This is a genomic window from Sphingomonas sp. SAFR-052 (assembly GCF_051965015.1).
GTDB lineage: Bacteria > Pseudomonadota > Alphaproteobacteria > Sphingomonadales > Sphingomonadaceae > Sphingomonas.
Map to the genome: position 1 here is coordinate 1 of NZ_JBQCMO010000013.1, position 54945 is coordinate 54945.

The 54945-nt window shown below is 67.1% G+C and carries 55 protein-coding genes and 1 tRNA gene (2 of these 56 cut by a window edge); 30 read left to right on the forward strand and 26 right to left on the reverse strand.

Translation table 11 applies throughout. The annotated features are described in order from the left end of the window. The first annotated feature begins 453 nt into the window (after positions 1-453). From ACTHQV_RS17380 to ACTHQV_RS17390, 3 genes are read left to right on the forward strand one after another with little or no spacing between them, the layout of a single operon-like run. Positions 454-1536, forward strand: coding sequence for a PLP-dependent cysteine synthase family protein (locus ACTHQV_RS17380; RefSeq protein WP_440492002.1), 1083 nt, complete (start codon positions 454-456; stop codon positions 1534-1536). Then, on the forward strand, positions 1533-2885 hold the full coding sequence (locus ACTHQV_RS17385) for an L-serine ammonia-lyase (RefSeq protein WP_440492003.1): 1353 nt from the start codon (positions 1533-1535) through the stop codon (positions 2883-2885). The genes ACTHQV_RS17380 and ACTHQV_RS17385 overlap by 4 nt, the downstream gene beginning before the upstream one ends. Before the next feature lie 11 nt (positions 2886-2896). Next, the gene (locus ACTHQV_RS17390; RefSeq protein WP_440492004.1) at positions 2897-4897 is read left to right on the forward strand and encodes a M3 family metallopeptidase; all 2001 of its coding nucleotides are present in this window, start codon (positions 2897-2899) and stop codon (positions 4895-4897) included. 227 nt (positions 4898-5124) lie between these two features. On the opposite strand, the gene ACTHQV_RS17395 is transcribed toward ACTHQV_RS17390, so the two are convergent. Next, positions 5125-5895: a bifunctional transcriptional activator/DNA repair enzyme AdaA gene (locus tag ACTHQV_RS17395; RefSeq protein WP_440492005.1), complete on the reverse strand. Its 771-nt coding sequence runs from the start codon at positions 5893-5895 to the stop codon at positions 5125-5127. A 113-nt stretch (positions 5896-6008) separates the two neighbouring features. Here ACTHQV_RS17395 and ogt point away from each other — a divergent pair, with 113 nt between their 5' ends. Then, a complete protein-coding gene (gene ogt / locus ACTHQV_RS17400; protein ID WP_440492006.1) occupies positions 6009-6524 on the forward strand; it encodes a methylated-DNA--[protein]-cysteine S-methyltransferase in 516 nt (171 codons plus the stop codon). 149 nt (positions 6525-6673) lie between these two features. On the opposite strand, the gene ACTHQV_RS17405 is transcribed toward ogt, so the two are convergent. Continuing rightward, positions 6674-8089, reverse strand: a complete 1416-nt coding sequence (locus ACTHQV_RS17405) for a mannitol dehydrogenase family protein (RefSeq protein WP_440492007.1) — start codon at positions 8087-8089, stop codon at positions 6674-6676. Further along, positions 8086-9495: a glucuronate isomerase gene (gene uxaC / locus ACTHQV_RS17410; RefSeq protein WP_440492008.1), complete on the reverse strand. Its 1410-nt coding sequence runs from the start codon at positions 9493-9495 to the stop codon at positions 8086-8088. The genes ACTHQV_RS17405 and uxaC overlap by 4 nt, the downstream gene beginning before the upstream one ends. Before the next feature lie 67 nt (positions 9496-9562). On the opposite strand from uxaC, the gene ACTHQV_RS17415 reads away from it, so the two are divergent. Beyond that, positions 9563-11056, forward strand: a complete 1494-nt coding sequence (locus tag ACTHQV_RS17415) for a UxaA family hydrolase (RefSeq protein ID WP_440492009.1) — start codon at positions 9563-9565, stop codon at positions 11054-11056. Between the two features lie 3 nt (positions 11057-11059). On the opposite strand, the gene ACTHQV_RS17420 is transcribed toward ACTHQV_RS17415, so the two are convergent. The 3 genes from ACTHQV_RS17420 to ACTHQV_RS17430 all read right to left on the reverse strand — a co-directional run bounded on the left by ACTHQV_RS17420 (position 11060) and on the right by ACTHQV_RS17430 (position 15754). Next, on the reverse strand, positions 11060-11584 hold the full coding sequence (locus tag ACTHQV_RS17420) for a gamma carbonic anhydrase family protein (protein ID WP_440492010.1): 525 nt from the start codon (positions 11582-11584) through the stop codon (positions 11060-11062). Between the two features lie 12 nt (positions 11585-11596). Next, positions 11597-12763, reverse strand: coding sequence for a histidine-type phosphatase (locus tag ACTHQV_RS17425; RefSeq protein WP_440492011.1), 1167 nt, complete (start codon positions 12761-12763; stop codon positions 11597-11599). Between the two features lie 192 nt (positions 12764-12955). Further along, positions 12956-15754: a TonB-dependent receptor gene (locus tag ACTHQV_RS17430; protein WP_440492012.1), complete on the reverse strand. Its 2799-nt coding sequence runs from the start codon at positions 15752-15754 to the stop codon at positions 12956-12958. A 204-nt stretch (positions 15755-15958) separates the two neighbouring features. Here ACTHQV_RS17430 and ACTHQV_RS17435 point away from each other — a divergent pair, with 204 nt between their 5' ends. Beyond that, complete coding sequence (locus ACTHQV_RS17435) at positions 15959-16714, forward strand: DeoR/GlpR family DNA-binding transcription regulator (protein ID WP_440492013.1); 756 nt, start codon at positions 15959-15961, stop codon at positions 16712-16714. Positions 16715-16839: 125 nt separating this feature from the next. Here ACTHQV_RS17435 and ACTHQV_RS17440 read toward each other — a convergent pair whose 3' ends face one another. Further along, positions 16840-18108 (reverse strand): PQQ-dependent sugar dehydrogenase, encoded by a 1269-nt coding sequence (locus ACTHQV_RS17440; protein ID WP_440492014.1) that lies wholly within the window; start codon positions 18106-18108, stop codon positions 16840-16842. Positions 18109-18398: 290 nt separating this feature from the next. Here ACTHQV_RS17440 and ACTHQV_RS17445 point away from each other — a divergent pair, with 290 nt between their 5' ends. Both ACTHQV_RS17445 and ACTHQV_RS17450 read left to right on the forward strand, forming a co-directional pair. Next, positions 18399-19421 carry a polysaccharide pyruvyl transferase family protein gene (locus ACTHQV_RS17445; protein ID WP_440492015.1) on the forward strand — a complete coding sequence of 341 codons (1023 nt, stop codon included), beginning with the start codon at positions 18399-18401 and terminating at the stop codon, positions 19419-19421. 7 nt (positions 19422-19428) lie between these two features. Next, entirely contained in the window at positions 19429-20313 is an 885-nt protein-coding gene (locus ACTHQV_RS17450; RefSeq protein ID WP_440492016.1) for a glycosyltransferase family 2 protein, read from the forward strand. A 147-nt stretch (positions 20314-20460) separates the two neighbouring features. Here ACTHQV_RS17450 and glmS read toward each other — a convergent pair whose 3' ends face one another. Further along, positions 20461-22284: a glutamine--fructose-6-phosphate transaminase (isomerizing) gene (gene glmS, locus ACTHQV_RS17455; RefSeq protein ID WP_440492017.1), complete on the reverse strand. Its 1824-nt coding sequence runs from the start codon at positions 22282-22284 to the stop codon at positions 20461-20463. Between the two features lie 27 nt (positions 22285-22311). Next, on the reverse strand, positions 22312-23676 hold the full coding sequence (glmU, locus tag ACTHQV_RS17460; protein ID WP_440492018.1) for a bifunctional UDP-N-acetylglucosamine diphosphorylase/glucosamine-1-phosphate N-acetyltransferase GlmU: 1365 nt from the start codon (positions 23674-23676) through the stop codon (positions 22312-22314). A 62-nt stretch (positions 23677-23738) separates the two neighbouring features. Between glmU and ACTHQV_RS17465 the strand changes: the two genes are divergently transcribed. The 4 genes from ACTHQV_RS17465 to wecC all read left to right on the forward strand — a co-directional run bounded on the left by ACTHQV_RS17465 (position 23739) and on the right by wecC (position 27696). Beyond that, on the forward strand, positions 23739-24413 hold the full coding sequence (locus ACTHQV_RS17465; RefSeq protein WP_440492019.1) for an HAD-IA family hydrolase: 675 nt from the start codon (positions 23739-23741) through the stop codon (positions 24411-24413). A 26-nt stretch (positions 24414-24439) separates the two neighbouring features. Next, positions 24440-25225: an SDR family NAD(P)-dependent oxidoreductase gene (locus tag ACTHQV_RS17470; protein WP_440492020.1), complete on the forward strand. Its 786-nt coding sequence runs from the start codon at positions 24440-24442 to the stop codon at positions 25223-25225. Positions 25226-25325: 100 nt separating this feature from the next. Beyond that, on the forward strand, positions 25326-26450 hold the full coding sequence (gene wecB, locus ACTHQV_RS17475) for a non-hydrolyzing UDP-N-acetylglucosamine 2-epimerase (RefSeq protein WP_440492021.1): 1125 nt from the start codon (positions 25326-25328) through the stop codon (positions 26448-26450). Continuing rightward, complete coding sequence (wecC, locus tag ACTHQV_RS17480; RefSeq protein WP_440492022.1) at positions 26443-27696, forward strand: UDP-N-acetyl-D-mannosamine dehydrogenase; 1254 nt, start codon at positions 26443-26445, stop codon at positions 27694-27696. Before wecB ends, wecC begins: the two co-directional genes overlap by 8 nt. A gap of 193 nt (positions 27697-27889) precedes the next feature. On the opposite strand, the gene ACTHQV_RS17485 is transcribed toward wecC, so the two are convergent. From ACTHQV_RS17485 to ACTHQV_RS17500, 4 genes are read right to left on the reverse strand one after another with little or no spacing between them, the layout of a single operon-like run. Next, positions 27890-28918 (reverse strand): nucleotidyltransferase domain-containing protein, encoded by a 1029-nt coding sequence (locus ACTHQV_RS17485; protein ID WP_440492023.1) that lies wholly within the window; start codon positions 28916-28918, stop codon positions 27890-27892. Further along, a complete protein-coding gene (locus ACTHQV_RS17490) occupies positions 28915-29778 on the reverse strand; it encodes an HprK-related kinase A (protein WP_440492024.1) in 864 nt (287 codons plus the stop codon). Before ACTHQV_RS17490 ends, ACTHQV_RS17485 begins: the two co-directional genes overlap by 4 nt. Then, positions 29768-30043, reverse strand: coding sequence for an HPr-rel-A system PqqD family peptide chaperone (locus tag ACTHQV_RS17495; protein ID WP_440492025.1), 276 nt, complete (start codon positions 30041-30043; stop codon positions 29768-29770). The genes ACTHQV_RS17490 and ACTHQV_RS17495 overlap by 11 nt, the downstream gene beginning before the upstream one ends. A 5-nt stretch (positions 30044-30048) precedes the next feature. Next, positions 30049-30450, reverse strand: coding sequence for a hypothetical protein (locus ACTHQV_RS17500; protein ID WP_440492026.1), 402 nt, complete (start codon positions 30448-30450; stop codon positions 30049-30051). A gap of 85 nt (positions 30451-30535) precedes the next feature. Here ACTHQV_RS17500 and ACTHQV_RS17505 point away from each other — a divergent pair, with 85 nt between their 5' ends. The 9 genes from ACTHQV_RS17505 to ACTHQV_RS17545 all read left to right on the forward strand — a co-directional run bounded on the left by ACTHQV_RS17505 (position 30536) and on the right by ACTHQV_RS17545 (position 39405). Beyond that, positions 30536-31738 (forward strand): ATP-binding protein, encoded by a 1203-nt coding sequence (locus ACTHQV_RS17505; protein WP_440492027.1) that lies wholly within the window; start codon positions 30536-30538, stop codon positions 31736-31738. 82 nt (positions 31739-31820) lie between these two features. Further along, entirely contained in the window at positions 31821-32837 is a 1017-nt protein-coding gene (locus ACTHQV_RS17510; protein ID WP_440492028.1) for a substrate-binding domain-containing protein, read from the forward strand. Beyond that, positions 32837-34219, forward strand: coding sequence for a phosphate ABC transporter permease subunit PstC (pstC, locus tag ACTHQV_RS17515; protein ID WP_440492029.1), 1383 nt, complete (start codon positions 32837-32839; stop codon positions 34217-34219). Before ACTHQV_RS17510 ends, pstC begins: the two co-directional genes overlap by 1 nt. A gap of 79 nt (positions 34220-34298) precedes the next feature. Then, positions 34299-35510, forward strand: coding sequence for a phosphate ABC transporter permease PstA (gene pstA / locus ACTHQV_RS17520; protein ID WP_440492086.1), 1212 nt, complete (start codon positions 34299-34301; stop codon positions 35508-35510). After that, on the forward strand, positions 35510-36292 hold the full coding sequence (gene pstB / locus ACTHQV_RS17525) for a phosphate ABC transporter ATP-binding protein PstB (RefSeq protein WP_440492030.1): 783 nt from the start codon (positions 35510-35512) through the stop codon (positions 36290-36292). The genes pstA and pstB overlap by 1 nt, the downstream gene beginning before the upstream one ends. A 10-nt stretch (positions 36293-36302) precedes the next feature. Further along, positions 36303-37004 carry a phosphate signaling complex protein PhoU gene (gene phoU, locus ACTHQV_RS17530; RefSeq protein WP_242116843.1) on the forward strand — a complete coding sequence of 234 codons (702 nt, stop codon included), beginning with the start codon at positions 36303-36305 and terminating at the stop codon, positions 37002-37004. 2 nt (positions 37005-37006) lie between these two features. Next, the gene (gene phoB / locus ACTHQV_RS17535) at positions 37007-37699 is read left to right on the forward strand and encodes a phosphate regulon transcriptional regulator PhoB (protein WP_242116842.1); all 693 of its coding nucleotides are present in this window, start codon (positions 37007-37009) and stop codon (positions 37697-37699) included. A gap of 78 nt (positions 37700-37777) precedes the next feature. Beyond that, positions 37778-38176 carry a Fe-S oxidoreductase gene (locus ACTHQV_RS17540; protein WP_440492031.1) on the forward strand — a complete coding sequence of 133 codons (399 nt, stop codon included), beginning with the start codon at positions 37778-37780 and terminating at the stop codon, positions 38174-38176. Positions 38177-38379: 203 nt separating this feature from the next. Then, the gene (locus tag ACTHQV_RS17545; RefSeq protein ID WP_440492032.1) at positions 38380-39405 is read left to right on the forward strand and encodes a hypothetical protein; all 1026 of its coding nucleotides are present in this window, start codon (positions 38380-38382) and stop codon (positions 39403-39405) included. A 48-nt stretch (positions 39406-39453) separates the two neighbouring features. Here ACTHQV_RS17545 and ACTHQV_RS17550 read toward each other — a convergent pair whose 3' ends face one another. Both ACTHQV_RS17550 and epsC read right to left on the reverse strand, forming a co-directional pair. Next, entirely contained in the window at positions 39454-39795 is a 342-nt protein-coding gene (locus ACTHQV_RS17550; RefSeq protein ID WP_440492033.1) for a DUF2794 domain-containing protein, read from the reverse strand. After that, complete coding sequence (epsC, locus tag ACTHQV_RS17555) at positions 39795-40478, reverse strand: serine O-acetyltransferase EpsC (protein ID WP_440492034.1); 684 nt, start codon at positions 40476-40478, stop codon at positions 39795-39797. The genes ACTHQV_RS17550 and epsC overlap by 1 nt, the downstream gene beginning before the upstream one ends. Before the next feature lie 149 nt (positions 40479-40627). On the opposite strand from epsC, the gene ACTHQV_RS17560 reads away from it, so the two are divergent. Then, positions 40628-41389, forward strand: a complete 762-nt coding sequence (locus ACTHQV_RS17560) for a sulfite exporter TauE/SafE family protein (RefSeq protein ID WP_440492035.1) — start codon at positions 40628-40630, stop codon at positions 41387-41389. Between the two features lie 33 nt (positions 41390-41422). Here ACTHQV_RS17560 and ACTHQV_RS17565 read toward each other — a convergent pair whose 3' ends face one another. Continuing rightward, on the reverse strand, positions 41423-41944 hold the full coding sequence (locus ACTHQV_RS17565; protein ID WP_440492036.1) for a carboxymuconolactone decarboxylase family protein: 522 nt from the start codon (positions 41942-41944) through the stop codon (positions 41423-41425). 130 nt (positions 41945-42074) lie between these two features. Next, positions 42075-42617, reverse strand: coding sequence for a peroxiredoxin (locus tag ACTHQV_RS17570; protein ID WP_440492037.1), 543 nt, complete (start codon positions 42615-42617; stop codon positions 42075-42077). A 127-nt stretch (positions 42618-42744) separates the two neighbouring features. Between ACTHQV_RS17570 and ACTHQV_RS17575 the strand changes: the two genes are divergently transcribed. Beyond that, the gene (locus tag ACTHQV_RS17575) at positions 42745-43644 is read left to right on the forward strand and encodes a hydrogen peroxide-inducible genes activator (protein ID WP_440492038.1); all 900 of its coding nucleotides are present in this window, start codon (positions 42745-42747) and stop codon (positions 43642-43644) included. Positions 43645-43747: 103 nt separating this feature from the next. Beyond that, positions 43748-44443, forward strand: coding sequence for a fasciclin domain-containing protein (locus ACTHQV_RS17580; protein ID WP_440492039.1), 696 nt, complete (start codon positions 43748-43750; stop codon positions 44441-44443). Between the two features lie 480 nt (positions 44444-44923). On the opposite strand, the gene ACTHQV_RS17585 is transcribed toward ACTHQV_RS17580, so the two are convergent. The 3 genes from ACTHQV_RS17585 to pgsA are packed head-to-tail and all read right to left on the reverse strand — an operon-like array spanning position 44924 to position 46181. Further along, positions 44924-45361 carry a molybdenum cofactor biosynthesis protein MoaE gene (locus tag ACTHQV_RS17585; protein ID WP_440492040.1) on the reverse strand — a complete coding sequence of 146 codons (438 nt, stop codon included), beginning with the start codon at positions 45359-45361 and terminating at the stop codon, positions 44924-44926. Next, positions 45358-45615: a molybdopterin converting factor subunit 1 gene (moaD, locus tag ACTHQV_RS17590; protein WP_440492041.1), complete on the reverse strand. Its 258-nt coding sequence runs from the start codon at positions 45613-45615 to the stop codon at positions 45358-45360. Before moaD ends, ACTHQV_RS17585 begins: the two co-directional genes overlap by 4 nt. Continuing rightward, positions 45615-46181: a CDP-diacylglycerol--glycerol-3-phosphate 3-phosphatidyltransferase gene (gene pgsA / locus ACTHQV_RS17595; RefSeq protein ID WP_056459636.1), complete on the reverse strand. Its 567-nt coding sequence runs from the start codon at positions 46179-46181 to the stop codon at positions 45615-45617. Before pgsA ends, moaD begins: the two co-directional genes overlap by 1 nt. A gap of 122 nt (positions 46182-46303) precedes the next feature. On the opposite strand from pgsA, the gene ACTHQV_RS17600 reads away from it, so the two are divergent. Then, on the forward strand, positions 46304-47608 hold the full coding sequence (locus tag ACTHQV_RS17600; protein ID WP_440492042.1) for an MFS transporter: 1305 nt from the start codon (positions 46304-46306) through the stop codon (positions 47606-47608). Between the two features lie 28 nt (positions 47609-47636). Here the strand turns inward: ACTHQV_RS17600 and ACTHQV_RS17605 are convergent, their stop codons facing one another. The 4 genes from ACTHQV_RS17605 to ACTHQV_RS17620 all read right to left on the reverse strand — a co-directional run bounded on the left by ACTHQV_RS17605 (position 47637) and on the right by ACTHQV_RS17620 (position 49320). Continuing rightward, positions 47637-47792 (reverse strand): hypothetical protein, encoded by a 156-nt coding sequence (locus ACTHQV_RS17605; protein ID WP_440492043.1) that lies wholly within the window; start codon positions 47790-47792, stop codon positions 47637-47639. Positions 47793-47877: 85 nt separating this feature from the next. Further along, positions 47878-48606 carry a Crp/Fnr family transcriptional regulator gene (locus tag ACTHQV_RS17610; RefSeq protein ID WP_440492044.1) on the reverse strand — a complete coding sequence of 243 codons (729 nt, stop codon included), beginning with the start codon at positions 48604-48606 and terminating at the stop codon, positions 47878-47880. A gap of 201 nt (positions 48607-48807) precedes the next feature. Continuing rightward, positions 48808-48883, reverse strand: a tRNA-Ala gene (locus ACTHQV_RS17615). 119 nt (positions 48884-49002) lie between these two features. Next, entirely contained in the window at positions 49003-49320 is a 318-nt protein-coding gene (locus tag ACTHQV_RS17620) for an FYDLN acid domain-containing protein (RefSeq protein WP_440492045.1), read from the reverse strand. Positions 49321-49418: 98 nt separating this feature from the next. Here ACTHQV_RS17620 and aroA point away from each other — a divergent pair, with 98 nt between their 5' ends. Both aroA and ACTHQV_RS17630 read left to right on the forward strand, forming a co-directional pair. Beyond that, a complete protein-coding gene (gene aroA / locus ACTHQV_RS17625) occupies positions 49419-50750 on the forward strand; it encodes a 3-phosphoshikimate 1-carboxyvinyltransferase (RefSeq protein ID WP_440492046.1) in 1332 nt (443 codons plus the stop codon). Then, positions 50747-51370, forward strand: coding sequence for a (d)CMP kinase (locus ACTHQV_RS17630; RefSeq protein ID WP_440492047.1), 624 nt, complete (start codon positions 50747-50749; stop codon positions 51368-51370). Before aroA ends, ACTHQV_RS17630 begins: the two co-directional genes overlap by 4 nt. 348 nt (positions 51371-51718) lie before the next feature. On the opposite strand, the gene ACTHQV_RS17635 is transcribed toward ACTHQV_RS17630, so the two are convergent. Both ACTHQV_RS17635 and ACTHQV_RS17640 read right to left on the reverse strand, forming a co-directional pair. Then, positions 51719-52672: a glycosidase gene (locus ACTHQV_RS17635; RefSeq protein WP_440492048.1), complete on the reverse strand. Its 954-nt coding sequence runs from the start codon at positions 52670-52672 to the stop codon at positions 51719-51721. Then, complete coding sequence (locus ACTHQV_RS17640) at positions 52669-53418, reverse strand: SDR family NAD(P)-dependent oxidoreductase (RefSeq protein ID WP_440492087.1); 750 nt, start codon at positions 53416-53418, stop codon at positions 52669-52671. The genes ACTHQV_RS17635 and ACTHQV_RS17640 overlap by 4 nt, the downstream gene beginning before the upstream one ends. 206 nt (positions 53419-53624) lie before the next feature. Between ACTHQV_RS17640 and nadC the strand changes: the two genes are divergently transcribed. Then, positions 53625-54482, forward strand: coding sequence for a carboxylating nicotinate-nucleotide diphosphorylase (gene nadC / locus ACTHQV_RS17645; protein WP_440492049.1), 858 nt, complete (start codon positions 53625-53627; stop codon positions 54480-54482). Between the two features lie 30 nt (positions 54483-54512). Continuing rightward, positions 54513-54945 carry the 5' portion of a hypothetical protein gene (locus tag ACTHQV_RS17650; protein ID WP_440492050.1) on the forward strand. Its footprint extends 2 nt past the window's final position, so only the first 433 of its 435 coding nucleotides appear in the window; the start codon lies at positions 54513-54515; its stop codon straddles the right edge of the window (only 1 of its three bases is visible, at position 54945). Beyond that, positions 54944-54945: a 2-nt sliver of a ribonuclease T2 family protein gene (locus ACTHQV_RS17655; protein ID WP_440492051.1), read on the forward strand. 718 nt of this gene lie beyond the right edge of the window; only 2 of the gene's 720 nt are visible here; the start codon is cut by the window's right edge — 2 of its three bases fall inside, at positions 54944-54945; the stop codon falls past the right edge of the window. The genes ACTHQV_RS17650 and ACTHQV_RS17655 overlap by 4 nt, the downstream gene beginning before the upstream one ends.

Consider the following 54945-nt stretch of genomic DNA (forward strand, 5'->3'; position numbering starts at 1 on the left):
CCCACAGCACCTTGAATGCCATAGACCGCAAGCCGCCGCCCACATGTCCCTTCATCTAAACTACAATGTCAAATAGCACTCCCTGCTCCAAACCCTCAGGTCGAAGCGCCAGCGAACCGGCGATAGAGAGACCGGAACAGTGGCGCCGATCATTTGATCGACACCGCGTCCCGGTATAAAAAGAGCAACTCGCTATCCGCATCAGCGGCACGATCCGAAGATCAGCGAGGCGACCGGTCGGAGAAGCGAAGCGCGTCTCGTCGTCCGGTGAAGCTGCTTATATGGGCGGCTTCAGAAGGCGTCAACAACGATTTTGCAGTTTTTTCGGTTCCACGTGATTTTTCGACTCTGTGCGCCGTTCCCGGCCGTTTGGGGACATGTTGGCTCGCCCTTCCCCCTCCCCGCATCGCGCGTCATAAGACCGAAGATAGTATCTAGTGAGAGGATCGTCCGTTGCCCGTTGCGCCCGTGTCGCCTTCGCCCGATCGCCTCTGGACCCTTGATGCGATCCGCAGGCTGGAGGCGGACTTCTGCCGGTCGGCGGATACGCATCTGATCCGGGTGGAACTGCCGGCGACGCGGGGAATCACGCTCTACCTGAAGGACGAATCGGTTCATCCCTCGGGGAGCCTAAAGCACCGGCTCGCCCGGTCGCTGATCCTGTATGGCCTGTGCAATGGCTGGATCGGGCCGGATACGGTGCTGGTCGAGGCAACCAGCGGGTCGACCGCAGTATCGGAAGCCTATTTCGCCAGGTTGATCGGGCTGCGGTTCATCGCCGTCGTGCCGCGATCGATCGCCAGCGCCAAGATCGACGCGATCCGCTTCCAAGGCGGCGAGGTGCATTTCGTCGATGACCCCCGCGAGGTCTATGCAGCGGCGCAGGCCTTGGCAGCGGCGAGCGGCGGGCATTATCTCGACCAGTTCACCTATGCCGAGCGCGCGACCGACTGGCGCGGCAACAACAACATCGCCGAATCGATCTTTGCGCAAATGGCGAAGGAGGATTCGCCCGAACCGAGCTGGATCGTGTGCGGCGCCGGTACCGGGGGCACGTCGGCGACGCTGGGACGCTTCATCCGCTATGGCCGTCACGCGACCCGGCTATGCGTGGCCGATCCGGCGGCGTCGGTGTTCCATCGCCATTATGCCGATCCGTCGATCGCGACGGTCGAAGGCGACTGTTCGTGTATCGAGGGGATCGGTCGGCCGCGGGTCGAGCCGAGCTTCGTCCCCGCCGTCATCGACCGGATGATCGCGGTCACCGATGCCGACAGCATCGGCGCGATGCGGGCGATCAGCGCGCGATTGGGACGGCCGGTCGGCGGATCGACCGGAACCAATATCGTCGCCTGCGCCACGCTGATCGGAGAGATGGCAGCAGCCGGACAAAAAGGATCGGTGGTGACGATCCTGTGCGATTCGGGGCTGCGCTACGGCGATACCTATTATGACGATGACTGGCTGGCGGCGCGGGGGATCGACTGGCAGCCGGCAGCGGCGCGGTTCGCCGCCTTTTTGGGGCAACCGGTATGATCCCGCTCAGCATCACCGACCTGTTCACGATCGGCATCGGGCCATCGAGTTCGCATACCGTCGGGCCGATGCGCGCGGCTTATGCCTTTGCGACGATGCTGGTCGAGAACGGCATCGCGCCGGAGTGGCTGCTGTGCGACCTATACGGATCGCTGTCGCTGACCGGTCGCGGCCATGCCACCGATGTCGCGGTGCTGTTGGGGCTGGCGGGTGCGACGCCCGAGGGGATCGATCCCGATGCGGTGGCGGGTATGGTCGCGGCGATCCATGCCGACTGTGCGATCGATCTGGCGGGGACGGGCCGGATCGCGTTCGATCCGGCGCGCGATATCGTCTTTCATCCCGGTTTTCTGCCCGGCCATCCCAATGCGATGGCGTTCACCGCGGTACTGGCCGACGGCAGCCGGATCGTGCGCCGCTATTACTCGGTCGGCGGCGGCGCGATCCGGGCGGAGGGCGAGACGCCGCCGCGCCTGAACCTCACGCTGCCGCACCCCTTTGCCAGCGGGGCGGAACTGCTGACGATCTGCACCGATACCCGCCAGTCGATCGCTGAGATCGTTGCCGCCAACGAAAGCGCATGGCGCCCGGAAGCGGAGACCAAAGGCTTCCTAGATGCGGTACGGTCGGCGATGCTCGCGTCGATAGATCGCGGGTGCACGGGCAGCGGCGAACTGCCCGGCGGGCTGCGGGTCCAGCGCCGGGCGCGGGCGATTCGCGAGAAACTGCTGGAGCGCGGACCGCGTACCGATCCCAGCGTCGTGTTCGAATGGGTCAGCCTGTGGGCGCTGGCGGTGAACGAAGAGAATGCGGCGGGCGGACGCGTCGTTACCGCGCCGACCAATGGCGCGGCGGGGGTGATCCCGGCGGTGCTGAAATATTACGAGACCTTCGTCCATGGATCGACCCGCGCCGGGGCGCAGGCGCTGCTGATGACGGCGGCGGCGATCGGTTTCCTTTACAAGCAGAACGCATCGATCTCTGCCGCCGAAATGGGATGCCAGGGCGAGGTCGGCGTCGCCTGTTCGATGGCCGCCGCGGGACTTGCCGCCGCACTCGGCGCGACGCCGGCACAGGTCGAGAATGCCGCCGAGATCGGCATGGAGCATAATCTCGGCCTCACCTGCGATCCGATCGGCGGGCTGGTGCAGATCCCGTGTATCGAGCGCAATACGATGGGGGCGATCAAGGCGATCAATGCCGCCTATCTGGCGCTGCACGGCGATGGTCGCCACATCGTCAGCCTCGACCAGGTGATCGAAACGATGCGTCAAACCGGCGAGGATATGAAGAGCCAGTATAAGGAGACCAGCCAGGGTGGCCTGGCGGTCAACGTCGTCGAATGTTGAAGGATTTGCGTTTGTCCCAGCTTCCCGATTTCGCCGCGATCACGCCCGACTGGATCGCACCCACGCTCGACGCGCTCCTAGCGAAGCGCGAGGCGGTGGCCGATCGCGCCAAGGCGGCGAACCCGAGCTTCGCCGACACCTGGCTGCCGGTCGAGGCGGCCGACATCGAGCTCGACAATTTCTGGTCGACCGTCTGGCACCTCCACGCCGTCGCCGACACCCCCGAACTGCGCGAGGCGCATGCGGCAGGACAGGCGGTGCTGACTGCGCGCGGGATCGCGGCGCAGCAGGACCGCGCGATGTTCGATACGCTGCGCACGCTGGCGATCGCGCCCGACTTCGCAGAACTGGACGATGCCGACCGGGTGGCGGTCGAACGGTCGATCCGCGACCGGACGCTGGCCGGCGTCGCGCTGGACGAGGCCGAGCGCGAGCGGTTCAAGGCGGTCGCGACCGAATTGTCCGCGCTCCAGACCGAGTTCGCCAGCGCCGTGCTCGATGCGACCGATGCGCGGACGCTGCACGTCACCGATCCAGTGCGATTGGACGGATTGTCGGAAGCCGACCGCGCGATGATGGCGGCGGCGGCGCAGGCGCGCGGGCTGGACGGCTGGGTCGTGACGCTGCAGCAGCCGAGCGTCGTTGCGGTGCTGACCTTTGCCGAGGATCGGAGCTTACGCGCGGACGTCTATCGCGCCTATGGCACGCGGGCGTCGGACCAGGGGCCGGACGCGGGGAAGTTCGACAATGGCGAGCGCATCCGCCGCATCCTGGCGCTGCGGCACGAGGCGGCGACGCTGCTGGGCTTTACCGATCCGGTCGCGCGGTCGCTCAGCACCAAGATGGCGCCCGACGTGGCCGAGGTGCTGGCGTTCCTGTGCGACCTCGCCAAGCGCGCCAGACCGCATGCCGAGGCGGAGATCGCCGAACTGCGCGCCTTCGCTGCCGAGCATCTGGGGATCGACGACCTGCAACCATGGGACACCGGCTTCGTCGGCGACCGGCTGAAGCGCCATGCCCATGCCATCGACCAGTCGGTGGTGAAGCAATATTTCCCGGTCGACCGGGTGCTGACCGGATGGCGCGCGCTGTTGGCGCAATTGTTCGGGGTGACGCTGACCGAGCGGGCGGACGTCGCGACCTATCATCCCGATGCGCGTTATTATGACGTGGCCGATGCCGACGGCGTGTTCGCCGGCCTGTATCTCGACCTGCATGCGCGTGCCGGCAAGAAGGGCGGCGCTTGGATGGCCCCTGCCCGGCCCTATCGCGCCGATCCGGCGGAGGGGGTCCCGGTCGCGTACATGGTCTGCAACTTCGCACCGACCGGGGGTGCGACGCCGCTGCTGAGCCATGACGACGTGACCACGCTGCTGCACGAGACGGGGCATTGCCTACACCACCTGTTCACCCGGGTGCCGCGACCGGACATTGCCGGCACGACCGGGTTCGAATGGGACGCGGTCGAGTTGCCCAGCCAGTTGATGGAGGATTTTGCATGGGAGCCGTCGGTGCTCTCGGCCATGTCGGGGCATGTCGACACCGGCGAACCGCTGCCCAAGGACCTGTTCGAGCGGATGCTGGCGGCGCGGCGGTTCGGATCGGGCATGTTCCTGTTGCGGCAGATCGAGTTCGCGATGTTCGACCTGTTGCTGCATCTGGGCACGGAGGGCGACGACCCGATGGCGGTGATCGAGGCGGTGCGCGACGAGGTGGCGGTGATCCGGCCGCCGGCATGGCACCGCTTCCCCCATGCCTTTTCACACATCTTCGCCGGGGGTTATGCGGCGGGCTATTACAGCTATCTGTGGGCGGAGTTGCTGGCGGCGGACGGCTTTGCCGCGTTCGTCGAGGCGGGCACGGTGAACCGGGCGACCGGCGACCGGCTGCGCGAGACGGTGTTGTCGCAGGGCGCGGTGCGGCCGGCGATCGAGTTGTTCCGGGCGTTCCGCGGGCGCGATCCCGATCCGGCGGCGATGCTGGCGCGGCATGGGCTGGTTGCCGGAAGTTGACGAAGTTGACACGGATCGATGTTGTCCGCTGGCGCGGCGTGGGCATATCATATCGTAAGATATGACTATTTTGACGGGCAATGTTGCCGGCGTGGCACCTTTGCCGGCGGAAGTTGACACGTGTGGCACGTTTCGATCGGAGCGTTCGAACCCCCGAATGGTGAGCGCTTACGATCGGAAAGAACGCCCGCCAGTCTGACCAGCCGCCCGCAGGTAGGAAAGCGCTTTCACGCTGCGGCGAAGACCGCGCGTTTGGCGGCGGCGATGGCGCGGCCGAGCGCCGGGATTGGGACGTCGGTCAGGGTGATGCGCAGCGTTCGACCCTTGGCAGGCGTTATCTCGGCCCGCCCTTCGGGAAGCGCGAGCGCCATCGGACCACCGGGCACGAAATCGGGGCGGTGGGCGATGGTCACGGTAATCGGTGCGGTCGGATCGGCGGGTGGACCTTCGCGGCGGAGCGCCGAAGGCGCGCGGCCGAAGGCGGACTGGAAGGCTTCGTTGAAACGGCGGACGCTGCCATAGCCGGCGGCGAAGGCGATGTCGGTCAGCGGCAGGCGCGTGTCGTGGACCAGATGCTTGGCGAGGTGCAGGCGGCGGGTCGCCTCGATCGCCAATGGGGTCAGCCCCAGATGTTCGACGAACAGACGGCGCAGATGACGGTCGGTCATGCCCAGCCGATCGGCCAGCGCGGCGACGCTGCCCTCCGCCAGCGCGCCGTTGTCGATCAGGCGCAATGCGCGGTGGATCGACGACAGCGTGCCGGCCCATGCCGGACTGTCGGGTGCGGTTTCGGGACGGCAACGCAGGCAGGGGCGATAGCCCGCCGCCTGTGCCGCCGCCGCGCTGACATAGAAGGTGACGTTGCTGCGATCGGGCGTTCGCGCCGGACAGACCGGGCGGCAGTAGATGCGCGTGGTGCGCACGGCGGTGAAGAACAGCCCGTCCTGGGCCGGATCGCGGCGTTCGATCGCGGCATAGCAATGTTCGGCGTCGAGCATGGGTGTGACCTTATCGACGATGCGGCGCACGACTAGCGGAAAACGGACATGGGCGTAGCGTCATGTCCGGTTTCCGCTGGCGGTCGATCAGGCACGCGTCCAAATTGCCGGGCATGATGACGCTATATGAGGAGCTGCTCCCCAGCCCGGTGGGGACGATCACCATCCTGACCGATGGCGACGGGGTGCTGCGCGTGCTGGAGTTCGAGGATTTCGGCGCGCGGATGGAGCGGTTGCTGCGGCTGCATTACGGGCCGGGCGGCTGGCGGACGGTGCCGGCGACACGGACCAGCGACGCGATGCGGGCGATGACCGCCTATTTTGCCGGTGACGTGTCGGCGATCGACGGGCTGCCGACCGCAACCGGCGGGACGGCGTTTCAGCGTTCGGTATGGGCGGCGCTCCGCGATGTCGGGGCGGGGCGGACGGTCGCCTATGTCGACATCGCCGCCGCGATCGGGCGACCGAGCGCGGTGCGGGCGGTGGGGCTGGCCAACGGGTCGAACCCGATCGCGATCGTCGTGCCATGCCACCGGATCATCGGGCGATCGGGGGCGCTGACTGGATACGGCGGCGGGCTGGAGCGCAAGCGGTGGTTGCTGGCGCATGAGGGGGTCGGGTTGGTTTAGGATTTTTGGTTCTCGCGAAGGCGCGGAGACGCGAAGAGTGATTTTTCGCGCAGAGGCGCGGAGGAGGTTGCGTCTCGCGCCTCTGCGCGAAATCTACCTTCTTCCCATCTTCGCGAGCTTCGCGCCTTCGCGTGAACCAATCTACCCGATCAGACCAACGCCGCCGCCAAATCCTCACTCGGCGCCAGCGCGGCATAGGCCCGCTCGACCGCCGCAACGAACACCGCGTCCTCGCCAAGGTCTCCGAACACATCGCGCATCGCCAACAGCGCCGCCGGCTCCCCGGCCCGCGCCAGCAGCGCTTCGGCGCACGGGTCGATCAGCTTTTCGCCGCTCATCTTGCGCAGTTCGAGGAAGCGGAACCATGCGGCGATCGGCACCGCCAGCCGATCGACCGGGCGGCCAGCCGCGCGGGCGTCGCGGATCGTGTCGCACAGGCGATAAGGCAGTTTCTGTGAACCGTCCCACGCGATCTGCGCCAGTTGGTGGGCGATCGCTGGGTTGGCGAAGCGCGCCAGCACCGCGTCGATATAGGCCGACAGGTCCATTTCGGCGGGCGGCCGGATCGACGGCGCGATATCCTGCCGCATCAGCCGTTCGGCGAAGGCGGCGAGCGGCCGGCACGCCATCGCGTCGCGCACCGTGACGAGGCCCATCAGCAGCCCGACATAGGCGAGCGTCGAATGCGCGCCGTTCAGAAGCCGCAGCTTGGCATTCTCGAACCCGCGCACGTCGCGGGTGAATTGCACCCCGGCCAGATCGAGCGGCGGGCGCTCGCCGGCGAAATCATCCTCTATCACCCATTGCGCAAAGCCCTCGCGCTGGATCGGCCACGCATCGTCGAGGCCGGTGGCGGCGCGCACCGATGCCCGCAGCGCATCATCGGTCGCGGGCGTGATCGAATCGACCATGGTCGACGGGAAGCGGACGTGATCGTCGATCCAAGCCGCCAGGTCGGGATCGCGCGCGGCGGCGAGATCACGGACCGAGCGGCGGAAGCGATGGCCGTTGTCCGCCAGATTGTCGCACGACAGGAGCGTGATCGCCCCGCCACCCGCCGCCCGGCGTGCCGCCAGACCGGCGACCAGCCAGCCCGACAGCGTCGACGGCTCGGCCCCGGTCAGCTCGCGGACGATCGCGGGATGGTCGAGGTCGAGCGCGCCGCTGCCATCGAGGTGATAGCCCTTTTCGGTGACGGTGGTGGTGACCAGCCGCGTCGTCGGCGCGGCGATACGCGACAGGATCGCGTCGCGGCGCTGCGCGGTCAGCAATTCGGTGATCGAGCCGATGACGCGATGGCTGGTTTCGCGGTCGAGCAGCGCCAGCGTGTACAGCCCGTCCTGCGGCTGCAGCGCATCGGCGACGCCGGTCGAATTGAGCGCGACGGCGCTGATCGCCCAGCGCGGGTCGTGTGCGAGGATGGAGTCGACATAGGCCGCCTGATGCGCGCGGTGGAACGCGCCGGGGCCGATATGAACGATGCCGGGGGTGAGCGTCGTGCGGTCGTAATCGGGACGGGCGACCGATGCGGGCAGGTCGGCAAGGGTGGCGTTGGACAGGTTCACAGCTTGTACGCCTTCTTCACGAGACCATAGGTCAGGTCGTGCGCGACATCGTGCGCCTCTTCCTCGTCAAGCCGGTGCTCGGCGACCAGCCGGGCGAGGAAGGCGCAGTCGACGCGGCGGGCGACATCGTGGCGCGCCGGGATCGACAGGAAGGCGCGGGTATCGTCGTTGAACCCGACCGTGTTGTAGAAGCCCGCCGTCTCGGTCGTCATCTCGCGGAAGCGGCGCATTCCCTCCGGCGAATCGTGGAACCACCATGCCGGCCCCAGCTTCAGGCACGGATAATGGCCGGCCAGCGGCGCCAGTTCGCGGGCATAGGTCGATTCGTCGAGCGTGAAGAGGATGATGGTCAGTTCGGTCGAGGTGCCGACCACGTCGAGCATCGGCTTCAAGGCGGCGACATAATCGGTGCGGGTGGGGATATCCGCGCCCTTGTCGCGGCCGAACGCTTCGAACAGGCCGCGATTGTGATTGCGGAACGATCCGGGGTGGATCTGCATCACCAGCCCGTCGTCGATCGACATGCGCGCCATTTCGGTCAGCATCTGCGCGCGGAACAGTTCGGCGTCGCTGGCATCGGCGGTGCCGGCTATGACTTTCGCGAACAGCGCCTCGGACTCTGCCGGGGACAGGTTGGCGGTGCGGGCGGTCGGATGGCCATGGTCGCTCGACGTCGCGCCGGCGGCGATGAAGTCCTGCCGCCGTTTGCGGTGCGCGTTCAGATATCCGGTCCAGCTATGGACGTCTTCGCCGGTCAGTTCGGCGAATTTGGCGAGGGCTCCGCGGAAGGCTTCGTGTTCGCAGTCGATCACCGCATCGGGGCGATAGGCAGTGACGACGCGCCCGGTCCAGCCGCTGGCGCGGATCGCGCGGTGATGGTCGAGCGGATCGTCGGCGCCTTCGGTAGTGGCGATCAGTTCGATGCCGAAGCGGTCGAACAGCGCGCGCGGGCGATAGGCGTCGGTCGCCAGCAGTTCGCCGATCCGGTCGTAATAGCTGTCGGCATTGGCAGCGGTCAGCGCGTCCTCGAACCCGAACACCGCGCCGAACACATGGTCGAGCCACAGTCGCGACGGGGTACCGCGGAACAGATGCTGGTTGGCAGCGAACACCCCCCATGCCTTGCGCGGGTCGGCGACGATCGTCCCGTCGCGGCGCGGTACGGCGAGGTCGTCGAGCGCGATGCCCTGACTATACAGCATGCGAAAGATATAATGATCGGGCGACAGCAGCAGTTCGGTCGCGTTGGTCCAGGGCCGGTCGGTCGCGAACCAGGACGGGTCGGTATGGCCGTGCGGGCTGACGATCGGCAGGTCGCGAACGGCGGCGTACAGGTCGCGGGCGATGCCCCGCGTTGTCGGATCGGCCGGGAACAGGCGATCGGGGTTCAGCAGCAGGGCGGGCATCGGCGTCTCCTTCGCCCGGCCTCTTCGTGGATTGTGCCAGCGGTGGCAATGCCCTATTTCCGTGGCCATGCTCGATGTCTCCCCCGCCCGCGCCGTGCGCGTAGATCGCGACGACGATGTCGCGCTGTTGCTCGATCCCGTCGCCGCCGGGGGCGTGGTGGCGGTCGATGACGAACGGGTGGTGGCGCGCGCCGACATTCCGGTCGGGCACAAGATCGCGGTGCGCGCGGTTGCCGCCAACGCCCCGGTGCGGCGCTATCGCAGCCCGATCGGCATCGCGCGCTCGGCGATCGCTGCGGGCGAGCATGTCCATGTCCACAATGTCGCGACGGCATTGGTGGGCGAGGACGCCTATCGCTACGCCCCCGCCCTGCCGCCTGCGCCCGCGGCGCGCGTGGAACCGGGCTTTGCCGGCTATGTCCGCGCCGATGGCAGCGTGGGGACGCGCAACGAAATCTGGGTGTTGCCGACGGTCGGCTGCGTCGGGCGGCTGGGCGAGCGCATCGCGATGCAGGCGGGGCCGCGCCACGCCGGGCGGATCGACGGGGTGCATGCGTTCAACCATCCGTTCGGCTGTTCGCAGCTGGGCGACGACCTGAACCGGACCGGGGCGATCCTTGCGGCGCTGGCGTGCAATCCCAATGCCGGGGGCGTGGTGCTGCTCGGCCTCGGCTGCGAATCGAACCAGCTGGATGCGATGCTGTCGCGGCTTCCTCCGCAAGTGCTGGCGCGGGTGCGGACGGTGCGGGCGCAAGCGAGCGCCGACGAATTTGCCGAAGCGATGGCGGCGGTCGACGAACTGGCCGAGGCGGCGGCGATGAAGCGGCAGGCGGTGCCGCTGTCGGCGCTGCGGCTGGGCGTGAAGTGTGGGGGGTCGGATTCGATGTCGGGGCTGACCGCCAATCCGCTGATCGGGCGGATGACCGACCGGGTCGCAGGCGCAGGCGGCACGGTGTTGATGACCGAGATCCCCGAGATTTTCGGCGCGGAGCGGCTGTTGATGGCGCGCTGTGCCGACGAGGCGGTGTTCGACCGGCTGGTCGAGGTGACCAACCGCTTCAAACGCTATTTCCTCGACCATGGCGAGCCGGTGTCGGAAAATCCCAGCCCCGGCAATATCGCGGGCGGGATCACCACGCTGGAAGAGAAATCGCTGGGCGCGGTGCAGAAGGGCGGGTTGGCCCCGGTCAGCGACGTGCTCGATTATGGCGAACCTGTGCGGAAGGCCGGATTGTCGGTGGTCGACGGGCCGGGCAATGACGCGGTATCGACGACCGCGCTGGCGGCGGCGGGGGCGACGATCACGCTGTTTTCGACCGGTCGGGGGACACCGCTGGGGAGCCCGGTGCCGACGATGAAGATCGCGACCAACCGCGACCTGGCGACGCGCAAGCCGAACTGGATCGACTTCGATGCCAGTGCGGTGCTGGACGACGGGCAGGATGCGGCGGCGGATGCGCTGCTGGCACGGATCGTCGCGGTCGCTTCGGGCGAACCGGCGCGCAACGAGGTGAACGAGGAACGCGCAATCGGAATCTGGAAGTCGGGGGTTACGCTATAGGCTTCACGCGATCGGACACAGGTCGCTCCGATAGCGTTTCGCCTTTTCGACATAGACCGCCGCCGACATCCGCAACCCGGCGAGTTGTTCGTCGGTCAGCGTCTTCACCGCCCGCGCCGGCGCACCGACGATCAGGCTGCGGGGCGGAAAACGCTTCCCCTCCGTCACCAGGGCACCCGCACCGACCACGCAATCCTCGGCGATGACAGCGTGATTGAGGACGGTTGCGCCCATGCCGATCAGGACGCGGTCGCCAATGGTGCAGCCATGCAGCACCGCGCGGTGGCCGATGGTGCAGTCCTGCCCCAGGGTCAGCGGTGCGCCGGGGTCGCTGTGCAGGACCGCGCCGTCCTGGACATTGCTGCGCGTGCCGATTACGATCGCGCCATTATCGGCACGCACCACCGCGCCGAACCAGATGCTCGCCCCCGCCCCCAGCCGCACCGCGCCGATCACGTCGGCGGACGGCGCGACCCAGCTGTCGGGGGCGAGATCGGGGACGGCATCGGCGAGGGAATAGCAGGGCATGCGCCGATGCTATCACCCCGCCACGACCGGGGCGAGCTTTGCGCGCAGCAGCGTGTCGAAGCGGTCGAGCGGACAGCGGACGCCACAGCCGGGAATGGTGAGCGGGATTTCGACCACCGTCGCCGCGCCCGATCGGATCGCATCGAGCGGCTGCACCCGATAGGAGGCGGTGACATACGGCCCCTTGCGCCCCCGCCAGCGCTTGAGCGCCACCGCACCGCCGGGCGCGACGTCGTTCCGCGCAAAGCCCGGCGCATCGAGATCGACGCCGAGCGCCGCGCCCAGTGCCGTGACGTTGGTGTCATGCCCGACCAGCATTTCGAGGCGCGGCGCCTTGGCCGCCGTCAGCGTACCCAGCATATGCGCGCCGAGCGGTCCCGCCTGATGCGCCGCCATGTAGGGCGAGCGGGTGAACACGTCGAACAGCGCGGCGTGGAGCGTGCCGATCCGCCGGATCGTCGCCGCATCGGCACGCCCGAAGCCGACCTGGACCATCGGCATCCCCTCGGCATATTGCAGCAGGATCACCTGCGCGGTGCCCGAGGTCGCGCGGATCGGCCCGGTCAGTTCGACGCCGCGTCCGTCGCGGGCAGGCGTCAGCGTCGCCGGTCCGGGCGTCGAGCAGCCCGCGGGCAGGCCGCAGCCGAGTACGCGGTCCAGTTCGCGGATCGCATCGGCATGGCGCGCGGTCAGCGCGTTGACGCCGCCGGTATAGGCGGTGATCGCCGCCACCGCCTTGCCCGCGTCGAAGGCGGTGGCACCGGCGCGCAGCGGTTCGAACAGCGGGTCGACCTTACCGGCGGGATTATGGTCGACCGGCAAGTCGCAACCGGGGGCGAGCGCATCGGCATAGGCGCGGCCGGTGGCGATCGTGCGCTCGGCGGTGTTGGTCCAGATGCGGACGCTGCCGGGAATCGGGCAGGCATTGGCGGCCAGCCAGCGGCGGTCATAGCGGGCGACTTGCGCGATCGCCTGCGCACCGTGGGGGGTGAGGACTTCGGGCGCGACCGGCCATGTGGGCCATTCGCCATCGACCTTCGTGTCGACCGGTGCCTCGCCCGTGATCGGGGCGCGGACGCCGTGGCGCATCAGGAGGACGACGCGATCGAGCGTGTCGCGGGCGGCGGCGGGTTGCGGCGCGAAGGTGAGCGCGGCGGCGAGAACCAAGGGGAGGCGCATGGGCATCCTTTCCGTCGGATAGGTACGTAACCAGTACGGCTGTTCTTTACGTCGCCCCAGCGAAGGCTGGGGCCTCTCGCGGCGAGGCACTCGATCCTGCAACGGCGAGATCCCAGCCTGCGCTGGGATGACGTTTGTGGCGAGCGAGACCGGCAGGAGCGGGCGGCGACCCGGAAGCCGCCGCCCTTCGCCTTACATCTTCATCGTCAGGCTGAACTGGAACACCCGGCCGGTCTTCAGATAGCCGCCGTTGCGGTCGTTCGAGATGTACGTCTCGCCCCTCCCCACGGTCGCCCAATAGGTGTGCTGGTCGAGCAGGTTGCGCGCCGACACGCCAATTTCGAGATTGTCGGTGACTTCATAGGCCGCACCAAAGTTCAACTCGCCGACCGGCTGGACATAGATGTCGGGCTGACTGTCCTGTACCGCCGCGAGGATGCGGCCGGTATAGTTGTACCACAGGTTCGTGCGGAACCCGCCGCCGGCATAGAAGAGCTCGGCATTGTAGATCAGGTCCGGCGCCTGCGGCAACGCGCTGGTCCGGGTGGTGCGCACGCCGTTCAGCGGGATGACGTAGCTCGCCTCGGTCTGTTGGTAGGTGATGTTCCCGCCGACGCCGAAATTGCCGAGGAAGCTGCTGTCGACCATGTCGCCGACGGTGAAGCGGCCCGATGCCTCGACGCCCTTCGCCGTGCCGCCGCCGCCGTTGATCGGGCGGGTATAGACGATGCCGTCGATCGTCTCACCCGCCGTCCGCGTCGCGGTAGTAACGACGAAGTTCGACAGGTCCTTGTAATAGGCGGCGAGCTGGAAATAGCGGCCGACCCCGGCGTAGAAATCGACGCCCGCGTCATAGCTCCACGCCTGTACCGGCTTCAGGTCGGGGTTGGGCTGGCTGATCCCGATGATCGCATTGTTGCGGCCCGGATCGCGGGTGATGCGGGTCGGGCCGGCGATCAGGTCGAACGACGGACGGGCATAGCTCGACCGGGCGGCGGCGCGCACGGTGATGCGGTCGCTCGGCTTCCACGCGGCGAGGATGCTGGGGTCGAGATGGTCGTAGTCGCGACCGGCGTTCACGAAGCGCGCGCCGTCGGCATCGTTGATGAAGTAGCGCGCGTTGAACCCGTTATCCTCGTAACGGATGCCGGGCATGACCTCGAGCGTGCCAAGCTTCAGCGTCGCGGTACCGTAGAGTGCCTTGCGCTGTTCATGCCCGTCGAGCAGCCCCTGATTGAGGGTGTTCTGCGCGATGACCATTGGGTCGACATAGTCGCGGACCTGCGCATCGAGTTGCGCACGCGACAGCACCTTGATCGGGCGGGCGGGATAGTAATCGAGGAAGTCCTTCAGGACATAGCCAAGATACTGGTTGATCGACGGCCCCTGCACCGTGCCGTTCTGCAGCGGGGTCAGGAAGCGATAGCGGGTATTGTCGGGCGCCACGCTGCGCCCGGTACGGTCCGAATCCTCGTACAGCCCGCCGACCTCGATCGCCGACAGGAACGCGTCGCCGCTCCAGCCGATGCTACCCTTCAGCGTCTTCTTGGTCTCGGTCAGATAGTCATAGCCGCGCTGGACATAGAGCTGGGTCGGGCGATCGAGCGACGACACATAGCGGGTCGCACCGGCCGACAGCACCGGGCGCGGCGATTTGGGATTGGACAGGTCGACGACGACGCCCTCGGTCGCGGCACCGGTGTTGGTGGCGGTGCCGTTATAGGCGATGCCCCGGAACGCCGCCTCGATCCGGGTCGGCTGGTCGAAGCGACCATCGGCATAGGCGCCTTCGAGCGCAGCGGTGAAGCCGTTCCAGTGTGCCTTCGCCCCGACCTGTGCGGAGAACAGTTCCTGTTCGATATCCTCGGTGCGGAAATAGCTGGCCGGGTTCACGCCCTGCGGCGTGTAGATGCCGGCCGCGTTATAAGCGCGGGTCGTGCTGCCGTTCGCCAGCGTGCGCAGCGGGTTGCCGCTCGACTGGCCGCTGGTCACCTCGTTGCGGAGACCCGTCTGGTTCATGGTGTTGGTGTTCAAATAGGTCGCGTAATTGACGCGCCCGAACAGGTCGATCGCATCGCTGCGGAAATCGAACGACCCGGTCGCGCCGTAGCGTTTGATCTTGTTGTTGTAGAAATTCCACTGCACGCCGTCCGCCGACAGCGCGTTGGCATTGGCGCGCGGGGTGCCGACGTCGAAATTGGTGGTCTTGTAGTCGTTCTGCACCGCGGTCGACTCCGCCGCGTTGCCGCGTTCCTCGTAATAGCCGGCCAGATATACGCCGAACTGCCGGTCGCTGCCGAAGCGGCGTGCGGTGTCGAGCCCGATCGCGCCGCCGAACGCCTCCTGCTCGCGGTCGAGCGCCAAGCCGGCGACCTGCCCCAGCACGCGGGCGCGGGTGAAGCCTTGCGCAAAGTCGAACGCGGTCGGGGTGCGCAGGTCGATGATGCCGGCGATGCTGTCGGCGTCGCGTGCGGCGCCCGGCGTCTTGTCGACGACGATGCCGCCGATGGCGAAGGGCGAGAACAGGTTGAGCGAGATCGCACGGCTGCTGCCCGCCGTCTGCGGCAGGCGCAGGCCGTCGAGGGTATAGGCGTTGTAACCGGTGTCGAAGCCGCGGATCGTCGCGAACTGCGCTTCGCCGGTCGCGCTCTGGTTGCGGCCCTGATCGCGGCTGACCGAGACGCCGGGCAGCATCTTGGCCAGGTCGGCGATGCCGGTCTGCGAATGGATGGCGACGTCGCCGGTCGTGACGATGTCGATCGTCGCGATCGCCGACTGTTCCTCGTTCAGCGCGGTGCGCTGGCGCCGGCCGTTGACGACGATGTCGTCGGTCAGCGATTCGCTGGCGGTCTGCGGTTCGGTGGCGGTGGCTTCCTGCGCCTGCGCCGATGCGGGCAGCAGCGTAACGACGGCCAGCGCGGTGACAGCGCTGGACAGGGCGAGCGCAGGCATACGCCACCGGCCAGCCGGCAGCGTCGAGAACGACGACATGATATTCCCCTTTGGATGCAGGCGGGGTTGTTCCCCGTTCGGCGGCGCGCTTAGGTGGCGAATGCGTATAATTTGTTACAATCAGTCATGAATCTGCGTGAATGGCAACCCGGCATGAGAAATTCGCAGATCCGATGATGACATTCTGTTGATATCGTCCGCGACCGGTTGCGATTGCCGCACCGCGCGATATGCTTTGCGCCCATGATGAAGCGCCGCGACCGCCGCCAGGACATCCTCGATCTGCTGCGCCAGGGCGAGGCGATGGGCATCCACGACCTTGCGAACATCCTCGCCGTATCCGACGAAACGGTGCGCCGCGAATTGCGGCTGCTGGAGGCGGACGGGCTGATCGAGCGTATCCATGGCGGGGCGCGGCTGGCGAAGTCGGTCGAGGAAGGCCCGTTCGAGGCACGGCTGCATCGCAATGCCGCCGCCAAACAGCGTATCGCCGCGGCGGTGGCGCTGGTGGTCGACGATGGCGAATCGCTCTATCTCGACGCCAGTTCGACCGCGTTCCACATCGCGCAGGCGCTGAAGGGCAAGCGCGACCTGACGGTCGTCACCAACGCGCTGGGCGTGGCGGCGGAACTGGGCGGGTGCAACGGCAACCGGCTGTATCTGGCGGGCGGCGAGCTCGACGATCGCTACCGCGCCTTCTTCGACGCGACCGCGCGGGCCTATCTGGCGCAGTTCCGGCCGGGCATGGCGATCGTGTCGACCGAGTCGGTCGATATCCGCGCGGGCTTCACCGACTATCATATCGGTGAGGGCGAATTGTGCCGGCAGATGATCGGCCAGTCGCGGCGGGTGACGATGGCGGTCGACGCGTCCAAATTCGACCGGGCGAGCGTGGTTGCGGTCGCCGGGTTCGGCGAGGTCGACCGGATCGTCACCGACCGGGCCTGCGATGCCGGTTATGCGGCGGCGACCGCCGGGGTGGAGTGGATCGTGGCGTGAACGCTGCCGCCACGAACGTCATCCCAGCGCAGGCTGGAATCTCCTGGTGATAGCGCGCGACAGGAGCCGCGGGAGGCCCCAGCCTTCGCTGGGGCGAGGTTCGCGCTGACGGAAGTAGCCGCCACTCACCCCGTCCGCCGCACCATCCACACCGTGTCACCGGCGTCGTCGACCACGAAGATCGCGCCATCGGCGCGCGTCTGGATGCTGACCGGGCGGCCATAGACGGTGCCCTTCTTCTCGTCCGCGACGAAGCCGGTCAGGAACGGCTGCGGTTCGCCGGTCGGGCGGCCATTGGCGAACGGGACGGCGAGCACGTCATAGCCGCTGAAGCTCGACCGGTTCCACGACCCGTGCCGCGCGACGAAGGCGGTCGGCGCGCCCTGCTTGGCGAAACCGATGCCGAGGGCGGCGGCATGGGCGCCGACCGCGACGTCGGGCAGCAGCGTCGTGCTCAGCAACTCGCGTTTCTCGTTGGCGTGGCGCGGGTCCTGCTTGCCGTAATAGCTGTACGGCCAGCCGTAGAAACCACCCTCGCGCACGCCGACCAGATAGTCGGGGGAGATGTCGTCGCCGATTTCGTCACGCTCGTTGACTGCCGTCCAGAGCGTCGCGGTGCCGGGGACGAAATCCATGCCGACCGGATTGCGTAGGCCCGACGCGTAGAGCCGCTCGCGCCCGGTCGACAGGTCGATGGCGAGAATCGCGGCGCGGCGCTTCTCCTCGTCCATGCCATATTCGCCGACATTCGACGCTGACCCGACCGAGACATAGAGGGTGCGTCCGTCGGGGCTGGCCAGCAGGTTGCGGGTCCAGTGGTTGTTGTACCCGCCCGCCGGCAGCGTGACATGGGTGCGTGGGGGCGCGGTGATGCTGGTCTGGCCCAGCTGATAGGGGAAGCTGACCACCGCGTCGGTATTGGCGACATACAGCCGCCCGCCGACATATTGCATCCCGAACGGCTGGTTCAGCCCCTCGCGCAGGACAAAGCGCTGTTCGGCGACGCCATCCCGGTTCGCGTCGCGGAGCAGCGTGATGCGGTTGGCGCTGTACCCGGTGGTCTTCGACAGCGCCTGTCCGCGTGCGACTTCGGGATCGGCGTCGAGCTTGGGTAGCGTGCGCGCTTCGGAAACCAGCACGTCGCCGTTCGGCAGCAACAACGCCTGACGCGGATACTCTAGGCCGCCGGCGAACTTCACGACCTGCCACCCGCGCGGGGCGGTGGGGGTGCGACCTTCGGGCCAGCCGATGGTGGTCGGATGGTTCACCACCGATTCGGTCGCATAGGGCGGATCGGTTTCCTTCAGGCCCGGAATGGCCTTTTGCGGCGCCTGCGCCATCGCCGCATTCGTCACCAACGCCAGCGCCACCGCGCCCCAATTGCGGACCTTCATCGCATATCCCCATGCTGTCATCGCCGCGACAACCGCAGCGCAGCCGCATGGGGTCCGTCAGCAACGAAAAGATACGCGATCGGTACGGCACCATCCCCTGCCCGGCATCGGTGCATGATCGGTTTCGAAGAACAATCTTTTGTCCGGCACAAATATCGCAGCCGTCGGCCTGGCGGGAAATAGCTGCGCGGCAACGCTTCTTCCCATTTGTGGATTAAACACGATTGGTTGTTCAATTGACTCTTCGGCCGAACCCGACCATGCGCGGCCTAATCATCATTGGGGGACGTATGGGCGGACACGGTAACGAGACCTCGCGCTCGGCGGAAAGCGTTATCGCGGCGCAGCGCGCGCTGCTGCTGACGGAGTTCGGCAAGCATGTCAGCCGGGGCCAGCCCTATGCGATTATCGACTTCCCCGATCACGGCAATGTCGGCGACAGCGCGATCTATCTCGGCGAACTGTCCGTCCTGCGCGAGTTGACCGGTCGCGATCCGAGCTATGTGGCGAGCCTTGCGCGGTTCGACGCTGATGCGCTGCGGCGGGCGGCTCCGACCGGGCCGATCTTTCTGCATGGCGGCGGAAATTTCGGTGACGTTTGGCCGCGGCACCAGCAATTCCGTGAGAAGATGGCCCGCATCTTCACCGACCGGCGTCTGGTACAGGCGCCCCAGTCAATTCAGTTTCAGGACGATGCCGCCATCCAGCAGTGCATCGACTCTTTCGGCGCGCATCCCGATTTCCACCTGATGGTGCGCGATCGCCACAGCGTCACCTTCGCGCAGGAACGGCTTGGCCTTTCCGCAACGTTGGTTCCGGACGCGGCGTTCGGCATCGGCCTGTTGCCGCGCCCCGCGACGCCGAGCCACGACGTCGTCATGCTGTTGCGCACCGACAAGGAGAAGGTGAACCTTGACGCCAGTCTCCTCCAAAGCATCCCGAATGCGCGCGAAGCCGACTGGCGGGAAGAGTCGCTTAAATCGCGCAAGTGGCAGCGCCGCTTTGCAAATGCTCGCGCGATCGCGACGGGGGCTATAGCCAAGAGCAAGCGGCAAGTTTCGGTCTACAATTACCTCGCCAATCAGCGTTTCGATCGCGGTGCGCGAGTCTTGAGCGACGGCCGCAAGGTCATCACCGATCGACTGCATGGACACATCATGTGCACGCTGCTCGACATCCCGCACGTCTATCTCGACAATTCCTATGGCAAGATCGGCCGCTACGCCGACGCATGGACCAAGGAACTGCGCATCGCGCGTCAGGCGACGTCGGCCCCGCAGGCCGTCGACCTGCTGAACCAAGTCGGGAACTGAGGGCGCCATGACCGATCCCGAATTCAGTGTCATCATCTGCACGCTGAACCGAGCGTCGCAATTGCCGCTGGCGCTGGATGCGCTCGGCATCGCGGTCGGGCGCGCGCAGCAGTCGATCGAGGTCATCCTGGTCAACAACGGGTCGACCGACGATACGCAGCAGGTGATGGAGGGCTGGGCGGCACAGCAATCGGTGCCGGTGCGGATCGTGGTCGAGGAACGGCGCGGGCTGTCGTGCGCGCGCAATGCCGGACTGGCGGCGGCGCGCGGGCGGATCATCGTCATGACCGACGACGACTGCACGCTGGAACCCGAATATTTCGACCATGTCCGTGCCGCCTATGCCAGGGAACCGCGCGAGGTGATCCGCGGCGGCATGGTCACGTTGGGCGATACGCGCGACATTCCCTTCACGACCAAGCTCGACCCGAACCCGGCCGAACTGGCGCCGACGGCGATGCCGAGCGGCTTCATCATCGGCGCGAACTTCACGATGCAGCGCACGGTTGCCGAGCGGATCGGCAAGTTCGACGAACGTTTCGGCGCGGGCGCGCCGTTCATCGGATCGGACGATACCGACTATCTGGTGCGTGCCCAGAATCTCGGCATTCCGATCCTGTACGATCCGACGTTTCGCGTCGCCCATTACCATGGCCGGCGCGGCATGGATCAGGCGCGCAAGATGTATCGCGGCTATGGCTTCGGCAACGGCGCGCTGTTCGCCAAGCATCTGGGGCAGAAGCGGGTGCGCGGCTGGATGGTCGCAAGCGTCCGCGCGGCGCTACGCGACGTGCTGGGAAAGACGCAGCACGAGCTGATCGACAAGCGTGACGTATTCAAGCTGAAGCACCATGTGCGCGGCTTCGTGGCGTATATGCGGCACCGGGGGTGACCCCGTAGATCCTCCCCGGCACGGGGAGGGGGACCGCCGCGCAGCGGTGGTGGAGGGGGGCGTCCGGTTACGGAACGGCGTCGCCAAGAGGACACCCCCCTCCACCAGCTTCGCTGGTCCCCCTCCCCGTGCCGGGGAGGATTTGATTTACTCCACCGTCACCGACTTCGCGAGATTGCGCGGCTGGTCGACGTCGGTGCCCTTGGCGACCGCGACATGGTACGCCAGCAACTGCACCGGCACCGCATAGACGATCGGCGCGATCAGCGGGTGGACCTTGGGCATGGTGATGGTCGCGATGCAGTTCTCGCCCGCGGCCTGGATGCCGTCATAGTCGGAGATCAGCACGACCTTGCCGCCACGCGCCTGCACCTCCTGCATGTTGCTGACGGTCTTGTCGAACAGCGGCCCCGACGGGGCGATGACGATCACCGGCACGGATTCGTCGATCAGCGCGATCGGCCCGTGCTTCATCTCGCCGGCGGCATAGCCCTCGGCATGGATGTAGCTGATTTCCTTCAGCTTCAGTGCGCCTTCCAGCGCCAGCGGATAATCAGTGCCGCGCCCCAGATACAGCACGTCGCGGGCGGCCGCGATCACGCCGGCCATGCCCTCGATCGATTCGTCATAGGCGAGCGCGCCGTTGATCGATGCGGGCGCCTCGGCCAGATGACGGACGATGCTGCGCTCCTCGGCCTCGCTCAACCGCCCCTTGGCCTTGGCGAGATTGGCGGCGAGCGCCGCCAGCACCGCGAGCTGACAGGTGAATGCCTTGGTCGAGGCGACGCCGATTTCCGGCCCGGCATGGGTCGGCAGTAGCAGATCGGCCTCGCGCGCCATGGTGCTGGTCGGCACGTTGACGACGACGGCGATGGTCTGCCCCTCGCTCTTGGCATGGCGCAGGGCAGCGAGTGTGTCGGCGGTCTCGCCCGACTGGCTGATGAACAGGGCCAGGCCGCCCTCCTCCATCACCGGCGCGCGGTAGCGGAACTCGCTGGCGACATCGAGGTCGACCGGCACGCGGGCGAATTGTTCGAACCAGTATTTGGCGACCATGCCGGCGTAGAAGCTGGTGCCGCAGGCGACGATGGTGACGCGCTTGATCCCCGACAGGTCGAATTCGGGGATGGGCAGCGACACGCGCCCCTCGAAACGCTGGAGATAGCCACGCAGCGTCTGGGCGACGACGATCGGCTGCTCGTAAATCTCCTTCTGCATGAAATGCCGGTGATTGCCCTTGTCGATCAGCGCGCCGGTGACGCCCGACAGCGTGACCGGGCGATCGACGGGGTTGTTGTCGCGATCGAAGATCTCGGTGCCGCCCTGCCGGCAGACGACCCAGTCGCCCTCCTCCAGATAGGCGATGCGCTGGGTCAGCGGCGCCAGCGCCAGCGCGTCGGAGCCGAGATACACCTCGCCCTCGCCATAGCCGACGACCAGCGGCGATCCGAGGCGCGCACCGATCAGCAGGTCGGGATGCTGGCGGAACAGGATGGCGAGTGCGAACGCGCCGTGCAGGCGCGGCAGGATCGCCTTGACCGCATCGGCCGGGGACAGCCCCGCCTCGACCTGTTCGCTGACCAGATGCGCGACGACCTCGGTATCGGTCTCGCTGGTGAAGACCCGGCCGCGCGCGGTCAGTTCGTCGCGCAGCGGCTTGAAATTCTCGATGATGCCGTTGTGGACGACGGCGATCTCGTCGGTCGCATGCGGGTGGGCGTTGTTGGTGGTCGGCCCGCCATGCGTCGCCCAGCGGGTGTGCGCGATGCCGACATGGCCGGGCAGCGGATGGTCGGCCAGTTCGGCGGCGAGGTTCTTGAGCTTGCCCGACGCGCGGCGCCGCTCGATCGCGCTGCCCTCGACCGTGGCGATGCCCGCCGAGTCATAGCCGCGATATTCGAGGCGCTTGAGCCCATCGAGCAGCCGGTCGGCAACGCTGTCGGTGCCGATGATGCCAACAATTCCACACATATTCGTCTCTCCGGCGGGATCGACCGCTTATTTCTTCGACTTGGCGGCCTTGATCGCCGCTTGTTTGGTGCGGAAGCGCTTGGCCCAGCCGGGATGGTCGGCGCGGTCGGCGCGGACCAGTGCCAGCGCGTCGGCCTCGACATCGCGGGTCACGGTCGATCCGGCGGCAACCAGCGCGCCGTCGCCGATCTTGACCGGCGCCACCAGCGCGCTGTTCGATCCGATAAAGGCGCCCTCGCCAATCTCGGTCCGGTATTTGAAATAGCCGTCGTAATTGCAGGTTATCGTGCCCGCGCCGATATTGACGTTCGCCCCGACGCTGGCGTCACCCAGATAGGTGAGGTGATTGGCCTTCGCCCCGACGCCCAGCGTGGTGTTCTTCACCTCGACGAAGTTGCCGACGCGGCTGCCCTCGCCCAGCACCGCGCCGGGGCGCAGGCGGGCATAGGGACCGACGTCCGCCTTGGTGGCGACGGTCGCCCCTTCGAGATGGCTGAAGGCGTGGATGGTGACATTGTCGGCGACGGTCACGCCGGGGCCGAACACGACGTTCGGCTCGATCGTCACGTCGCGACCGAGTTTGGTGTCGTGCGCGAAGAACACCGTGTCGGGCGCAATCAGCGTGACGCCATCGGCCATCGCCTGGCTACGACGTTTCGCCTGCCACGCATCCTCGACCGCGGCCAGTTCGGCGCGACTGTTGATGCCGGCGACTTCATCCGCCGCGGTCTCGATCACCACCGCCCCGCGGCCATCGGCAATGGCGAGCATGACGATGTCGGGGAGGTAGTATTCGCCCGCGGCATTGTCGTTGCCAACCCGGTCGAGCAGCGCCCACAGGTCGCGCGACCGCACCGCCGTCACGCCGCTGTTGCACAGGTCGACCGCGCGCTCCTCTGCCGATGCGTCCTTATACTCGACCATCTTGGCGATGTTGCCGGCATCGTCGGCGATGATCCGGCCATAGGCGGCGGCTTGCGGCGGGCGGAAGCCGAGCACCGCGACGGCCGGCTGATCCTCGCCTTCCAACCGGGCGGCCAGCCGCGCGATCGTATCGGCGGACAGGAGCGGCGTGTCGCCGAAACAGACGAGGACGATGCCGTCATGATCGGCCAGCGTCTCGCGCGCCTGCAACGCGGCGTGGGCGGTGCCGAGCTGTTCGCGCTGCCACGCGATCTCGACGCCGCGCCCGGCGACCGCCGCCTCGACCTGTTCGCCGACTGCGCCGACGATCACGACGCGGCGCGAAATGCCGGCGGCGTTCAGGCTGTCGAGCAGGTGGAACAGCATCGGCTGCCCGGCCAGCGGGTGCAGCACCTTGTGCTTCGACGACTTCATGCGCGTGCCCTGCCCGGCGGCGAGGATCACGGCGGCGATCGGTTGCGCGTTCATGGTGCCGCTCCTTGGCATACGACCCTTGCCAATTCCATATCGTCGGCGCCAAAGCGGCCCAGATGACAAAGATTTCATTCGATATCGTCGGCTTCGATCTCGACGGGACGTTCGTCGACACCAGCGGCGACCTGACCGATGCGGTCAACCACGCGCTGGCCGATGCCGGGCGACCGCCATTGACCCGCGAACAGGTGATCCCGATGATCGGCGGCGGTGCGAAGCACATGCTGCGCCAGGGACTGGAGGCGACCGGCGGCTGCGACGAGGTCGAACTGAACCGGCTGAACCGGCTGCTGCTCGATTATTACGCGGCGCATATCGCGGTACATTCGCGACCGTTTCCGGGCGCTCTGGCGGCGCTCGACGCGCTGGCGGCGGATGGCGTCAAGGTCGCGATCGTCACCAACAAGCTGGAGGCGCTGGCGCGGCGGCTCCTCGACGAACTCGACCTGACGCCGCGCTTCGCCTGCATCCTCGGCGGCGATACGCTGGGGCCGGGCAAGTCGAAGCCCGACCGCGCGCCGATCGATGCGATGATCGAACGCTGCGGCGGCGGGCGGGCGGCGTTCGTCGGCGATTCGCATTTCGATATCGATGCGGCGAAGAATGCGGGAATTCCCTCGATAGCCTGTTCGTTCGGGTTCATGATGCAGCCGGTCGAGGAACTGGGCGCGGATGCGGTGATCGATCACTATGACGAACTGATTCCGACACTCGCGCGTTTGGCCGCCTGACCCGCTACTCCAGTCTAGGAATTGCCATGCCCCGCCCCGTCGCCCTCATCACCGGCGCATCGTCCGGTATCGGCCTCAGTTTCGCGCATCACCTCGCCCGCACCGGCCACGACCTCGTCATCGTCGCCCGGCGCGAGGACCGGTTGCGCGACTTGGCCGAACAGCTCTCCGCCGAACACGGTATCGATATCGAGGTGATCGTCGCCGACCTCGCCGATCCCGACGATCTCGACGTGGTCGAGGAACGGCTGGAGGCGGGCGAGCCGGTCGCGCTGTTCGTCAACAATGCCGGCTTCGCCGCGATGGGCAAGGTCGGCGAGGGCGATCGCGACGACATGACCGACATGCTGCTGCTCAACGTCGTCGCGTTCAGCAGGCTGGCCGATGCGGCGATGGCGGGGATGAAGCGCACCGGACAAGGCACGATCATCAATGTCGGGTCGGGCACGCTGTTCACCAAGCTGCCCGGCTATGCCGGCTATGGCGCGACCAAGGCCTATGTCGCCTATTACACCCGCGTGATGCAGGTCGAGGCGAAGGACAGCAACATCCACGTCCAACTACTGATCCCCGGCGTCACCGCCACGGATTTCCATCATGTCGCAGGCAAGAGCGTCGACGACTTCCCACCCGAACGGGTGATGGAGCCCGACGATTTGGTCGTCGCCTCGCTGCGCGGGCTGGAACTGGGCGAGTCGGTATGTATCCCGTCGCTGCCCGACGTGGCGGATTGGGAAGCGCTGGAGGCAGCCGAGGCGAAGATTGCGCCGAATGCGTCGCGGGATCGGGTGGCCGAGCGATATCACGGCTGACCAGCCCTCCCCGTCCCCGGGGAGGATTTTGGCCAATTGTTAAACTCCATTGGCTAAGTTGTATCCCAAGGGCGACCAATCCCGGTCGCGGGGGCGTGGAATGACCAAGCGGGTGCAGCGGGTGTCGGTCGTGTTCGGCACGCGCCCCGAAGCGATCAAGCTGTTCCCGCTGGTCCATGCCCTGCGCGCGCATCCCGGCTTCGACTGCCGCGTCGTCGTCACCGCGCAGCATCGCGAGATGCTGGATCAGGTGCTGGCCTTTGCCGGCATCGTGCCCGACATCGACCTGAACCTCATGACCGCCGGCCAGTCGCTCGACGGCCTGACCGCGCGGCTGCTCAATGCGCTGGGGCCGGTGTTCGATGCCGAACGGCCCGACCGGGTGATCGTGCAGGGCGACACCGCGAGCGCGATGGTCGCCGCGCTTGCCGCCTATTACCGCAAGGTGCCGGTCGCGCATGTCGAGGCGGGCCTGCGCAGCCACGACATCCATCATCCCTGGCCCGAAGAGGTGAACCGCAAGATCGTCGCCAGCATCGCCGACCTGCACTTCGCCCCGACCCGGACCGCCGCCGACGCGCTGCTCGCCGAAAACGTCCCGCCATCGCGGGTACAGGTCACCGGCAATACGGTGATCGACGCGCTGCACATGGCGCGCGATCGCATCGCCGCCGATCCGCGCCATACCGCCGGGCTCGACGCCGTCGCCCGGCGCTTTGCGGGCAAGCGCATCCTGCTGGTCACCACCCATCGTCGCGAGAATTTCGGTGGCGGCATGGAGAGCATCGCCCGCGCCATCGCCCGCATCGCCGAGCGCGACGATATCGGCGTCGTCTTTCCGGTGCATCCCAATCCGCAGGTGCGCGGGGTGATGGCGGCGATGCTGGGCGACAATCCGCGCATCGCGCTGATCGATCCGCTGGACTATCCGCAATTCGTCCGCCTGCTCGACCTGTGCTACCTCGTGCTCACCGATTCGGGCGGGGTGCAGGAGGAGGCGCCCGGCCTCGGCAAGCCGGTGCTGGTCCTGCGCGAGACGACCGAACGTCCCGAAGGGGTCGCAGCCGGCACCGCGCGGTTGATCGGATCGGACGAGGACCGCATCGTCGCCGAAGTCGTGCGGCTGCTCGACGATCCGGCCGCCCATGCTGCGATGGCGCGGGCGCACAATCCCTTCGGAGACGGCCATGCGTCCGCACGCATCGTGGAGACACTCTATGCTTGAACAGCGGATCACCGCCGCCACCAGCTATGACGTGTGTGTCGTGGGGCTCGGCTATATCGGCCTGCCGACCGCCGCCGTCGTCGCCCGCTCGGGCGCGCGGGTGATCGGGATCGACGTCAGCCAGCGCGTGGTCGACACCGTCGCGCGCGGCGACATCCATATCGAGGAAGCCGATCTCGACACGCTGGTGCGCGACGTCGTGCTGCTCGGGCGGCTGACCACCGCGACCAGCCCGGCGCCGGCCGATGTGTTCGTGATCGCGGTGCCGACGCCGTTCGGCCCCGGCCATGCGCCCGACCTGTCCTATGTGCTCGACGCCACCCGCGCGATCGCGCCGGTGCTGACCCCGGGCAATACCGTCATCCTCGAATCGACCTCGCCGGTCGGCACGACCGAACAGATCCGCGACCTGCTCGCCGAACTGCGCCCCGATCTGTCGCTGCCGGGCCTATCGGACGCGCCCGATATCGCCGTCGCCTATTGCCCCGAACGGGTGCTGCCGGGCCGCATCATCCTCGAACTCGTGTCCAACGAACGCTCGATCGGCGGGATCACGCCGGCCTGTGCCGAGGCGGCGTGCGATTTCTACCGCCGTTTCGTCGAAGGCGCATGCACCGTGACGACCGCGCGGACGGCGGAAATGGTCAAACTGGTCGAAAATACTAGCCGCGACGTCGCCATCGCCTTTGCCAACGAACTGTCGATCGTGTGCGACCGGATGCAGCTGAACGTCTGGGACGTGATCGAGCTGGCCAACCGCCATCCGCGCGTCAACATCCTGAAGCCCGGCCCCGGTGTCGGCGGGCATTGCATCGCGGTCGACCCGTGGTTCATCGTCGATGCCGCCCCCGAACAGACGCCGCTGATCCGCACGGCGCGCGAGGTGAATGACGGCAAGGTCGACCATGTCGTCGCCCGCGCCGCCGCCCTGCTCGACGTCGCACCGGACACGCGCGCATCGCTGCTCGGATTGGCGTTCAAGGCCGATATCGACGACCTGCGCGAAAGTCCGGCGGTCAAGGTCGCCGCGGCGCTGATCGAACGGTTCGGTGATCGCATCGATCTGGTCGAACCCTTTGTCGACACCCTGCCGCGAGCACTGGCGGGCGGGCGGCTTGTGCCGCTGGAGGACGGGCTGGCGAACGACATTCTGGTCGTGCTGGTCGACCATGGAATGTTCAAGCGGGTGCCAGCGGAGGCTCGGGCCGGCAAGCAGATCTACGATACGCGCGGGATGTGGCGCTAAATTCAGTTCACGCGAAGGCGCGGAGACGCGGAGGTGTGGCGTTTGCCGCGACGGCGGCACTCCATCATTTGCCGCCGAGGGAGAAAAGGCTGCCAGACAGGCTGAAATGGCCCATTCCACGACATCTCGGCGCCTCTGCGCGAACAACCCTCTTTCTTCTTCTCCGCGCCTTCGTGCCTCCGAGTGAACCAACCTACTTTTTCCGAAACTTCGTCCACAAATGCCGCGCCAGCATGACCGGCGGCATCCGCAGCCAGTGCGAGCGGACATAGAAGCCGAATTCGGTCCCCTTGTGCCGCAACCGCCCCCAACCGTCGCGCGCCAGCAACCGCCGTGCGAACAGCGCGTCGGACGGCACCGGGTTAAAACGCAAATGCAGCGGGTCGTCATATTCGATCAGCGGCGTGCCGAAGATACGGTTCGCCAGTCGCAACGCCCGTATGACTGTTGGCCCTAGTTGATGCAGATGTGCCTGTTCGATCAGGTCCAGAAGAAAGTCGGTGTCGTCGTCGGTGAACTCGCGCACTAGCCGGTCGATATCCCAAAGGTTGCGAAGCCCACCCTGCAAATCTCCATCGGCGAACAGATGCGCTGCGGCATGGATCACCATGTCCGCCGGGCACAGGACCGACAACCCTCCCGTCAACGGCACCGCGTCCGCAATCAGCGCCGCCGCATCGGGCGTCGGCCGCGCGGTCGGGGGCAGGATCGTGTGGTGGACGTCGATCATCCGATCCCGTGTCCGGTGGATCAGCGGCGGCAGCTCGTGCATCCAACGGCGATAATAGGCGTCGTCATAGGGATCGGGCTTCACCCATTCCCATCCCGCCGCCAGCAGCGCTGCCTCGACCGCATCGAGGGCATCATGCGGCACGAGAATGTCGAGATCGCCGATCGACCGCCCCCGCCCCGCATCCAGACCGGAGGCGACGAACGCCGTCCCCTTCAACAGCACGACCGGCACCCCGAGCGGCGCGAGCGCGCGGCGCGCCATCTCCGCCTCCCACAACGCGGCCACCCGCCCCTGTTCGGCCGACGCCCACGCATCGGCGAGGAGGCGTGCGGCGGCGGGCGGGATCGGCAGCCCGTCGAGCCGCACGGCCAGCGATCCGATCAACTGTTCGGCCCGCGCCGCCGCGATCAGCGCATTCCATTCGCCCGACGACAGCGACGTAGCCCGCGCCGGATCGGTCAGCACCGCTGCGACCAACGCCCCGCTCATGCCAGCGCGCTCCACAGCCGCTGGACCAGCGCGATGCCGCTGTCGGTATCGGCATAGTCGATCGCCCGCACCGGCACCTCGCGCACCAGCCGCCCGAGCGCCGTGAAGCCGCGTTCGCCCAGCGCGATATAATTGGTCGATGCCTGGGTCAGCCGCACGAACGTCTCCGCCGCGCCGACCTCCCGCACAGCCTCCGCCGGCCCGAAGGTCGGGAACAGCAGCAGCGCCGGCACCGCCGGCCGGTCCATCGCCGCGATCGCGGTCGCGTCGGGGACCAGATGCCGGATATCCCCCTTGGGCGTGCCTGCCAGCAACGGCCCGAACCGCGCATCCGGCACCGCGCGTTGCAGGACCGCGACGCTCTCGTTCTTCAGGCTGACGAGCCGGGGAAAGGCATGGACTAGCCCGCTTGCCGGATCGATCAGCGCGAACTCGTCGCCCATCAGCCGCCAGCCGCGCATCATCAGTAGGGCGGCGAGCGTCGACTTGCCCGCCCCCGACACCCCGCTCATCAGCAAGGCGCGCCCGTCGCGTTCGACGGCGGAGGCGTGGAGCAACAGATACCGCCGCTGCGCCAGCGCCATCTGCAAATTCATCCCCATTTCCGCCGCCAGCAGCCCCTGTGCCAACGGTAGGGGCAGCGCATCGGGCAGCATATAGTCGCCGCCGATCGTCACCGAAGGCCGGACGAAGCGCCGCCACGGCCGCGCCGCGAACAACCGCACGTTGAAATCGACGATCCCCTCCTCGGGCCCCGGATAGTCGCGATACAGATCGCCCAGCGCCGCGATCGGCCCGCGCCAATCGCTGCCGATGCGGAAGCCGACCGGCCCGATACGCAGCGTCCGGCTAAACCGCATCGCGCGTCACCAACCCGATCGCCGCCAGTTCGTCGAGCCGCGCGGTCAGCGCCACCAGATCGCCATCGGGCAGGTCATAGCGTTCGGCCAGCGCCGCCAGCAATTGTTCGGGCGTCATTGGGTCGACCAGCAGCGCCAGCATCTCCGGCACCGGTGGTGCGACGACATGCGTCTGTCCCGATGCGCGGTGATAGATGGCGGTCAGCGGATCGAGCGGCAGGATGCACAACCCCTCCGGCGGCGGCGCGCGATAGCGTGCGCCCATGCGCGTCAGCCGCGCGGCATCTGCAACGATGCGAAGCAGGTGAAGCCGCTGGTCCCGTTCTGCAACCGCTGGACATATTTCATATAGGCGCGGGTCGTGTCGCCATCGGCACCGGGCAGGTTCGCGCCGTTCATCGCGCGCTTCACCTCTTCGCCGGTGAAGGGGCGGTTGGCACCGGGAAAGGCGCCCGGCGTGCCCGGCGCGACGACGCTGCCATCGGCGTCGATCATCTGCCCGCGCCTGGCATTGTCGGGCACCGGGATTTCGCAGGTCATGACCGATGCCTGGGTCTGCGCCAGTGCCGGCCGGATCGACACCACCGCCGACGCGCCCGCCGCACCGATCAGCAGCGTGCGCCGCGTCGTCGCGGCAGCGGGCGGGACGGGGCTGTGCGGATCGTCGGCCATCGGGGCATCTTCCTGAACCTGCGCGATTACGCAATCGTAAAGAGGGCCACTGGCCTAACCCCGCACTTGCGCCTAATCGGGGCCGATGGACGAATTCGGCCCCCGCCTGCCCCTCGCCCTCGCCGTCGCGGTCGGCGTCGCCCTGCTGGCCTTTCTGCTGGGGGCCGGCATCAATGCCAGCGCGGTGGTGCTGGTCGGTGCGGTGGCGGCGGTGCTGGTCGCCGGGCTGCACGGCCCCGACCGCAGCAGCAGCGAATCGCCCGATACCGCGCGCCAGCATGGCGCCGCCGCGACGCAGGCGGCGATCGATGCGATCGACGAACCGATCCTCGTCATCGCCGCGGGCCATGTCGATGCCGCCAATCCCGCCGCGCGCACGCTGCTCGGCCAGCACATCGTCGGCGGCGACGTCCGACTCGCCATCCGCCACCCTGCCGCCGCCGAACGGCTGTTCGGCAACAGCGACGATCCCGAACCGGTCGGGCTGGTCGGGCTGGGCTCGCGCGACCAGAGCTGGGAGATGCGGGTGCGGTCGCTGGGTGGCGAGCGCCGACTGGTCCATCTCGCCGACCGCACCGGCAACCGCGCGACCGAACGGATGCGCGTCGATTTCGTCGCGAACGCCAGCCACGAACTGCGCACCCCGCTCGCCTCGCTGCTGGGCTTCATCGAAACGCTACGCGACGAGGCGGGCGAGGACCCAGGTGTGCGCGAACGTTTCCTGAAGGTCATGAACGACGAAGCGCGGCGGATGCAGCGGCTGATCGACGACCTGATTTCGCTCAGCCGGATCGAGGCCGAGAAATACCGCCCGCCCGACCAGTCGGTCGACCTCTCGGCGATGCTGCGCTCGGTCCGCGACGAATTGAGCGCGACCAATCCCGCGCGCGGCGCCGACCTGTCGCTGCTGGTCGAACCGGCGGTCACCGTCATCGGCGACCGCGCGCAATTGTCGCAGCTGCTGCACAACGTCATCGGCAACGCCATGAAATATGGCCGCGCAGGCACCCCGGTCGACATTCGCCTCGCGCCGCGCGACACCATGGCCGAACTGGTCGTTCGCGACCATGGCGAGGGGGTGGCGATCGATCACCTGCCGCGCCTGACCGAACGATTTTATCGTGTCGATTCGGGACGCAGCCGGGCGCTGGGCGGCACCGGCCTCGGCCTCGCCATCGTCAAGCACATCGTCGAGCGTCATCGCGGCCGGCTGGATATCGGCAGCGTCGTCGGCGACGGCACGACGGTCAGCGTGCTGTTGCCGCTCAACGCTGTCATGAAGCCGTAACGCCATGGTAACAGAGCACGCGGGAGCGTCGCGAATGACCGTATACGCCCCTGGAAACCGCAACCCCATGACCCGTCGGATCATGTCCGCCCTGGCCCTCGTGCTCGCGCTGTCGGCGTGCGAGCCGCAGACGTCGCGCGACCATATCCGCGTCGTCGGGTCGTCGACCGTCTATCCCTTCACCACCGCCGTCGCCGAAATGCTGGTCAACGCGAACCCCGACCTGCGCGCGCCGCTGGTCGAATCGACCGGCACCGGCGCGGGCGCGTCGCTGTTCTGCGCGGGCGTCGGGCCGCAGCATCCCGACATCCTCGACGCATCGCGCCGGTTGAAGAAGTCCGAATATGCCACCTGCCTGTCACACGGCGTGAAGGACATCATGGAGGTGCAGGTCGGCGTCGACGGCGTGGCGCTGGCCGAATCCAACAACGGCCCGAAGCTGCAACTGACCAAGCGCGACGTCTATATGGCGCTGTCGGCCAATCCGCTGGGCAAGCCCAACACCGCGCGGATGTGGAACCAGATCGACCCGAAGCTGCCCGCCATTCCGATCCAGTTCTTCGGCCCCCCCGCGACCAGTGGCACCCGCGACGCGCTGGTCGAACTTATCATGGTCCCCGCCTGCGAAGCGGCGATGCCCGAGGTCAAGGCGCTGAAGGAGCGCGACAAGGACCGGTACGAGGACATCTGCACCCGCATCCGCGAGGACGCGGCTTATGTCGACAAGGGCGAGAACGACAATCTGATCGTGCAGAACCTGTCGACCAATCCCAACGCGGTCGGCATCTTCGGCTATTCCTATCTCGAGGAAAATAAATCGCGGCTGCACGGCGTGCCGATCGACGGCATCGCGCCCAGCTATGACAGCATCGCCGACGGCACCTATCCCGGCGCACGCCCGCTGTTCATCTATGTGAAGAAGGCGCACATTAAACCCGTGCCCGGCATGAACGACTTCCTCGCCATGTATGCCCGGTCGTGGGACCCGGGCGGCCCGCTGACCCGGCGGGGCATGATCGCCGCCCCGGCCGCGGTCCGCGCTGAATCGGCAGCGGAGATCGCCGGCCAGACCGCGATGAACCCGGCGGGGCTGCACTGATGCACGGCATCACGCTGATCCTGCTGGTACTGGGCTTTGGCGGCATCGGCTGGATGGTCGCGCGTGCGCGCGCCGCGCGCTTCGCCAAGCCGGCGACCGCCGCCGATCGCCCCAATTCGCTGCCCGGCCAGCATGGCTGGCACATGGCGATCTGGATCGCCGCGCCTGCACTCCTGTTCCTCGGCATCTGGAGCGCGGTATCGCCGGCGCTGGTGCGCGACGCGGTGCTGTCGACGCCCGCCGCCGCCGGCCTGCCCGGCCCCGGCTTCGAACGCTCGGCGATATTGGCGGAGGCGCGTTCGCTGGCGCTCGGCAATGCCTATGGCGCGTTCAATCAACAGGCCGAGGTGCTGGCCCCGGCCTATGCCGCCGCGCAGAGCCGCTATGACTGGATCGGCACGACGCTCGCCATCCTGCTCGCCTTTGCCGGCGGTGCCTTCGCCTTCACCCGCATCCGCCCCGATTATCGTGCGCGCACGCAGGTCGAACGCGCGGTCATGCTGGCGCTGCTGGTCGCGTCGCTGATCGCGATCCTGACCACGCTCGGCATCTTCCTGTCGCTGGTCATCGAAAGCTGGCGCTTCTTCCGCATCGTGCCGGTCACCGATTTCCTGTTCGGCACCAACTGGAGCCCGCAGGTCATCCGATCGAACGATCCGGGCGCGACGCTGGGCGCGGTGCCGCTATTTTGGGGCACCTTCTTCATCGGCGCGGTGATCGCGATGATCGTCGCCATCCCGTTCGGGCTGATGAGCGCGGTCTATCTGACGCAATATGCCCGGCCGGGCGTGCGCAAATGGATGAAGCCGATCCTCGAGATCCTCGCGGGCGTCCCGACCGTCGTCTATGGCTATTTCGCCGCGCTGACCGTCGGTCCGGCAATCCGCGACCTCGCGGTCATGCTCGGCATGCCGTTCGCCAGTTCGGAAAGCGCGCTCGCCGCCGGGTTGGTGATGGGGGTAATGATCATCCCGTTCGTCTCGTCGATGGCCGATGATTCGATCGCGGCGGTGCCGCAGTCGATGCGCGACGGCAGCCTCGCAATGGGTGCCACCACAAGCGAGACGATCGGCAAGGTGCTGCTCCCCGCCGCGTTGCCGGGCGTGGTCGCTGGCGTATTGCTTGCCGTCAGCCGCGCGATCGGTGAGACGATGATCGTCGTCATGGCGGCATCGGGAGCCGCCTCGATCACGCTCAATCCGTTCGATAGCGCGACCACCGTCACCAAGCAGATCGTCGACCTGCTGACCGGCGAGGCCGAGTTCGACAGCCCGAAGACGCTCGCCGCCTTCGCGCTCGGCCTGACCCTGTTCGCGATCACCTTCCTTCTCAACGTCGTCGCGCTGCGCGTCGTGAAACGCTACCGGGAAGCTTATGAATAGTCCTGCGAACGTCGCCGGTTCACCCGCGATCGATCGCGACGTGCCCGAGCGCGTGCCGACCGACTGGAAGACCGGCGCGATGCAGAAGCGCATCCGCCGCCGCTATGCCGCCGAGCGCCGCTTCCGCTTCTTCGGCCTCGCCGCCGTCGTGTTGTCGGGTGGGTTCCTCGCCTTCCTGCTCGTCACCATGTTGATGAGCGGCATCGGCGGGTTCCAGCGGACGATGGTCACCCTGCCGATCGATTTCCGCGCGGCAGGGCTCGAGGTCGATCGCGCGCAGTTGAAGACGCGCGGCGCCGATCTGGCGTTGGCCGGCGCGGGCCTTGAAAACACCGTCAACGGCGCGGCCGCCGCCGCGTTCGGCGAGGACAATCGCGTCATTTCCGACAGCGCGTGGCTGACCGTCCGCGACGCGATCAAGGCCGACCCGTCGATCCTGTCGCAAAAGGTCGACATTCCCGTCCCCGCCGCGCCGGGGATCGAGGAAGCCGCCAAGGCCGATGGCGAGCCTGCCGACGAAGCGATCGTCGCGCGGCTGGAAAAGGCGGGCGCCATTTCGACCGGGTTCAACACCGACTTCTTCCAATCGGCCGATTCGACCGATCCGACCGCGGTCGGCATCTGGGGCGCGCTGAAAGGCTCGCTGATGACGATGCTGGTGACGCTGCTGATCGCCTTCCCGGTCGGCACCCTGTCGGCGCTGTATCTGGAAGAATATGCACCCCGGAACCGCTGGACCGACCTGATCGAGGTGTCGATCAACAACCTCGCCGCCGTGCCCTCGATCATCTTCGGCCTGCTGGGGCTGGCCGTGTTCCTCGGTACGCTCAACCTGCCGCGCTCGGCGCCGATCGTCGGCGGCCTGACGCTCGCGCTGATGATCATGCCGGTCATCGTCATTGCCGGGCGCAACGCGATCAAGGCGGTGCCGCCCTCGATCCGCGATGCGGCGCTCGGCATCGGCGCGTCGAAGGTGCAGGTCGTGTTCCACCACGTCCTGCCGCTGGCACTTCCGGGCATCCTCACGGGCACGATCATCGGCATGGCCCGTGCGCTGGGCGAGACCGCGCCGCTGCTGATGATCGGCATGCGCGCCTTCATCAGCCAGCCGCCGCAGGGTTTCGCCGATCCCGCGACGGTCCTGCCGGTGCAGATCTTCCTGTGGTCCGATCAGGTCAGCCGCGGTTTCATCGAAAAGACCAGCGCCGCGATCCTCGTGCTGCTGGCGTTCCTCCTCGCGATGAACGCGCTCGCCATCTATCTCCGCAATCGCTTCGAGACCCGCTGGTAATGACCGACACTACCCTCAACAACGCCGTCCCGAAGCTGTCCGCGCGCGGCGTGGACGTATTCTATGGCCAGAAACAGGCGATCAAGGACGTGTCGATCGACATCGCCATGGAGCATGTCACCGCATTCATCGGCCCGTCGGGCTGCGGCAAGTCGACCTTCCTGCGCACCATGAACCGGATGAACGACACCGTGTCGTCGGCCCGCGTGACCGGCGACATCCGCCTCGATGGCGAGGATATCTACTCCCCCGCCATGGACGTGGTGCAGCTGCGCGCCCGCGTCGGCATGGTGTTCCAGAAGCCGAACCCCTTCCCCAAATCGATCTACGAGAACGTGGCGTACGGCCCGCGCATCCACGGCCTCGCCGCGTCGAAGGGGGAAATGGACGGCATCGTCGAACGTTCGCTGACCCGCGCCGGGCTGTGGAACGAGGTCAAGGACCGCCTGACCGACAGCGGCACCGCGCTGTCGGGTGGTCAACAGCAGCGGCTATGCATTGCCCGAGCCATTGCCGTCGACCCCGAAGTCATCCTGATGGACGAACCCTGTTCGGCGCTCGACCCGATCGCGACGGCGAAGATCGAGGAACTGATCCACGAACTGCGCGGCCGCTACGCCATCGCCATCGTGACGCACAACATGCAGCAGGCGGCGCGCGTGTCGCAACGCACCGCCTTTTTCCATCTCGGCACGCTGGTCGAATATGGTCGTACGTCCGACATCTTTACCAACCCCCGGCAAGAGCGCACAAAAGATTACATCACGGGGCGTTATGGTTGAGGGAGGCGAGATGGCGACGGGCCACGAACACACCGTCAAGGCATTCGACCGCGATATCGGGCACTTACGCGCGCTGATCTCGCAAATGGGCGGCCTGGCGGAACAGGCGATCAGCGACGCGATGCTGGCGCTGACCCGCAACGATCCGGCGCTCGCCAAGCAGGTCCGCGCGCAGGACAAGGCGATCGACGCGATCGAGGCGGAGGTCGAGAAACTGACCGTCCGCGTCATCGCGCTGCGTGCGCCGATGGCCGACGACCTGCGCGAAGTGGTCGCGGCGCTCAAGATCGCCGCCGTCATCGAACGCATCGGCGACTATGCCAAGAACATCGCCAAGCGCGTGACGTCGATCCACGGCGAAACCCATGATCCGCGCATCGAACCCTTGAGCATTCTGCCGGCGATGGCGCAACTCGCCGCCGACATGGTCCATGACGTACTCGACGCCTTTTCGGCGCGCGATGCGCAGGCGGCGGTCGAGATCTGCAAGCGCGACAATGCGCTCGACGATTATTACAACAGCATCTTCCGCGTGCTGGTGACCTATATGGTCGAAAATCCCAAGACGATCAGCCAGGTCGCGCATCTGCTGTTCGTCGCCAAGAATCTCGAACGCATCGGCGACCATGCGACCAACGTCGCCGAAATGGTCTATTTCGCCGCCACCGGTCAGACGATGGCGGAGCGTGAAACCACGGAATTCGCAGGATAATCATGACCAAGGCACGGATGTTGCTGCTGGAGGACGATGCGGCGCTCGCCGAACTCATCGCCTTTCATTTCCAGCGCGAGGATTTCGAAGTCGTCCGCACGCACGAGGGCGAGGAAGCGCTGCTGCTCGCCCGCGAAGCGACGCCCGACATCGTCCTGCTCGACTGGATGGTCGAGGGGCTGTCGGGGATCGAGGTCTGCCGACAGCTGCGCCGTCAGGCCGAGACGCAGAACGTGCCGATCATCATGCTGACCGCCCGCGGCGAGGAGGAGGACCGGGTCCGCGGCCTCGAAACCGGTGCCGACGACTATGTGACTAAGCCCTTTTCCCCGCGCGAGCTGGTCGCACGCGTCAACGCCGTGCTCCGCCGCGTCCGCCCCGCGCTGGCGGGCGAGGCGCTGACCTATGCCGATATCGAAATGGACACCGTCGGCCACCGCGTGCGGCGCGGCGGCGACGTCGTGCCGCTCGGCCCCACCGAATTCCGTCTTCTCAAGCACTTCCTCGAACATCCGGGCTGGGTATTTTCGCGGGAACGACTGCTCGATGCGGTGTGGGGCCATGATTCGGACATCGAATCGCGCACCGTCGACGTACATATCCGGCGGCTGCGAAAGGCGATCAATGTCGGCGATCGGCCCGATATCATCCGTACCGTCCGTTCGGCGGGCTATGCACTGGACGCGACCGGCTGAACACTGCGCCGGAAACCTTTTCGACTTGGCTCGTTTGGTCCGCAGCCTAAACGAAACAAGTCGAAAAGGAATCTTCCGATGAAGACTGTCGCTTTCATGGCCGCTCTGCTGATCGGCAGTGCCGCCGTCGCCCAGACGACGCCGCCGACCACCCCGCCCGCCGATTCGACGATGCAGCCGGGCACGACCACGGCGCCGACCCCGCCCGCCGACAACATGACCCCGCCGCCGGCACCAATGACGCCGGACGCCAACGCGCCGATGGCACCCGACGCCAACGCACCGATGTCACCGCCCGCCCCGCCCGCAGGCGCGCCGATGGCGCCACCCGCCCCGATGGCAGGCGCACCGATGGCCGGCAGCCCGCAGGTCACGTTCGCCCAGCCGCAAATGACCCCGCCCCCGCCCGCGCCGGCCAGCTATCCGGTCTGTTCGCGCACGGTGAAGGACAGCTGTCGGAACCCCGGCGGTAAGTAAGCCGGACAGCCCCTAACATACCAAGCGCCCCGCCTGACCGGCGGGGCGTTTTGCGTAGGTCGACTGTGCAAAGCACATCGCACTGACCGGGGTTCGGCATCCCGAACGCCACGAAGCGGATAATCACACCGGCTCCGCAACTACCGTATTGCATCAGCAATACACTACTGCCATACTCAACCAACACAGGGAGGTTTGGCAACATGTACAGCGAGAGCGATCTGAACGGCGCGGTGGAGGCGGGGGTATTGTCGTCCGACGCCGCCGAGGCACTTCGCGCCCATATCGCGCGGCAACGCGCGACGCCGGTGGTGGACGAGGAACATTTCCGGCTGCTGACCGGGTTCAACGACATCTTCGTGTCGGTCGCGCTCGCCCTGCTGTTGGTATCGCTCGGCTGGATTGGCGGCACCATCCTGACGCCGCTGGGGGGCCTCGGAGTCGCTGGCGCGGCATGGTTCCTGGCGGAATATTTCACCGCGCGCCGCCGCATGGCGCTGCCCAGCATCCTGCTGCTGCTCGCCTTCGTCGGCGGAGTCGCCGCGACGCTGTTCGGCATCGTCGTCGAACTCGATCCGCAGAATGTGCCCGACCGGACCACCGCGATGATCTTCGCCGGCATCGGCCTTGTCGCCGCTGGCGCGGCATGGCTGCACTGGCGCCGGTTCATGGTCCCGATCACCGTCGCCGCGGGGGCAGCGGCGCTCGTCGCGACCGTCGCATCGCTGATCGTCGCGGCCGTGCCCGCGCTCAAGGACAATTTCTACCCGATCACCCTGCTCGGCGGGATCGGCGTGTTCGTCGCGGCGATGCGCTGGGACATGAGCGACCGCGATCGTCGCACCCGGCGCAGCGACGTCGCCTTCTGGTTGCACCTCGTCGCCGCGCCGCTGATCGCCCACTCGCTGTTCCAGCTGCTCGGCGTGTTCGGCCCCAGCGTCACCCTGCCGATGGCGGCGGTAGTCATCGCGCTGTACATTCTGTTCGGCCTCGTCGCGCTGGCGGTCGATCGCCGCGCACTGCTGGTCTCGAGCCTCGCCTATGTCCTCTACGCGCTCTACGCGCTGTTCGAGAAAGCGGGTGCGGTCGAACTGTCGGCGGCCTTCACCGCCTTCGTCATCGGCTCAGCACTGCTGACGCTGTCGGTATTCTGGCAACCGATGCGCCGCACGGTGGTTGGGGTGCTCGGCGGACTTGGCGAACGCCTGCCGCCGGTAGCGATGGCCTGAAACAACCTTTGGAGCGACCTTGCGGCCCCGGGCGACCGGGGCCGCTTTTTATTCCTCGACCAGCTTCATCAGCCGCCGTTCGACGGGCGCAAGGACCGGCCCCAGTTCATGCCCCCGCTTCACCACCGCACCTGCTTCGCCGACCAGCGCCCACATGCCCTGTTTGTTGCGGAGCGAAGGACGCTTCTCGATCCGGAATTCGGGCCGTTCGGTCGCACGACGGAACGCGCTGAACACCGCCGCCTCGCGCCCCAGATCGATCGCATAGTCACGCCAGTGCCCGGCGGCGACCATCCGGCCATACAGATCGAGGATGCGCGTCAGCTCGGCACGTTCGAACCCGACCTGTCCGGGCTGGCGCGATGCCGGAAAGGGCGTGACGACCCCCATCAGGCGCGGTCGCGCTGGTCCTGTTGCTCAGCCAGCACCTCGTCCAGCCGCCGCCGCAGCGTCTCCAGTTCGCAGCGCAGCAGTTCGATCCGCTGCGTCTGCGGGTCGAACGTATCGCGGCACGGCGTGCCATAGGGCACGAAGCGCGGATCGCCGGCCTGTCCGCCCTCGACCACCGTCGGGCGTGCCGGGATACCGACGACCGTTGTCCCTTCGGGCACATCCTTGGTCACCACCGCATTGGCGCCGACGCGCGCACGGCGGCCGATGGTGATCGGACCCAGCACCTGTGCACCCGATCCGATGATCGCGCCGTCGCTGATCGTCGGGTGCCGCTTGCCGGCGATGCCATTGTCGGGGCTGGTCCCGCCGAGCGTGACGTTCTGATAGATGGTGACGCCGTCACCGATCTCCGCCGTCTCACCGATCACGACGAAGCCATGGTCGATGAAGAAATGCCGCCCGATCGTCGCCCCCGGATGGATGTCGATCGCGGTCATGAAGCGGGCATAGTGATTGACGATCCGGGCCGCCAAATACCATTCGGCGCGGAACAGCCGGTGCGCGACCTTGTGCAGCGCGACGGCCCACACCCCCGGATAGGTCAGGATTTCCACGCGCGACCGCGGCGCGGGATCGCGCGCCTTGATCGAATCGAGATAGCGCACCAGCCGCGCAAACATGGGCAATCCCCTTAACCGACAGTCGCATGTAGGCACCCGGTCGCCTGCCGCCAAGCCATGCTGTAGGCGTAACAAAGCCCATGTATCTTGTAGGCATTGTCGTTTGCCGTCATCACGGGCGCGCTTGAGCCGATGTCGAAGGGAATTGCATGTTCGAGAATATCGACTGGGCGCGTCTGGCCGAATTCGTCGCCGCCGGTTTCGCAGCTCAGATCGTCGATGGTGCGCTCGGCATGGCGTTCGGGGTGATTTCGTCGACCTTGCTGGTCAGCGTGCTGGGCGTGCCGCCCGCCACCGCCTCGGCCAGCGTCCATGTCGTCGAATGTTTCACGACCGGCGTGTCGGGGATCAGCCACGCGCTGCACAAGAATGTGAACTGGAAGCTGTTCTGGCGACTCGTCCTGCCCGGTATCGCCGGCGGCGTGACCGGCGCCTATCTGCTGTCCTCGCTCGACGCGTCGGTGACGCGGCCGTTCGTGATGACCTATTTGGCGGCGATCGGCGTCTATCTGCTGTGGCGCGGCCTGCGCCATCCGCCCAAGCCGAAGGAGCCGAAGGTCATCGCGCCGCTCGGGCTGGTCGGCGGCTTCCTCGACGCGGCGGGCGGCGGCGGCTGGGGTCCGGTCGTGACGTCGAACCTGCTGGTGCAGGGCGCGACGCCGCGTACGACGATCGGCACCGTCAACACCGTCGAATTTTTCCTGACGGTCAGCATCTCGGCGACGTTCCTGATCCATCTCGGGCTGGAAGCGTTCACCACCGCCGTTGCCGGCCTGCTGATCGGCGGCATCGTCGCCGCGCCGTTCGGGGCGATGTTCGCCAAGCACATCCCGGCGCGCACGCTGCTCATCTTGGTCGGCATCGTGCTGACGATCACCAGCCTGTACAGCGTATATCGCGCGCTGTCGTAACGTTCGGGGCGGGGCCACCCCCGCCCCGCCGCATCACGCCACCGCCGCGTGCACGGTTGCGACCGCCGCCAGCACCGCACCGATCCGCACCGCGCCCTGGATCACTTCGGCCTTGATCCCATGCTTCTTCAGCACGTCCTCGTGCGCGTCGATGCACATGCCACAACCGTTCATCGCCGACACCGCCAGGCTGAACAGTTCGAAATCGACCTTCTCGATCCCCGGCGCGGCGATGACGTTCATCCGCAGCTTGGCCGGCAGATTGCCATATTCCTTGTTCTTGGCGAGGTGGACGAAGCGGTAATAGACGTTGTTCATCGCCATCACCGCCGCCGCCGCGCGCGCCGCATTCGCCGCCTCGGGCGACAGCTTGTCGGCGACTTCCGCCTCGGCCGCCTCGACCAGCGGCTTGTGGCCGGTCGCGTGCGCGCAGGCCAGCATCGTCCCGAACTTCTTCTGCGGGTCGAGCACCGTCTCGTTCAGCAGCGAGCCGACGTTCAGGCGGATGTCCTTGGCGAAATCGGGCAGCTGCCCGGCAAATTCCTTGAGCGACATGGTTTCTACCTTCGATGAAAACACGTCACCCCAGCGCAGGCTGGGGTCTCCCAGTTACGGAGAGACCCCAGCCTGCGCTGGGGTGACGCACGGGATCGGGTGGGCGGGACCGCAGCCCCGCCCGGATGAATTACGCCGCGACCTGGAGGACGTCGTCGCCCTTGTTCCAGTTGCACGGGCACAGTTCGTCGGTCTGCAGCGCGTCGAGCACGCGCAGCGTCTCCGCCGGATTGCGGCCGACGTTCAGGCCGTTGACCTGCACCGCCTGGATGACGTTGTCCGGGTCGACGATGAAGGTCGCGCGGAACGCGACATGCTCGTTCTTGTCGAGGATGCCGAGCTTGCTGGCCAGCACAGCGCCATTGTCGGCGATCCACGGGAAGTCGGCCGCGGCCAGATCCGGATCCGACTTGCGCCATGCGAGGTGGACATGCGCGGTGTCGGTCGACGCACCGATCAGCACGGCGTCGCGATCGGCGAAATCCTCGCGCAGTTCGCTATAGCCGACGATTTCGGTCGGGCAGACGAAGGTGAAGTCCTTCGGCCAGTAGAACAGCACCTTCCACTTGCCCGGGAACGCGTCGTGGCTCAGCGTTTCGCCGGCGGGCAGCGCGCTGGTGCCCTGCTGGACGGGAACGGTGAATTCGGGGAGCTTGTCGCCAACGGTCAGCATGGAATGCCCTTTCTTTTGGTGCGCTGCCGCACCGTGAATTGCTGCATCGCGATATAGGGTACGATCCGGACCGATCCAATCGGAATTCCCCTTGGGAATGATCGGCGCACTCGATAAGTAGCCGGCCATGTCGGTGTACCTGCCCACGCTCAAACAGCTCCAATATCTGGTCGCGTTGCGCGATGCGGGACATTTCGGCCGCGCCGCCGAAGCATCGTTCGTCACCCAATCGACGCTGTCGGCCGGCATTCGCGAACTGGAAACGCTGATCGGTGTGGTGCTGGTCGAACGGACCCGCCGCGTCGTCCGCTTCACGCCCTTAGGCGAAAGCATCGTCGCCAAGGCACGCAAGGTACTGCGCGAAGCCGAGGAACTGACCGACATGGCCCGCGCCGCCGGACGGCCGCTGTCGGGAGAGATGCGGATGAGCGTCATCCCGACCATCGCCCCGTTCCTGCTGCCGCGCCTGCTTCCCCGGCTGCGTCGCGACTATCCCGACTTGAAGCTGTTCCTGCGCGAGGAGCCGAGCGCCGCGGCGTGCGAGGGGCTGCACCATGGCCGCACCGACTGCGTACTGCTGGCGCTCCCTTATAGTTGTGGCGAGGTCGAGGTCGCGCCCTTGTTCGAGGACCGGCTGCTGCTCGCCGTGCCGGGCAACGACAGCGGCGACCCCGCCTCGATCGTCGCCGACGATATCGATCCCGAACGGCTGCTCCTGCTCGAGGACGGCCACTGCCTGAAGGACCATGCCCTGCGCGCCTGCGAACAGCCCGAATTGCGCGGGCAGGCGATGATGATGGGCACGTCGCTGCACACCATCGTCCAGATGGTCGACAACGGCCTTGGCACCACCATGTTGCCGCAGATGGCGATCGATGCCGGCATCCTCGACAATACCGGCATCACCGCGCGTCCGATCGAGTCGCAGAATGCCCAGCGCCGCATCGCGCTGGTCTGGCGGCGCGCGTCGCCGCGCGAACGCGATTTCCGCCTGCTCGCCGAGGTGCTGGCCGCCGAGCGCGGCTGATCCAGATCAGTCCGGGGGAACCGTTTTCGGCGCTGAACCGTATTTCCGGGGTCGGTGCGCGACGCACCGCGCACCATTTCATCGCAACCACCGGAGAAAACCGATGATTCGCGCCACGATTTCCGCCGCAGCGCTCACCCTGTCGCTGGCCGGCACCGCCTATGCCCAGAGTGCGCCGGCCCAGCCCGCCCCGGCCCAGCCGGCGCCCACCGCGACGACCGGCGTCCAGACCGGCACCACCGCCACGGTGAACACCCCCGCCGGCACCGCACAGGCCGGGGTCCAGACCACGACCAATGCCAATGCGACCGCACCGGTCATGGTCGGCGGCGCGCCGATGCTGCCGACCGCAACGATCGTCGCCAATGCGTCGAAGGCGAGCAACCTGTCGACGCTGGTGAAGGCGGTGCAGGCCGCCGGCCTGACCGCGACGCTGTCGGGCCCGGGTCCGTTCACCGTCTTCGCGCCGACCAACGAAGCCTTTGGCCGCCTCGCCCCCGGTACGCTCGACACCCTGCTCAAGCCGGAGCAGAAGGCGTCGCTGACCAAGGTGCTGACCTACCACGTCGTCCCCGGCAAGCTCGATTCGGCCGCGCTCAAGTCGCAGATCGAAGCCGGCGGCGGCACCGCCACGCTGACCACGGTCGAGGGCCAGCCGATCAAGGCGACGCTGGAAAACGGCGCGCTGGTGCTGACCGATGTCGGCGGCGGCAAGAGCTATGTCACGCAATATGACGTGCCGCAGTCGAACGGCGTGGTGCACGTGGTGAACGGCGTGCTCGCGCCCAAGCTGGGCTGATCCGTTTTCGAGGCACGAACGAGCCGGGCGGGAGCGATCCCGTCCGGCTTTTGCAAGGGACGTGATCCAACTCCTTACCGTTCGGTTCGAGCAGCTTCGAGCGAAGTCGAGAAGCGTCTATCGAGAACACCCGGCCCCGAATGCGACGCCCGGACATCACCCCAGCGGAACCCGGTTCTCGATACACGCTCTCGACCGGCTCGATCGCTACTCGAACCGAACGGATGAGCGCGGGGCGTGAGGCGAACGGGAAGCAAGACCGTTCCTAAAGCCCAAACCGTTCATGCTGAGTAGAGGCTGAGCCTGTCGAAGCTTCGTATCGAAGCGCCGCCCCCACTTACCCCCAAACACCCCGTTCGGTTCGAGCAGCTTCGAGCCTGTCGAGAAGCGTCCGTCGAGAACACCCCGCTCCGAATACGACACCCAGAAGTCACCCCCAGCGGCCTCCCGCTCGTGCCCCCTACCGAGCCACCGCCCCCATTACCCCCAGCGCGCCGCCGCCTGATCGTCGCTCGCCCGCGCCTCGACCCAGCGCGCGTCGCCGCCGCGCCGCTCGCGCTTCCAGAACGGCGCGCCGGTCTTCAACCGGTCGATCAGGAACGCGCACGCCTCCAGCGCCGCGCCGCGATGCCGTGCGGTCGTGGCGACGAACACCACCCGGTCGCCCGGCACCATCGGCCCGACCCGATGGACGACCACCGCCTTCGCCAATGTCCAGCGCGCCACGGCTTCCGCGCACAGTGCCTCCAGCGCGCGCTCGGTCGCACCGGGATAATGTTCGAGCGTCAGTTCGGTGACGCCGTCGTCGCCGCGCACCAGCCCGGTAAAGGTCGCGACCGCGCCGGCATCCTCGGCCTCGGCGAGCGCGAATTCCGCCGCCAGATCGATCGGCGCTTCCTGGACCACGACACGGATCATCCGCCGGTCACCGGAGGAAAGAGTGCGATCTCGCGCGCACCGGCAATCGGCGTGTCGAGGGCGACGAACGCCTGATCGACCGCCGCGCGCAGCCGGTCGCGATCCGCGAACGCCGTCGCATAGCCGCCGCCGCGCGCGGCCAGCCAGTCGACCAGTCCGGCGACCGTGGTCACCCCGGTCGGTGGATCGACACGCTCGCTACCCTGCCCGATCGCCTCGCGCACCCATGCGAAATAGAGGATGTCGATCGTCATCAGCTGTCCATATGCTTCAAACCGACGCGCAGATAGTCCCAGCCGGTGATCGCGGTCAGCACCGCCGCGCCCCACAGGCAGACCAGCCCGGTGATGTGCACGAACGGATAGGCCGGCACCGCGCCCGCCAGGATCAGCGCGCCGAACGCGACCAGTTGCAGCGTCGTCTTCCACTTGGCGAGCTTGGACACCGGCAGCGATACCTGGATCCCGGCGAGGAACTCGCGCAGCCCCGACACCGCGATCTCGCGCAGTAGGATGACGAGCGCGGCGATCAGGTGGATGCCGGTGATGATCGCCACGTCGTGCCGCGTGCCGACCAGCATCAGAATGACGGCGGCGACCATGATCTTGTCGGCGATGGGGTCGAGGAACACCCCCAGCTTCGATACCGTCCCCTGCGCGCGGGCGAGATACCCGTCGAAATAATCGGTGATCCCCATCAGGCAGTAGAGCGCGAAGGCGATCGCATAGCCCGCCTCCCACATCGGCCACCACAGGAACGCGACCAGCAGCGGCACCGCCAGAATACGCGACAAGGTCAGAATATTGGGAAGCGTCAACACGCTGCGCGGTCTAGCACCGCGGCGCCCCCCGGCGAAAGCGGCAATCGGCGATTGAAGCGGGCGGCTTGGCTCGGCTACACCCCCGCAACACCCTGCGGGGACATAATTAGGTCGTTGTTCGAATGATAAATGCGCTGGGGTTGCTCAAGCAGCGCCGTTTCCTGCCGCTGTTCGTCACCCAGTTTCTGGGCGCGTTCAACGACAATCTGTTCAAGCATGCGATGGTGCTGTTCGCGACCTACCAACTGTTCAAGGACCCGGCGAGCGAACAGAATTTCAACGCGCTGGCGACCGGCCTTGCCATCCTGCCGTTCGTGCTGCTCTCCGCACTGTCGGGGCAACTGGCCGACACGCATGACAAGGCGCGGATCATCCGCATCGTGAAAACCGCCGAGATCGGCATCATGCTCTATGGCGCGGCGGGGATGCTGATCGCGCGCACCGGCTATGTCACGACCGGGGTGGTGATGATGCTGAGCGCCGTCGTGCTGCTCGGCGTCCATTCGACCTTTTTCGGGCCGATCAAATACGCCATCCTGCCGCAGCATCTGGAGGATCATCAGGTGCTGGGCGGCACCGGCCTGATCGAGGCGGCGACCTATCTGTCGGTGCTGACCGGCACGATCGTCGCCGGGTGGATCAGCGTCGAATGGGCCGCCGGGCTGGTCGTCGTCGTCGCGCTGATCGGCTGGGTCACCGGCCGCTTCGTGCCGCCGGCCCCGCGCAGCGGCCCCGAACTCGTCATCAACTTCAATCCGCTGACCTCGTCATGGCATCTGATCGCGGCGACGATGCACATCCGCCGCCTGTTCCTCGCCATCCTGTCGATCAGCTTCTTCTGGACGATCGGGTCGGTGCTGATCGTAATCTTTCCGGTGCTGGTGAAGAACATCCTGACCGCCGACCAGCAGGTCGCGTCGCTGACCATAGCGATCTTTTCGATCGGGGTCGCGATCGGATCGGTCATCATCAACGCGTTGCTCAAAGGGCAGATTTCGGCGCGCTATTCGCCCGCTGCGGTGATCGCGATGGCGCTGTGCGTGCTGGCCTTCGCGTTCGAGGCGCGGCGCTGGGTGCCGGCGCCGGGCGACACGCTGTACGGCGTCGTCGATTTCGTGACCCATCCGCAATCGCTGTTGCTGCTCGCCACGCTGGCGCTGATCGCGATCTTCGGCGGCATGTTCGTCGTGCCGCTCTATGCTTTCCTGACCACCACCGTGACCAAGGACCAGACCGCGCGGACCGTGGCGGCAAACAATGTTGTCAACTGCGCGTCGATGACCGTCGGCGCGATCAGCGTCATCCTGCTGACCAAGGTAGGGCTCGGCCCCACCGACATGCTGCTGATCGTCGCGGGCATGTGCCTGATCTCGGCATGGCTGGCCGCACGGCTCAACAAGGCGTGCCAGGACGGCTGCCCGGCTTGAGGGGCGCGGGAGCGGGTCGGCGCCGCGCCTACAGCAAAAACGTATAGAAGCAGATGAAGAAGGCGGTGAAGCTGACCGCGAACAGCTTCAGGTCGCTGTCGTCGCTCGACACCGGCACGCTCGCCATCTTGGGCAGGCTGGCGCGGAAGGGGTGACGGCGCGGAGGGCTGGGCTGCGGTTTCATCTTCACCGCCTTAACGTTTCGTTTACGAATTCGCCCAACGTCAAACGCGTCCCCGCGGTCCAAAAGCGGGACGCTTGGGACGCTCCTACACCGCCACCGGCACCGTGCGGTCGAGATGCAGATAGCCCGGCGTGAACGACGCCACCTGGCACAGCCGGTCGAGATCGAGGATCGTCAGCGACCGCCCGGCCCATTCGATCAGCCGCTCGCGGCGCAGTTCCTGCACCATCCGGTTGACGTGCACCGGCGTCAGCCCGGTCGCCTCGGCAAGATCGGCCTGGGTCAGCGGAAATTCACAGGTCAGCGCCGGACAGCGCCCGACCAGCCGCAACCGGAAATACACCTCGCAGAACAGCAGCGCGATCCGCTCGCGCGCCGAGCGCAGGCCGAGGCTGGCGATCCATTCGCGGTGGGTGCCGAACGCGACATGGTCGTTCCACCACAGCGCCTGCGCGATGCCGACATGCGCCTCGGCCAGCGCCGACAGCGCGTCGGGCGGCACCTCCGCCACCGTCATCGCCGTGATCGCACCGACCGCATGGTCCATCCGCGCCACGACCTGCAGGTTCGAATCGAACAGGTCGCCCGGCAACAGCAGCGACAGCAGCTGCCGCCGCCCGTCGGGCATCTGCCGATAGCGACAGCCCCAGCCGTCGAGCACGAAATGGACGAAGCGCGGCACCTCCCCCTCCGACACCACGTCGCGGCGGGGGGCAATATTGCGCTGCCGTTGGTCGAGCAGCGCGTCGATCCGGGCACGATCGGCCGCGTCCAGTCCCGAATATGCGAAAAGTCGCGAACGATACCGCAGCACCTGGTCCCCTGTCATAGAGGATTCCAGCTAGCCGCTGTTGCGCCCGCATTCGCTATACTGGTTTAATCTTGCGCAATTCCGCAACATTTCGCCGATGATTACGCGCACCTATCGCCGGTACACCGGATACTCTACCGATTTTCGGTCGAAACGGGCTCCCACCAACAAAAAACCCCGCGTCGCCGCGGGGTTTTTGAAAAATGGTGGAGCCGAGGGGGATCGAACCCCTGACCTCTGCAATGCCATTGCAGCGCTCTCCCAGCTGAGCTACGGCCCCGTCCATTTTGCAAAACCGCTGCTGGTCGGCGGCCTCGCTTCCCCTTGCGGGGAGGAGCGCCCTCTATGCGGAGGGCGCCGGTTTGGCAAGCGCCTTTTGCGCTTGCCGCCCCAAAAAGATCAACGCTCGGCTTCGTTGTCCTCGTCCGAGGTGTCGACGCCCAGATCGTCATCGCCGCCCAGGTCGACATCGTCGTCCGCCGACGGCTCGTCGTCGCCCTCGATGTCCAGATCGTCGCCCAGGTCGGCGTCCTTGGCGCCTTCCTTCTCGACCTTCACCTGTTCGAACGGCAGCGGCTGCTTCGACTTCAGGATCGGTTCGGGCGTCCAGTGCACGCCGCAATTGATGCAGGTCACCGGGTCTTCATTGCCCAGATCGTAGAAGCGCGTCGCGCATTTCGGACAGGTACGCTTCGTACCCCATTCCGGCTTCACCATGTGTAGCCAAACCTTTCGGTGTCGTGGAAGAACAGGGCAATTGCCCCGGATGGGCCGCGCCTTGCCATAGCGGGCACGCGCTGTCAAAGCCGCCGGTCATGCACCACGCGCAGCCCACCCCCCTGTCCGTCGCCGCCAGCGGTCCGCTGACCGGCACCGCCCCCGTTCCCGGCGACAAGTCGATCAGCCACCGCTCGCTGATGCTCTCGGCCTTGGCCGTCGGCACCAGCCGCGTGACCGGCCTGCTGGAGGGGGAGGACGTGCTCGCCACTGCCGCCGCGATGCGCGCGATGGGGGCGACGATCGTCCGCGGCGACGACGGCATCTGGACCATCGACGGCGTCGGGGTCGGCGGGCTGTTGCAACCCGCCGCCGCGCTCGACATGGGCAATTCGGGCACCTCGACCCGGTTGCTGATGGGACTGGTATCGAGCCACGCGATCACCGCGACCTTCACCGGCGACGCTTCCTTGAGCAAGCGCCCGATGGGCCGGGTCATCGAACCGCTCAGTCAAATGGGCGCCGACATCACCGCCAGCCCCGGCGGCCGCCTGCCGCTCATGCTGCGCGGCATCGTGCCCGCCGTGCCGATCGACTATACGCTGCCGGTCGCCTCGGCGCAGGTAAAGTCGGCGATCCTGCTCGCCGCGCTCAACACGCCCGGCATCACCCGCGTCGTCGAACCGGTGCCGACCCGCGACCATAGCGAACGGATGCTGACCGGATTCGGCGCGAAGCTGACCGTCGAGCAGACCTCGGCCGGCCGCGTCATCGAACTGCACGGCGAAGCGGAATTGCAGCCCCAGACGATCACCGTCCCCGGCGACCCGTCCTCCGCCGCCTTCCCGGTCGTCGCCGCGTTGCTGGTGCCGGGCAGCCATGTCACCATCACCAATGTCGGGCTGAACCCGACTCGCGCCGCGTTGTTTGACGTGCTGCGCGCGATGGGTGGCGACATCGCGTTCGAGAACGCACGCGAGGTCGGCGGCGAGCCGGTCGCCGATCTGGTCGTGCGCGCCTCGACGCTGACCGGCATCGACGTCGATCCGGCGGTCGCCCCGTCGATGATCGACGAATTCCCGATCCTGTTCGTCGCCGCCGCGCTCGCCAAAGGGCGCACGACGACCCGCGGCCTCGAGGAACTGCGCGTCAAGGAAAGCGACCGCATCACGACGATGGCCGAAGGGCTGCGTGCGATCGGCGCACGGGTCGAGGAGACCGAGGACGGCCTCATCATCGACGGCACCGGCGGCGACCCGCTGCCTGGCGGCGGCACCATCGCCGCCAAACTCGACCACCGCATCGCGATGAGCTTCGTCATCGCCGGCCTCGTGTCGCGCGCACCCGTCACCATCGACGACATGGCACCCGTCGCAACCAGCTTCCCGACCTTCACCACGCTGCTGCGTGGCCTCGGCGCGCCGCTGTGATTATCGCGGTCGACGGCCCGGCGGCATCGGGCAAGGGCACGATCGCCCGCGCGCTGGCGAAGCATTACGGCCTGCCGCATCTCGACACCGGACTGCTTTATCGCGCGGTCGCGACGCTGGTCCTGCGCGAAGGACTCGACCCGGAACGCGAGGCGGACTGCGTCGCCGCCTGCGACTTTCCCGACGCACTGCTCGCCGACCCATGGCTGCGCACCGACGAAGCCGGCCAGACCGCCTCGATCGTTTCCGCCCACCCGCTGGTCCGCGCCGCGCTGCTGCGCCGCCAGCGCAAATTCGCGCAGCAACCGGGTGGCGCAGTACTCGACGGCCGCGACATCGGCACCGTCATCGCCCCCGATGCCGACGCGAAGCTCTTCGTGAAGGCCACCCCCGCCATCCGCGCCCGGCGGCGTCACGCCGAACTCGCCAAGGCGGGCTCGGGCGTCACCTACGACCGCGTGCTCGCCGACATCCGCGCCCGCGACGAACGCGATTCGTCACGCTCCACCGCACCGTTGGTCATGGCGGCGGACGCCGCACCGCTCGACACCAGCTTCCTGTCGATCGAAGCCTCGGTCCAGCGCGCGATCGCCATCGTCGAGGGGCAGCGCAAGGGGTAAGGTGGCGGGGTGGATCTCACCATCACCGTTCGCCCTGAGTAGCCATTGAGCTTGTCGAAAGGGCGTATCGAAGGGCCGTCGGAGGCGGATGCTTCGATACAGGTCTTCGACTTCGCTCAGCCCTTACTCAGCACGAACGGGGTATAATACTAATACTTCCCGCCCGTACCTTTACCCTTACCCCCAAACCCCATCCGTTCGGTTCGAGCAGCTTCGAGCGAAGTCGAGAAGCGTCCGTCGAGAACCGCCCGCCTGAAGCACCCCCTTATCGACTACGGTTCTCGATAACTCGAACCTCCGCTCGAAGCGAACGGTTGGGGGTATGGAAAGGTAGAACGTAAAGCCCCCTCAACTCCGCCGGATCAACGCCCGCGCCAGCTTCCGATCCTCCAGCGAATAATACAGCCAGATCGCCCCCTCCACGACCACCACCGACGCCGCGAACGCGATATCGGTCGCACTCCGGTCATCCACCGGCGGCGGGGTAATCAGCGGTTCGATCCCGCGTGCCACGACCCTACGATATTCGGAATCGAACGCCACCCAGCCGATGCGCCAGCGCGCATCGCGCGTCGCACCGTTGTAGAACATCACCGGCATCGCCGGATCGTCGGTCAACAGCGGTCCCGTCGACAGATGCCAGTCGTCCCAGCTGTCGGTGCGCGGCATGAACGGCGTCGGCTGTTCCTCCCACGGTCCCGCGACATCGGCACCGATCGCCATGCCGATCCGCGACGCTTCGTCGGCGGCATATTCGTAGAACAGCCGCCAGCGCCCATCGGGGGTGCGGTCGATCGTCGCTTCCTTGGTATTGCCTTCCGACTTGGACGACGCCAGCGCCACGCCGCTTTTGGTCAGCCGGTCGAGCGACGGTCCGGTCGCATAGGACAGTTCGCCATGGGCATGGTCGCCCAGCACCCCCGAATAATAGACGATATAGCCGTCGTCGCGGCGCACCACCGTCGGGTCCTCGACCCCGCCGGCATCATGGTCGTCCGGCCCCGGCACGATCGACGGCTCGGACATCATCGTAAAGTGGCGTCCGTCGTCGCTCCATCCGGCCCAGATCACGCCGGTATCGGTCATCGGTTCGCCCGCACGGGTGACGGCGCGGACCATCATGCCGAACCGCCCGTCCGTTTCCTGCCAGACATAGGGGCTCATCAGGTCACGCGTCATCAGCGCGGGCGGCCCGTCGAGCGTCACCTCCTCGATCCGGCGGACGTTGAAGTCCAGCTCGATCTCGTTGTCGGCGACCACGTCCTTGCGGTGCGGATCGCCGATGTTGCCACCGCCGCTCATGCGCCGATCGCCTGCATCAGCGACAACCCACCATCGATCACGATCCGCGCGCCGGTGATGTAGCGGGCGCGGTCGCTCGCCAGGAACACCGCCAGATCGGCGACCTCCTGCGGCTGTCCAGCGCGCTGCATCGGGATATTGTGTTCGAGCGTCGCGCGGTAGGTCGCATCGGCCTGCGCCCGCGCGTTCATCGGCGTCAGGATCATGCCCGGCTCGATCGCATTGACGCGGATGCCGCGCGCCGCCTCCTCGATCGCCAGCGTTTCCACCAGGTTGGTGAGGCCACCCTTCGCCGCGCAATAATCCGCCCCGCCTGCCCGCACCGCATAGGCATGGATCGACGAGATGTGCAGGATCGCCGCATCGCCGCTCTTCTCGCCGCGCCCGGTCAGGAACCGGCGCGATGTCAGGAACGCACCGGTCAGGTCGGTATCGATCAGCCGCCGCCAGTGCTCGAGCTTCATGTCGCGCACCGTGACACCGGTCATGTTCAGCCCCGCCGAATTGACCAGAACGTCCGCTGGCCCCCAATGCCGCTCGACCTCGGCGAAGGCAGCGTCGACCGACGCCTCGCCGTCAACATCGGCCTGGATCGTGATCGCCTCGCCACCGCCGGCGCGGACCGCCGCGGCGCTCGCCTCCGCCCCGGCCGTGTCCGAATGATACAGCACCGCCACCCGGTCGCCCTCGCGCCCGAATGCCGCCGCACAGGCCGCGCCGATCCCCGATTCCGCGCCCGTCACCACTACCGTCCGTCCGCCCACGTCATCCTCCGATTTCGTTCGGACAGGGAAACGATCCAGCTGCGGCTTGGCTTCATGAACTTTCCTACACCTTCGGATGACGTCATGCTGGCGAGCGGCGCCGTGCATGCCGGCCCCGCCGAACGCACTCCGGAACCTGCACTATGTGTCACCTTCACCAACTTCGCCCCCCGCCCTATAGCCGCCCCATGACTGAACCTGCCCCGATCCCCGGTTTCGACCTTTCCGCCTTCGTCGCTGCCACCCTGTCCGAGGATATGGGCGAGGCAGGCGACATCACCGCCGCCGCGGTCATCCCCGCCGACGCGGTCTTTGCCGGGGTGATGGACAGCCGCGACGCGATCACCGTCGTCGGCCTCGACCTCGCCGCCGCCTTCTTCCGCCACCTCGACCCTCAAGTGGTTCTGGAACCGCTGGTTTCCGATGGCGACCGGGTCGCGCCCGGCACCGCGCTGCTGCGCCTGCGCGGCAATGCCCGCGCGCTGCTGACCGCCGAACGCTCGGCGCTGAACACCGTCCAGCACCTCTCGGGCATCGCCACCCTGACCGCGCGCTATGTCGCCGAAATCGCCGGCACCGGCGCGACCCTGCTCGACACGCGCAAGACGATTCCCGGCCTGCGCCGCCTCGAAAAATACGCGACCCGCATGGGTGGTGCGACCAATCACCGCATGGGGCTGTGGGATGCGGCGATGATAAAGGACAATCACGTCGCCGTCGCCGGATCGGTCGGCGAAGCCACCGCCCGCGCCAAGGCGGCGGGCATCGAGAGCATCATCGTCGAGGTCGATTCGCTCGAACAGATCGAACCCGCGCTCACCGCTGGCGCGACGCACCTGCTACTCGACAACATGACCCCGCCGACCCTGCGCGACGCCGTCGCGCTGATCGCCGGCCGCGTGCCCGCGGAGGCATCGGGCGGCGTGAATCTCGATACGATCCGGGCAATTGCCGAAACCGGCGTCACCTATATCAGCGTCGGCCGCCTGACCCAGTCGGCACCTGCCGCCGATATCGGGCTGGATTTCACCCTCGACGCCGCATAACCACGGCCTAGCGCTGCAACGGGGAACGCCATGCGTCCAGTCTCGATCGTCCGGTTCGACCGGCTCTACCTCGCCTCGATCGTCGTCGGGTTGATCGGCAATATCATCGAATGGCCGGTGACCATCGCCCGGCTGACCGAGAATCCCGACACGGCGGCGCTGGGATCGGGCGCCGCGATCGCCGCGGGCGGCATGATCGCGACCGGCGTGCTGATCGCGCTGCTGCTCTGGTTCTTCGCCGCCCGCCGCGCCAGCAACGTCGCGCGCTGGATCGTGACCGTCTTCACCGCCTTTGCGGTCGGCAGCCTGCTGTTCGGCTTCGGCGCCGGCGCGGTGATCCTCGACGTGGGCGGAGTCCTGCGCATCCTCGCGGTCGCGTTGCAGGCTGCGGCGACCTTCTTCCTGTTCCGCCCCGACGCCGCCGCCTGGTTCGCGCCGTTCGACACCGTGGAGGACGACGCAT

Bases quoted from the DNA above. Each gene is read 5' to 3' on its own strand.
- wecB (WP_440492021.1), top strand. From the start codon at position 25,326: ATGACCAAGCGGGTGCAGCGGGTGTCGGTCGTGTTCGGCACGCGCCCC.
- phoU (WP_242116843.1), top strand. From the start codon at position 36,303: ATGGCGACGGGCCACGAACACACCGTCAAGGCATTCGACCGCGATATC.
- ACTHQV_RS17540 (WP_440492031.1), top strand. From the start codon at position 37,778: ATGAAGACTGTCGCTTTCATGGCCGCTCTGCTGATCGGCAGTGCCGCC.
- ACTHQV_RS17510 (WP_440492028.1), top strand. From the start codon at position 31,821: ATGTCCGCCCTGGCCCTCGTGCTCGCGCTGTCGGCGTGCGAGCCGCAG.
- ACTHQV_RS17580 (WP_440492039.1), top strand. From the start codon at position 43,748: ATGATTCGCGCCACGATTTCCGCCGCAGCGCTCACCCTGTCGCTGGCC.
- ACTHQV_RS17500 (WP_440492026.1), bottom strand. From the start codon at position 30,450: ATGGCCGACGATCCGCACAGCCCCGTCCCGCCCGCTGCCGCGACGACG.
- pstB (WP_440492030.1), top strand. From the start codon at position 35,510: ATGACCGACACTACCCTCAACAACGCCGTCCCGAAGCTGTCCGCGCGC.
- ACTHQV_RS17485 (WP_440492023.1), bottom strand. From the start codon at position 28,918: ATGAGCGGGGCGTTGGTCGCAGCGGTGCTGACCGATCCGGCGCGGGCT.
- uxaC (WP_440492008.1), bottom strand. From the start codon at position 9,495: ATGCCCGCCCTGCTGCTGAACCCCGATCGCCTGTTCCCGGCCGATCCG.
- nadC (WP_440492049.1), top strand. From the start codon at position 53,625: ATGACTGAACCTGCCCCGATCCCCGGTTTCGACCTTTCCGCCTTCGTC.
- ACTHQV_RS17620 (WP_440492045.1), bottom strand. From the start codon at position 49,320: ATGGTGAAGCCGGAATGGGGTACGAAGCGTACCTGTCCGAAATGCGCG.
- ACTHQV_RS17605 (WP_440492043.1), bottom strand. From the start codon at position 47,792: ATGAAACCGCAGCCCAGCCCTCCGCGCCGTCACCCCTTCCGCGCCAGC.
- ACTHQV_RS17415 (WP_440492009.1), top strand. From the start codon at position 9,563: ATGCTCGATGTCTCCCCCGCCCGCGCCGTGCGCGTAGATCGCGACGAC.
- pstC (WP_440492029.1), top strand. From the start codon at position 32,837: ATGCACGGCATCACGCTGATCCTGCTGGTACTGGGCTTTGGCGGCATC.
- wecC (WP_440492022.1), top strand. From the start codon at position 26,443: ATGCTTGAACAGCGGATCACCGCCGCCACCAGCTATGACGTGTGTGTC.
- ACTHQV_RS17440 (WP_440492014.1), bottom strand. From the start codon at position 18,108: ATGAAGGTCCGCAATTGGGGCGCGGTGGCGCTGGCGTTGGTGACGAAT.
- ACTHQV_RS17505 (WP_440492027.1), top strand. From the start codon at position 30,536: ATGGACGAATTCGGCCCCCGCCTGCCCCTCGCCCTCGCCGTCGCGGTC.
- ACTHQV_RS17385 (WP_440492003.1), top strand. From the start codon at position 1,533: ATGATCCCGCTCAGCATCACCGACCTGTTCACGATCGGCATCGGGCCA.
- phoB (WP_242116842.1), top strand. From the start codon at position 37,007: ATGACCAAGGCACGGATGTTGCTGCTGGAGGACGATGCGGCGCTCGCC.
- ACTHQV_RS17450 (WP_440492016.1), top strand. From the start codon at position 19,429: ATGACCGATCCCGAATTCAGTGTCATCATCTGCACGCTGAACCGAGCG.
- ACTHQV_RS17560 (WP_440492035.1), top strand. From the start codon at position 40,628: ATGTTCGAGAATATCGACTGGGCGCGTCTGGCCGAATTCGTCGCCGCC.
- ACTHQV_RS17445 (WP_440492015.1), top strand. From the start codon at position 18,399: ATGGGCGGACACGGTAACGAGACCTCGCGCTCGGCGGAAAGCGTTATC.
- ACTHQV_RS17495 (WP_440492025.1), bottom strand. From the start codon at position 30,043: ATGGGCGCACGCTATCGCGCGCCGCCGCCGGAGGGGTTGTGCATCCTG.
- ACTHQV_RS17600 (WP_440492042.1), top strand. From the start codon at position 46,304: ATGATAAATGCGCTGGGGTTGCTCAAGCAGCGCCGTTTCCTGCCGCTG.
- ACTHQV_RS17570 (WP_440492037.1), bottom strand. From the start codon at position 42,617: ATGCTGACCGTTGGCGACAAGCTCCCCGAATTCACCGTTCCCGTCCAG.
- ACTHQV_RS17575 (WP_440492038.1), top strand. From the start codon at position 42,745: ATGTCGGTGTACCTGCCCACGCTCAAACAGCTCCAATATCTGGTCGCG.
- ACTHQV_RS17565 (WP_440492036.1), bottom strand. From the start codon at position 41,944: ATGTCGCTCAAGGAATTTGCCGGGCAGCTGCCCGATTTCGCCAAGGAC.
- ACTHQV_RS17395 (WP_440492005.1), bottom strand. From the start codon at position 5,895: ATGCTCGACGCCGAACATTGCTATGCCGCGATCGAACGCCGCGATCCG.
- ACTHQV_RS17635 (WP_440492048.1), bottom strand. From the start codon at position 52,672: ATGAGCGGCGGTGGCAACATCGGCGATCCGCACCGCAAGGACGTGGTC.
- ACTHQV_RS17465 (WP_440492019.1), top strand. From the start codon at position 23,739: ATGACAAAGATTTCATTCGATATCGTCGGCTTCGATCTCGACGGGACG.
- ACTHQV_RS17585 (WP_440492040.1), bottom strand. From the start codon at position 45,361: ATGATCCGTGTCGTGGTCCAGGAAGCGCCGATCGATCTGGCGGCGGAA.
- aroA (WP_440492046.1), top strand. From the start codon at position 49,419: ATGCACCACGCGCAGCCCACCCCCCTGTCCGTCGCCGCCAGCGGTCCG.
- ACTHQV_RS17545 (WP_440492032.1), top strand. From the start codon at position 38,380: ATGTACAGCGAGAGCGATCTGAACGGCGCGGTGGAGGCGGGGGTATTG.
- moaD (WP_440492041.1), bottom strand. From the start codon at position 45,615: ATGACGATCGACATCCTCTATTTCGCATGGGTGCGCGAGGCGATCGGG.
- ACTHQV_RS17425 (WP_440492011.1), bottom strand. From the start codon at position 12,763: ATGCGCCTCCCCTTGGTTCTCGCCGCCGCGCTCACCTTCGCGCCGCAA.
- ACTHQV_RS17490 (WP_440492024.1), bottom strand. From the start codon at position 29,778: ATGCGGTTTAGCCGGACGCTGCGTATCGGGCCGGTCGGCTTCCGCATC.
- ACTHQV_RS17430 (WP_440492012.1), bottom strand. From the start codon at position 15,754: ATGTCGTCGTTCTCGACGCTGCCGGCTGGCCGGTGGCGTATGCCTGCG.
- ACTHQV_RS17435 (WP_440492013.1), top strand. From the start codon at position 15,959: ATGATGAAGCGCCGCGACCGCCGCCAGGACATCCTCGATCTGCTGCGC.
- glmS (WP_440492017.1), bottom strand. From the start codon at position 22,284: ATGTGTGGAATTGTTGGCATCATCGGCACCGACAGCGTTGCCGACCGG.
- glmU (WP_440492018.1), bottom strand. From the start codon at position 23,676: ATGAACGCGCAACCGATCGCCGCCGTGATCCTCGCCGCCGGGCAGGGC.
- ogt (WP_440492006.1), top strand. From the start codon at position 6,009: ATGATGACGCTATATGAGGAGCTGCTCCCCAGCCCGGTGGGGACGATC.
- pstA (WP_440492086.1), top strand. From the start codon at position 34,299: ATGCAGAAGCGCATCCGCCGCCGCTATGCCGCCGAGCGCCGCTTCCGC.
- epsC (WP_440492034.1), bottom strand. From the start codon at position 40,478: ATGTTTGCGCGGCTGGTGCGCTATCTCGATTCGATCAAGGCGCGCGAT.
- ACTHQV_RS17420 (WP_440492010.1), bottom strand. From the start codon at position 11,584: ATGCCCTGCTATTCCCTCGCCGATGCCGTCCCCGATCTCGCCCCCGAC.
- ACTHQV_RS17470 (WP_440492020.1), top strand. From the start codon at position 24,440: ATGCCCCGCCCCGTCGCCCTCATCACCGGCGCATCGTCCGGTATCGGC.
- ACTHQV_RS17550 (WP_440492033.1), bottom strand. From the start codon at position 39,795: ATGGGGGTCGTCACGCCCTTTCCGGCATCGCGCCAGCCCGGACAGGTC.